The organism is Gordonia sp. B8661-1 (assembly GCF_059427765.1).
On the sequence record NZ_JCAHRL010000001.1, the window covers coordinates 1 to 57,671 of the forward strand.

Annotated in this window: 48 protein-coding genes, 1 tRNA gene and 1 rRNA gene (1 of these 50 running past the window's edge); 10 read left to right on the plus strand and 40 right to left on the minus strand. The window is 67.2% G+C overall.

Annotated features, from left to right (window positions below; translation table 11 throughout):
* Positions 1 to 207: 207 nt before the first annotated feature.
* Positions 208 to 1,730 (minus strand): 16S ribosomal RNA (locus tag AC4JJG_RS00005).
* A 712-nt stretch (positions 1,731 to 2,442) separates the two neighbouring features.
* Here AC4JJG_RS00005 and mftM point away from each other — a divergent pair.
* Positions 2,443 to 3,273 (plus strand): mycofactocin oligosaccharide methyltransferase MftM, encoded by an 831-nt coding sequence (gene mftM / locus AC4JJG_RS00010; protein WP_495399560.1) that lies wholly within the window; start codon positions 2,443 to 2,445, stop codon positions 3,271 to 3,273.
* A gap of 6 nt (positions 3,274 to 3,279) precedes the next feature.
* Here mftM and AC4JJG_RS00015 read toward each other — a convergent pair whose 3' ends face one another.
* The 7 genes from AC4JJG_RS00015 to murA form a co-directional block, all read right to left on the minus strand.
* Positions 3,280 to 3,939 (minus strand): MadR family response regulator transcription factor, encoded by a 660-nt coding sequence (locus AC4JJG_RS00015; RefSeq protein WP_495399656.1) that lies wholly within the window; start codon positions 3,937 to 3,939, stop codon positions 3,280 to 3,282.
* A 13-nt stretch (positions 3,940 to 3,952) separates the two neighbouring features.
* Complete coding sequence (locus tag AC4JJG_RS00020; protein ID WP_495399559.1) at positions 3,953 to 5,272, minus strand: MadS family sensor histidine kinase; 1,320 nt, start codon at positions 5,270 to 5,272, stop codon at positions 3,953 to 3,955.
* Positions 5,272 to 6,462 carry an iron-containing alcohol dehydrogenase gene (locus AC4JJG_RS00025; RefSeq protein ID WP_495399558.1) on the minus strand — a complete coding sequence of 397 codons (1,191 nt, stop codon included), beginning with the start codon at positions 6,460 to 6,462 and terminating at the stop codon, positions 5,272 to 5,274. Before AC4JJG_RS00025 ends, AC4JJG_RS00020 begins: the two co-directional genes overlap by 1 nt.
* A 39-nt stretch (positions 6,463 to 6,501) precedes the next feature.
* A complete protein-coding gene (madC, locus tag AC4JJG_RS00030; RefSeq protein WP_495399557.1) occupies positions 6,502 to 8,040 on the minus strand; it encodes a MadC family VWA domain-containing protein in 1,539 nt (512 codons plus the stop codon).
* An 8-nt stretch (positions 8,041 to 8,048) separates the two neighbouring features.
* Positions 8,049 to 9,122, minus strand: a complete 1,074-nt coding sequence (locus AC4JJG_RS00035) for a MadB family AAA-type ATPase (protein ID WP_495399655.1) — start codon at positions 9,120 to 9,122, stop codon at positions 8,049 to 8,051.
* Between the two features lie 115 nt (positions 9,123 to 9,237).
* Positions 9,238 to 10,509: an NDMA-dependent methanol dehydrogenase gene (gene mdo / locus AC4JJG_RS00040; protein WP_495399556.1), complete on the minus strand. Its 1,272-nt coding sequence runs from the start codon at positions 10,507 to 10,509 to the stop codon at positions 9,238 to 9,240.
* Between the two features lie 186 nt (positions 10,510 to 10,695).
* The gene (murA, locus tag AC4JJG_RS00045) at positions 10,696 to 11,952 is read right to left on the minus strand and encodes a UDP-N-acetylglucosamine 1-carboxyvinyltransferase (RefSeq protein ID WP_495399555.1); all 1,257 of its coding nucleotides are present in this window, start codon (positions 11,950 to 11,952) and stop codon (positions 10,696 to 10,698) included.
* Positions 11,953 to 12,039: 87 nt separating this feature from the next.
* On the opposite strand from murA, the gene AC4JJG_RS00050 reads away from it, so the two are divergent.
* Positions 12,040 to 12,636 carry a cob(I)yrinic acid a,c-diamide adenosyltransferase gene (locus AC4JJG_RS00050; RefSeq protein ID WP_495399554.1) on the plus strand — a complete coding sequence of 199 codons (597 nt, stop codon included), beginning with the start codon at positions 12,040 to 12,042 and terminating at the stop codon, positions 12,634 to 12,636.
* On the opposite strand, the gene AC4JJG_RS00055 is transcribed toward AC4JJG_RS00050, so the two are convergent.
* The 3 genes from AC4JJG_RS00055 to AC4JJG_RS00065 form a co-directional block, all read right to left on the minus strand.
* Positions 12,637 to 13,077: a DUF2550 domain-containing protein gene (locus tag AC4JJG_RS00055; protein WP_495399654.1), complete on the minus strand. Its 441-nt coding sequence runs from the start codon at positions 13,075 to 13,077 to the stop codon at positions 12,637 to 12,639.
* 170 nt (positions 13,078 to 13,247) lie between these two features.
* Complete coding sequence (locus AC4JJG_RS00060; protein WP_495399553.1) at positions 13,248 to 14,420, minus strand: serine hydrolase domain-containing protein; 1,173 nt, start codon at positions 14,418 to 14,420, stop codon at positions 13,248 to 13,250.
* Positions 14,417 to 14,665, minus strand: a complete 249-nt coding sequence (locus AC4JJG_RS00065) for a hypothetical protein (protein ID WP_495399552.1) — start codon at positions 14,663 to 14,665, stop codon at positions 14,417 to 14,419. The genes AC4JJG_RS00060 and AC4JJG_RS00065 overlap by 4 nt, the downstream gene beginning before the upstream one ends.
* A gap of 182 nt (positions 14,666 to 14,847) precedes the next feature.
* On the opposite strand from AC4JJG_RS00065, the gene AC4JJG_RS00070 reads away from it, so the two are divergent.
* Positions 14,848 to 16,467: a carboxylesterase/lipase family protein gene (locus AC4JJG_RS00070; protein ID WP_495399551.1), complete on the plus strand. Its 1,620-nt coding sequence runs from the start codon at positions 14,848 to 14,850 to the stop codon at positions 16,465 to 16,467.
* A 37-nt stretch (positions 16,468 to 16,504) separates the two neighbouring features.
* Here AC4JJG_RS00070 and AC4JJG_RS00075 read toward each other — a convergent pair whose 3' ends face one another.
* The 24 genes from AC4JJG_RS00075 to argS form a co-directional block, all read right to left on the minus strand.
* Positions 16,505 to 17,167 carry a hypothetical protein gene (locus AC4JJG_RS00075; protein WP_495399550.1) on the minus strand — a complete coding sequence of 221 codons (663 nt, stop codon included), beginning with the start codon at positions 17,165 to 17,167 and terminating at the stop codon, positions 16,505 to 16,507.
* A 28-nt stretch (positions 17,168 to 17,195) separates the two neighbouring features.
* Complete coding sequence (locus AC4JJG_RS00080) at positions 17,196 to 17,852, minus strand: DUF1345 domain-containing protein (protein ID WP_495399653.1); 657 nt, start codon at positions 17,850 to 17,852, stop codon at positions 17,196 to 17,198.
* Between the two features lie 5 nt (positions 17,853 to 17,857).
* Complete coding sequence (locus AC4JJG_RS00085; RefSeq protein ID WP_495399549.1) at positions 17,858 to 20,482, minus strand: ATP-dependent Clp protease ATP-binding subunit; 2,625 nt, start codon at positions 20,480 to 20,482, stop codon at positions 17,858 to 17,860.
* 340 nt (positions 20,483 to 20,822) lie between these two features.
* Positions 20,823 to 21,203, minus strand: coding sequence for a F0F1 ATP synthase subunit epsilon (locus AC4JJG_RS00090; RefSeq protein ID WP_495399548.1), 381 nt, complete (start codon positions 21,201 to 21,203; stop codon positions 20,823 to 20,825).
* A 9-nt stretch (positions 21,204 to 21,212) separates the two neighbouring features.
* Positions 21,213 to 22,661: a F0F1 ATP synthase subunit beta gene (atpD, locus tag AC4JJG_RS00095; RefSeq protein WP_495399546.1), complete on the minus strand. Its 1,449-nt coding sequence runs from the start codon at positions 22,659 to 22,661 to the stop codon at positions 21,213 to 21,215.
* Positions 22,662 to 22,698: 37 nt separating this feature from the next.
* Positions 22,699 to 23,634 (minus strand): F0F1 ATP synthase subunit gamma, encoded by a 936-nt coding sequence (locus tag AC4JJG_RS00100; protein ID WP_495399545.1) that lies wholly within the window; start codon positions 23,632 to 23,634, stop codon positions 22,699 to 22,701.
* Positions 23,635 to 23,682: 48 nt separating this feature from the next.
* Complete coding sequence (gene atpA / locus AC4JJG_RS00105) at positions 23,683 to 25,314, minus strand: F0F1 ATP synthase subunit alpha (protein WP_495399544.1); 1,632 nt, start codon at positions 25,312 to 25,314, stop codon at positions 23,683 to 23,685.
* A 61-nt stretch (positions 25,315 to 25,375) separates the two neighbouring features.
* On the minus strand, positions 25,376 to 26,809 hold the full coding sequence (locus AC4JJG_RS00110) for a F0F1 ATP synthase subunit B/delta (protein ID WP_495399543.1): 1,434 nt from the start codon (positions 26,807 to 26,809) through the stop codon (positions 25,376 to 25,378).
* Position 26,810: 1 nt separating this feature from the next.
* Complete coding sequence (locus AC4JJG_RS00115) at positions 26,811 to 27,302, minus strand: F0F1 ATP synthase subunit B family protein (RefSeq protein WP_495399542.1); 492 nt, start codon at positions 27,300 to 27,302, stop codon at positions 26,811 to 26,813.
* Between the two features lie 42 nt (positions 27,303 to 27,344).
* Entirely contained in the window at positions 27,345 to 27,596 is a 252-nt protein-coding gene (locus AC4JJG_RS00120; protein ID WP_495399541.1) for a F0F1 ATP synthase subunit C, read from the minus strand.
* A 108-nt stretch (positions 27,597 to 27,704) separates the two neighbouring features.
* Positions 27,705 to 28,442 (minus strand): F0F1 ATP synthase subunit A, encoded by a 738-nt coding sequence (atpB, locus tag AC4JJG_RS00125; protein ID WP_495399540.1) that lies wholly within the window; start codon positions 28,440 to 28,442, stop codon positions 27,705 to 27,707.
* Entirely contained in the window at positions 28,439 to 28,852 is a 414-nt protein-coding gene (locus AC4JJG_RS00130) for a hypothetical protein (protein ID WP_495399652.1), read from the minus strand. The genes atpB and AC4JJG_RS00130 overlap by 4 nt, the downstream gene beginning before the upstream one ends.
* 368 nt (positions 28,853 to 29,220) lie before the next feature.
* Entirely contained in the window at positions 29,221 to 30,414 is a 1,194-nt protein-coding gene (locus AC4JJG_RS00135) for a glycosyltransferase family 4 protein (protein WP_495399651.1), read from the minus strand.
* Positions 30,415 to 30,457: 43 nt separating this feature from the next.
* Positions 30,458 to 31,705, minus strand: a complete 1,248-nt coding sequence (gene glyA / locus AC4JJG_RS00140) for a serine hydroxymethyltransferase (protein ID WP_495399539.1) — start codon at positions 31,703 to 31,705, stop codon at positions 30,458 to 30,460.
* Positions 31,706 to 31,709: 4 nt separating this feature from the next.
* Positions 31,710 to 32,366 carry an L-threonylcarbamoyladenylate synthase gene (locus tag AC4JJG_RS00145; RefSeq protein ID WP_495399538.1) on the minus strand — a complete coding sequence of 219 codons (657 nt, stop codon included), beginning with the start codon at positions 32,364 to 32,366 and terminating at the stop codon, positions 31,710 to 31,712.
* A gap of 48 nt (positions 32,367 to 32,414) precedes the next feature.
* Positions 32,415 to 33,278, minus strand: coding sequence for a peptide chain release factor N(5)-glutamine methyltransferase (prmC, locus tag AC4JJG_RS00150; RefSeq protein WP_495399537.1), 864 nt, complete (start codon positions 33,276 to 33,278; stop codon positions 32,415 to 32,417).
* Positions 33,279 to 33,294: 16 nt separating this feature from the next.
* Complete coding sequence (prfA, locus tag AC4JJG_RS00155; RefSeq protein ID WP_495399536.1) at positions 33,295 to 34,389, minus strand: peptide chain release factor 1; 1,095 nt, start codon at positions 34,387 to 34,389, stop codon at positions 33,295 to 33,297.
* Between the two features lie 95 nt (positions 34,390 to 34,484).
* The gene (gene rpmE / locus AC4JJG_RS00160) at positions 34,485 to 34,712 is read right to left on the minus strand and encodes a 50S ribosomal protein L31 (RefSeq protein ID WP_495399535.1); all 228 of its coding nucleotides are present in this window, start codon (positions 34,710 to 34,712) and stop codon (positions 34,485 to 34,487) included.
* Between the two features lie 208 nt (positions 34,713 to 34,920).
* Positions 34,921 to 36,873 carry a transcription termination factor Rho gene (rho, locus tag AC4JJG_RS00165; protein WP_495399534.1) on the minus strand — a complete coding sequence of 651 codons (1,953 nt, stop codon included), beginning with the start codon at positions 36,871 to 36,873 and terminating at the stop codon, positions 34,921 to 34,923.
* Positions 36,874 to 37,262: 389 nt separating this feature from the next.
* Positions 37,263 to 38,225: a homoserine kinase gene (gene thrB / locus AC4JJG_RS00170; protein WP_495399533.1), complete on the minus strand. Its 963-nt coding sequence runs from the start codon at positions 38,223 to 38,225 to the stop codon at positions 37,263 to 37,265.
* Between the two features lie 22 nt (positions 38,226 to 38,247).
* Positions 38,248 to 39,327: a threonine synthase gene (gene thrC, locus AC4JJG_RS00175; protein ID WP_495399531.1), complete on the minus strand. Its 1,080-nt coding sequence runs from the start codon at positions 39,325 to 39,327 to the stop codon at positions 38,248 to 38,250.
* Positions 39,320 to 40,639: a homoserine dehydrogenase gene (locus tag AC4JJG_RS00180; RefSeq protein WP_495399530.1), complete on the minus strand. Its 1,320-nt coding sequence runs from the start codon at positions 40,637 to 40,639 to the stop codon at positions 39,320 to 39,322. The genes thrC and AC4JJG_RS00180 overlap by 8 nt, the downstream gene beginning before the upstream one ends.
* Positions 40,636 to 42,060 carry a diaminopimelate decarboxylase gene (lysA, locus tag AC4JJG_RS00185; protein ID WP_495399529.1) on the minus strand — a complete coding sequence of 475 codons (1,425 nt, stop codon included), beginning with the start codon at positions 42,058 to 42,060 and terminating at the stop codon, positions 40,636 to 40,638. Before lysA ends, AC4JJG_RS00180 begins: the two co-directional genes overlap by 4 nt.
* Positions 42,057 to 43,709: an arginine--tRNA ligase gene (gene argS, locus AC4JJG_RS00190; protein ID WP_495399528.1), complete on the minus strand. Its 1,653-nt coding sequence runs from the start codon at positions 43,707 to 43,709 to the stop codon at positions 42,057 to 42,059. Before argS ends, lysA begins: the two co-directional genes overlap by 4 nt.
* Positions 43,710 to 43,873: 164 nt before the next feature.
* Between argS and AC4JJG_RS00195 the strand changes: the two genes are divergently transcribed.
* The 4 genes from AC4JJG_RS00195 to AC4JJG_RS00210 all read left to right on the plus strand — a co-directional run bounded on the left by AC4JJG_RS00195 (position 43,874) and on the right by AC4JJG_RS00210 (position 46,846).
* Positions 43,874 to 44,749, plus strand: a complete 876-nt coding sequence (locus tag AC4JJG_RS00195; protein WP_495399527.1) for a thioredoxin-like domain-containing protein — start codon at positions 43,874 to 43,876, stop codon at positions 44,747 to 44,749.
* 10 nt (positions 44,750 to 44,759) lie between these two features.
* The gene (locus AC4JJG_RS00200; RefSeq protein ID WP_495399526.1) at positions 44,760 to 45,497 is read left to right on the plus strand and encodes a DUF305 domain-containing protein; all 738 of its coding nucleotides are present in this window, start codon (positions 44,760 to 44,762) and stop codon (positions 45,495 to 45,497) included.
* 28 nt (positions 45,498 to 45,525) lie between these two features.
* Entirely contained in the window at positions 45,526 to 46,077 is a 552-nt protein-coding gene (locus tag AC4JJG_RS00205; protein WP_495399525.1) for a DUF4334 domain-containing protein, read from the plus strand.
* A 112-nt stretch (positions 46,078 to 46,189) separates the two neighbouring features.
* Positions 46,190 to 46,846, plus strand: coding sequence for a DUF6636 domain-containing protein (locus AC4JJG_RS00210; protein ID WP_495399524.1), 657 nt, complete (start codon positions 46,190 to 46,192; stop codon positions 46,844 to 46,846).
* A 31-nt stretch (positions 46,847 to 46,877) separates the two neighbouring features.
* On the opposite strand, the gene AC4JJG_RS00215 is transcribed toward AC4JJG_RS00210, so the two are convergent.
* From AC4JJG_RS00215 to AC4JJG_RS00235, 5 genes are all read right to left on the minus strand, one after another.
* Positions 46,878 to 46,950, minus strand: a tRNA-Arg gene (locus AC4JJG_RS00215).
* Positions 46,951 to 47,005: 55 nt separating this feature from the next.
* Positions 47,006 to 49,975, minus strand: coding sequence for an AAA family ATPase (locus AC4JJG_RS00220; protein ID WP_495399523.1), 2,970 nt, complete (start codon positions 49,973 to 49,975; stop codon positions 47,006 to 47,008).
* Positions 49,972 to 51,174, minus strand: a complete 1,203-nt coding sequence (locus AC4JJG_RS00225; protein ID WP_495399522.1) for an exonuclease SbcCD subunit D — start codon at positions 51,172 to 51,174, stop codon at positions 49,972 to 49,974. The genes AC4JJG_RS00220 and AC4JJG_RS00225 overlap by 4 nt, the downstream gene beginning before the upstream one ends.
* Positions 51,175 to 51,226: 52 nt before the next feature.
* Positions 51,227 to 52,750: an MFS transporter gene (locus AC4JJG_RS00230; RefSeq protein WP_495399521.1), complete on the minus strand. Its 1,524-nt coding sequence runs from the start codon at positions 52,748 to 52,750 to the stop codon at positions 51,227 to 51,229.
* Entirely contained in the window at positions 52,747 to 53,406 is a 660-nt protein-coding gene (locus AC4JJG_RS00235) for a PadR family transcriptional regulator (protein ID WP_495399520.1), read from the minus strand. Before AC4JJG_RS00235 ends, AC4JJG_RS00230 begins: the two co-directional genes overlap by 4 nt.
* A gap of 109 nt (positions 53,407 to 53,515) precedes the next feature.
* Here AC4JJG_RS00235 and AC4JJG_RS00240 point away from each other — a divergent pair, with 109 nt between their 5' ends.
* The 3 genes in view from AC4JJG_RS00240 to AC4JJG_RS00250 are tightly spaced (each overlapping or abutting the next) and all read left to right on the plus strand, a layout consistent with a single transcriptional unit that may run on beyond the window.
* On the plus strand, positions 53,516 to 54,589 hold the full coding sequence (locus tag AC4JJG_RS00240) for a glutathione S-transferase family protein (protein ID WP_495399518.1): 1,074 nt from the start codon (positions 53,516 to 53,518) through the stop codon (positions 54,587 to 54,589).
* Positions 54,582 to 55,361 (plus strand): hypothetical protein, encoded by a 780-nt coding sequence (locus AC4JJG_RS00245; protein WP_495399517.1) that lies wholly within the window; start codon positions 54,582 to 54,584, stop codon positions 55,359 to 55,361. The genes AC4JJG_RS00240 and AC4JJG_RS00245 overlap by 8 nt, the downstream gene beginning before the upstream one ends.
* Positions 55,358 to 57,671 carry the 5' portion of an ABC transporter ATP-binding protein gene (locus AC4JJG_RS00250; protein WP_495399516.1) on the plus strand. It continues 1,511 nt past the right edge of the window, so 2,314 of the gene's 3,825 nt are visible here — the first part of the coding sequence; the start codon lies at positions 55,358 to 55,360; its stop codon lies beyond the right edge, outside the window. Before AC4JJG_RS00245 ends, AC4JJG_RS00250 begins: the two co-directional genes overlap by 4 nt.

Sequence of the window (57,671 nt, forward strand, 5' to 3'; positions counted from 1 at the left end):
CATGGCGGGCTAAGAAGAAACGTGTGTTCCCTCAGAACCCCGATAGCGTATTGGCAGCACGACACCAGTCACCCGATGCCCTCACCCACACCCACCAGCACACAGGCCGGCAGACATGATTGGCGTGTTTGATGTTTCACCCTCGAACACACACACGCAGTCTCCACACTCGGGAAACATCAACGTGTGATGTTGTGTGCTCCTTAGAAAGGAGGTGATCCAGCCGCACCTTCCGGTACGGCTACCTTGTTACGACTTCGTCCCAATCGCCGATCCCACCTTCGACAGCTCCCTCCCACAAGGGGTTAGGCCACCGGCTTCGGGTGTTACCGACTTTCATGACGTGACGGGCGGTGTGTACAAGGCCCGGGAACGTATTCACCGCAGCGTTGCTGATCTGCGATTACTAGCGACTCCGACTTCATGGGGTCGAGTTGCAGACCCCAATCCGAACTGAGACTGGCTTTAAGGGATTCGCTCCACCTCACGGTCTCGCAGCCCTCTGTACCAGCCATTGTAGCATGTGTGAAGCCCTGGACATAAGGGGCATGATGACTTGACGTCATCCCCACCTTCCTCCGAGTTGACCCCGGCAGTCTCCTGCAAGTCCCCGCCATTACGCGCTGGCAATACAGGACAAGGGTTGCGCTCGTTGCGGGACTTAACCCAACATCTCACGACACGAGCTGACGACAGCCATGCACCACCTGTACACCAACCACAAGGGAACATGTATCTCTACATGCGTCTGGTGTATGTCAAACCCAGGTAAGGTTCTTCGCGTTGCATCGAATTAATCCACATGCTCCGCCGCTTGTGCGGGCCCCCGTCAATTCCTTTGAGTTTTAGCCTTGCGGCCGTACTCCCCAGGCGGGGTACTTAATGCGTTAGCTACGGCACGGATCCCGTGAAAAGGAACCCACACCTAGTACCCACCGTTTACGGCGTGGACTACCAGGGTATCTAATCCTGTTCGCTACCCACGCTTTCGCTCCTCAGCGTCAGTTACTACCCAGAGACCCGCCTTCGCCACCGGTGTTCCTCCTGATATCTGCGCATTTCACCGCTACACCAGGAATTCCAGTCTCCCCTGTAGTACTCAAGTCTGCCCGTATCGCCTGCACGCCTGCAGTTAAGCTGCAGAATTTCACAGACGACGCGACAAACCGCCTACGAGCTCTTTACGCCCAGTAATTCCGGACAACGCTCGCACCCTACGTATTACCGCGGCTGCTGGCACGTAGTTGGCCGGTGCTTCTTCTCCAGGTACCGTCACAAAAGCTTCGTCCCTGGTGAAAGAGGTTTACAACCCGAAGGCCGTCATCCCTCACGCGGCGTCGCTGCATCAGGCTTCCGCCCATTGTGCAATATTCCCCACTGCTGCCTCCCGTAGGAGTCTGGGCCGTGTCTCAGTCCCAGTGTGGCCGATCACCCTCTCAGGTCGGCTACCCGTCGTCGCCTTGGTAGGCCATTACCCCACCAACAAGCTGATAGGCCGCGGGCCCATCCCCAACCGCAAAAGCTTTCCACCAAACCCCATGCGAGGTAAGGTCATATCCGGTATTAGACCCAGTTTCCCAGGCTTATCCCGAAGTCAGGGGCAGATCACCCACGTGTTACTCACCCGTTCGCCACTCGAGTACCCAGCAAGCTGGGCCTTTCCGTTCGACTTGCATGTGTTAAGCACGCCGCCAGCGTTCGTCCTGAGCCAGGATCAAACTCTCCATGAAAAAACACTGAAACCAAAGTTTCAACACAATCAGGAAAGCAAAAACCTGACAAAAACAATCCAAAAAACTGGCATACAAATAAACTTCTCAAAAATAAGAAGATCACAAGACACCAACAAAAAAATTGGCATCAAACAATCCACCAACACACTATCGAGTTCTCAAAGAACACACACCCACCAGCACCACCCCCCTGAGGGAGCGCTCTCCAGCGAGCTTTGCTCACGTTTGGATTCGTTGGCCGTCTCCGGCGCAACTCTTCCAGCCTACCAGACCTTGTCGCGGTCCGCAACCCCTTGGTCGTTTCCGATCGAGGGTGGTCTGGCGGTCCGAGTCTCGCTCCGGACACAAGAGCATCCGGTCGATTTCTCGGGGGCGGTCTGCGCGAAACCCGGTTTCCCTTCCCCGTCCGGCCCTCTCGGACTGTCCGGGGCGGCGCCGTGGCGCGCTGACTTGAAGAAAGTTACGCAACCCGCGGGCCGGAAGCAAATCGCCTGTTCGTTTGCCGACCAGGCACATGATTGTGCTGGTCACGAGGGGTACAACCGCCCGTCATCCGGTTCCATTCCCGAGATTTCCGTGAATTTGCAAATTGTGATGTAGGCCATGTGTGTCGAGCGGATGCTTTCGTCATCGGGAGCGCTATGGCCAGGCACGGGACCGCCCGTTCGGCCAGTTACGCAGCGGCCCGTCGACACCTAGCGTCGACACCATGACCAGTGCTCTCGTCGCATCGACGCAGGTCCCGGCGGTGCGCCGGGCGATGAGCGTGCCGGCCGGTTTCCAGCGCTGCGGTGAGTTCGCGTGGCGCCGACGACCCGACAACGGTGTGGACGTGGTGCACCACCTCGACCGGTCGACGATCAGCGACTCCGCCATGATCGGCGGGCTCGCCCCCCTGGTGATCTCCGGCGTTCTCGACGGTCAGGAACAGTTCGAGGCCGCTGCCATGGGTGTGATCGGTACGTCCGCGCACACGACGTCGTCGTCGTGGGCCGCCTTCTACGACAACTCGATCGCCGAACTGCGCGGCGGCGGATCTCCGTTCAGCCCGATCCATCTGCGCGCTCGTTCCCTGGTCATCGGCCCTGACGTGCTGGAAGTGGGTTGCTGCTTCGGTTTCCTCGCCTTGCAGCTGGCCGACGACGGCCACCGTGTGCGGGCCTGCGATATCTCCCCCGGTGCGATCTCCCTGCTCGGTCACCATGCACACCGTCGCGGTGCGGATGTACGGGCGACCGTCGGCGATGCCACCGGCCTGCACCACGAATCGGACAGCGTCGACACGGTGACCCTCATCCATCTGCTCGAACACCTCGACGAGCAGGCCGCCGTCGCCGCCCTCGGCGAGGCGTTGCGTGTCGCACGGCGGCGCGTGATCGTCGCCGTTCCGTACGAGGACGTGCCCAGCGAGCACTTCGGACATCTGCAGCGGCTCACCGAGGACGACCTGCGCCGGTGGGCGGCGCACGTCGACGATCTCCACCGCGAGGCGGAGTTGATCGAGGATCACGGCGGCTGGCTGGTGCTCACACCTCGGTGACCTCGATCAGATGAGTCCGCGCTTGCTGGCGATGTAGACGGCGTCGGTCCGTTTGGAGACACCCAGTTTGCGGATGATGTTGCGGATGTGGAATTTCACGGTCGACTCGGAAATGTAGAGCTGCTGGCCGATGCGCTTGTTGGACAGGCCATCCGCCAGACACCGAAGAACCTCGCGCTCACGGTCGGAGAGGGCTTCGGGTCCGTCACCGTCGCCCGACACGGCGCGCAGGACGATATCGGTGCTGCGCGGGTCGAAGGCGCTGCCGCCGCTGGACACCGCCTGGATGGCGCGCACCAGTTCGGTGGTGTCGACGTCCTTGACCACGTACCCCCGGGCGCCGGCCTTCACCGCGCGCACCACCAGGTCGTCATCGAGGAAGGTCGTGAGCACAAGTGACGCGACGTCGGGGTGACGCCGCGCGAGCTCGGCCACCAACCGCAGGCCCTCGTAGTCCGCGCCGGCGGACAGCTTCAGGTCGACGACGACCACGTCGGGCCTGCACTCAAGCACCTCCGCGAGCGCGCCCTCCATGGACGACGCCTCTCCGACGACCTCGATCATCGTTTCCCGCCCCAGCAGAGAACGCATGCCCTGGCGCAGCAGCGCATGATCGTCGACGAGCAGCGTGCGGATGGTCGTGGTGTCCCCATCGGGCTGATTCATCGGCTGATTCATCTCAGTCCTCCTTCTGTGGGAGTGGTATGGATGCCGCGATCCGCACGCCCCCGATGCGCGAGCGACGGATACGCAGGTCTCCGCCCAATTCCTCGGCACGCGACCGCATATTCGCCAGACCCCGGTGCCGGCCCGCGGCCAGGTCGCCGTGCGACGCGGTACGCAGCACCCGTCGCACATGATCGGGATCGCCGAGCCCGTCGTCGTCGACCGCGATGGACACGCGGTCGGCCGTGTATCCGAGGGTGACGATCACCCGCCCGGCGTGTGCGTGGACAGCGGCGTTGAAGAGCGCCTCCCCCGCTATGCGGAGAATGGCGTGCTGGACGTCGTCGGACAGTTCGCGGCTTCGTCCCCGGACGACGACCTCGGCGCGAAGATCCGGTGGCATATGCATCGTGCAGAGTTCCGACAGCACCTCGCGCACACTCGGCGCCGAGACCGTCGGAGCGTTGTTGAGGGTGTAGATCACTGTGCGCAACTGTTCGACGGCGTCACGGGTCAGCCGTCCGGCCAACGCGAGCCGGTCTTCGGCGTCACCGGCGACGTCGTCACGGCACAGTTCGATCTGAACGCCCGCCGACAACACCGACTGCGTCACCGAATCATGCAGTTCCCGCGCGATCCGCGACCGTTCCTCGTTGAGCACGGTGGTCCGCATCGCTGCCGACAGATCACGCTGCGCACGCTCCAGCTCGGCATTCCGGTCCGCGAGTTCCCGTGCATGCCTTGTGGTTTCGGACAGAAGCTCGGCGTTGAGCAGCGCCACCGTCGCCTGACTCGCCAGGATCCGGAGCACCACCACATCCGTCGGGTCGACCGTCCGGTCCTGTGCCGTCCACGCCGACAGCCCGCCCACCACCGCACCGTCGAGCTGAACCGGGACGTGCAGGTGATTCTTGTCGACGACGGGACGGTGCAGCACCGTCTCCTCACCGCGCAGGATGTCGTTGAGCCGGTTCAGCACCTGATTCGGCAATTCCGGCGGTGCCGGGAAATCCGCACCCTCGAAGGCGTACAGGGTGCCGTCCGGAGAACTGATCAGATGTCGTAGCCCGGTCTGTTCGAGCTGACCATCGGTGAGGGCGAAGGCGACCCACTGCGCTCCGAGGTGTTCCCTGGCCGCCTCGACGACGGCGACGATCAACGCCTCCGGTCCCGACGCGGTCTGCACCAGCGCACGCGAGATCCGTTCCAGCGCACCGATGACCCGACTGAGGCGTTCCTCCACACCACGGAACTGCGCGTAATGGCTGCCCTTGACGGTGTGCAGCCCCACCAGGCGGGCGAGATCGGGTTGCGCGGACCGGGGCGAGGACATCAGAGCGCCTGCTGATAGAGATCGAGGATGCCGGCGGACACGGGGCGCCGCGGATTGGTCGACATGCAGGAATCGGCGAGCGCGTACGTGGTCAGCAGATCGAGGTCATCCGCGCGGACGCCGAGCGGACTCAGCGTGCCCGGCATCCCCACGCGCGCACCGAGTTCGGCAATCCTGTCGGCCAGCCGGTCGGCCACCGCACGCGGGTTGCCCTCGGTCGACAACCCGACGGCACCGGCCAGGTCGACGAAACCGTCGTCGACGACCTCCGCGTTGTACCGGATGACGTGCGGCAGCAGGACCGTGTTGATGGCGCCGTGCGCGGCGTCGCAGTGTCCGCCGACGGGATGACTCATGGCATGTGCCGCGCCGAGGATCGCGTTGGTGAAGGCCATGCCCGCCTGGAGGGAGGCCAGCGCCATCTCCTCCCCCGCCTCCTGATCGTGCGGGTCGTTGACGAGGCGTTCCAGGTAGGTCCACACGGTGGCGATCGAGGCCAGTGCCAGGGAGTCGGTCAACCGCCCCCGCGCCAGCGAGACGTAGGCCTCGACGCAGTGCGTCAGGACGTCCATGCCGGCCTGAGCGGCCACTTCCGACGGCACCGTGGTGAGCACCATCGGGTCGATCACGGTCAGTTCGGGCACGAGGGACCGACCGAGAATCGTCACCTTCGTCTTGCGTTCGGCGTCGTTGACGATGCAGAACTGCGAGACGTCGGAACCACTGCCCGCGGTCGTGGGGACGGCGAGCACCGGCGGCAACGGGCTGGTCGCCTTGTCGATGCCCTCGTATTCCAGGATGTGGCCACCGTTGGCGGCAAGTACCGCAACGCCTTTGGCGGCGTCGATCACCGAACCGCCGCCGAGTGCGACGATGCCGTCGGCGTCATGCGCCTTGTAGGCCACGAAGGCCTCGGCGATCTGACTCGCCCGCGGATTGGGCGAGACGTCGAGGAACGAGCCGGGCGACAGCCGGGCCGCACGCAGGTCATCCATCAGGCGGGGGAACCACGGTGTGCCCGCCAGATGGCGATCGGACACGACGAAGGGCCGTGTCATACCCAGATTGGCGGTGGCCGTGGGGATCTCGTCGAAGGAGCGGGTGCCGATGATCACCTCGGGCGCATGGAATTTCGCCACCTGGGCCAGTGACCGTCGTGTTCCCCGCGACCTCGTATCAGGCCCCGTCACGCCACCTCCTCCACGATCCGTCCCCTGACGCTATCGCGATCACCGCAGCGATGCACCGAGTTCGTCGGCGCGTTCGATCATCTCCGCACCGTCGCGGGCGCTGATCACGCCGTCGCAGTGTTCGGCGTAGTCGTCGAGCGCGCACCCCGTCTGTGTCCAGTAGCGGCGCGGCTCGGGCGTCACCCACGCCACCCGGTGGGCACGGCGCGCGAGTTCCTCGAACAGGTCGACCCGGGGATCGAAGCCGTTGCTCCGCGCGTCACCGACGATCAGCACTGACGTCCGCTTGCTGACCAGATCGCCGAATTCCGCCAGAAGTTCCGTGAGCATCCGGCCGTAGTCGCTGGTGGCCGCGAGATCCAGGTCGTCGGCCGCGAGCACCGCGGCGAGCGCGTCGTCGGCCTGCGCGCGGCGCAGCGCGTCGGTGACCCGCACCGGACGGTCCACGAAGGCCACGACCTCGCACCGGTCTCCGAAGCGGTGCAGGGTCTGGGCGAGGCGCAGGATGAAACCGGTGACCGGCCGCACCGACAGGGAGACGTCGACGAGGACCAGTATGCGGACCGGGCCCGGCGCATGCCTGCGCCGCCACAGTTCCAGCGGCACACCGTCCGTCGACACCGCAGCCCGCATGGTGGTGCGCATGTCGAGGGGTCCCTGATCGACCCGCCGCACCACATGCCGTGGCGCACCACGCATGCGCTGGATCAGCCGGTGACAGGCACGATCGATGTCCGCCTGGTCCGTCACCGGTTTGGGCGTGTCCTCGGAAACCTGGTGTATGCCCTCGGCTTCGAGACGCTCGCCGAGGGCATCGACGAACGCGGCAAGCGCCTGTTCGAGTTCGGCTCGGCGACGGTCGTCGAGATCCTCGAGGCCATCGGTCCCATAGGCGCGCCGCGCGTCGTAGTCGTCGAGGGCGGCCAGAATCGCCGCCGCACCGGACAATCCGAGCGGATCCCCCTGCACCCGGGTCGCCGAGCCCACCATCTCGCCGACCTGCCCGGCATCGGCCTGATCGACCTCGATCGTGTAGGTGATGCCGCCGGACACCGAGGAGGAATCGGTGTCCACTCCGAGTTCCTCGGCGCCGCTGGACACCGAGAAATCGTTCTCCTCGCGGTGTGCGCTCTCACCGGTCCGTTCCCGCGCATCCGGGTCGTCGACCATCAGGTCGCCGATCTCATCGGTGTGTTCGTCGGCGCCGATGAGGCGGCCCGCCCCCTCGAAATCCTCATCCCAGTCGATGTCGGTGGGCAGTTCGGCGGCCGCACCGCGCGGCCGGGGCATCCACTGCTGCCCCTCGCCCGGTTCGGCGCCGAGGAAGAACATCGCGAAGGCCTCGTCGAAGCCGTCCTGTTCGTGACCGTACTTCACGACGACGCTGCGTAATGCGCTGCGCAGCACGTCGATCCGCTCGCCCCCGATCAGCGCGAGCACCCGGCGCACCTCGATCACCTCGGCCGGCGAGGCCGCGACACCGCGCGCCCTCAGCACCCGGCCGAAGAGCACGGCCAGGGTGTCCAGCGTTCGATCACGATCGGCGTCGATGCCCGCCGGTTGGCTCGTGGACGTCACGGCAACACCTAGCGTCGTGCGGTTGCCGCGCTTCGTGCGCGGCCCGCGCCGAATGCGGTGGCGGTGACCGAGCCGCGCGGCGTGGTTCCGTCCACGCCGATCTCTGTGTCGGAACGACCGGAGTCCGCGGGGGCGGTGAGTGTGCGACGGGCGAGATCCAGGTCGCTGCCGAATTTCACGAGCAGCGACAGCAGGGCCCGATCGTTGTCGGCGGACCAGGTGTCGCCGTCGTCCTGATGCGCGCGACGGTAGGAACCGGCACGTGCGGCATCGATCACCTCCGCGATGGACGGACTCTTGCGCAGCGGCATCTCACGCAGCCTGCGCGCGAGATCGACGACCTCCGCGATGACCGACTCCTCAATCTCGGGGGCCCGCACACCGACGATCCGGCGTTCGCGGTCGGCATCGGGATAGCTCACCTGGAAGTGCAGGCAGCGGCGTTTGAGCGCGGGTGACAGTTCGCGGGTGTCGTTGGAGGTCAGGATGACCCACGGCGCAGAGCGGGCGGTGAACGTACCGAGTTCGGGGACCGTCACCTGACGTTCGGCGAGCACCTCGAGCATCACGGCCTCCATCGCCTCGTCGGTGCGGTCGATCTCGTCGACCAGCAGCACCGTCGGCGTCGCCGAAGTGATCGCGGCCAGCAGCGGTCGGGCGACGAGGAAATCTTCGGTGTACACACCGACGTCGGTCCGGGCGAGCGCCGCCGACGCCGCGGAAAGGCTTGTCTCCGAGGCGAGTTCGGAACTGATGCGATCGCGGAGCATCTGCACGTGCAGCAATTGGCGTGCGTAGTCCCATTCGTAGAGAGCACGGGATTCGTCGAGGCCCTCATAACACTGCAGGCGGATCAGCTCACGGCCGGAAGCCGCAGCGAGTGCCTTGGCGAGTTCGGTCTTGCCGACACCGGCAGGCCCCTCCAGCAGGAGCGGACGGTCGAGCAGAGTCGCGAGGTGCACCACCACCGCGAGTTCGGAATCGATCAGGTAGCCCTCGCCGGACAGGCCGGCCACCAGGTCGTCAGCGGTCTCGAAGGAAGTCAACGGCGTTGTCTCCGTGAGGGTTCGGGGCGCACTCATCATCGGCTCCAGATAGTGGTGGTGGTATTGCGGGAAAGCCCGGACCGCCGCGACCTCGGGTCGCGCCGATCCGGGCTGGTGAACCATGACCGGTCGGGGCTCCGGTCGATGGTCGTCAGTAGCTCCCGGTCATGGCGTGGGTGACCATCGGGATCAGCGACTCGACGGTCGATTCACGCGGGTTGCCCGGTGTGCACCAGTCGTCCATCATGTGCTCGGCGATGGCACGGATCTGCTTGTCCGAGGTGTCCATCTTGTCGCCGCGGCCCTCGTACTTGCCGGTGTTCATCCGGTTCTTGTCGTAGCTGTCGACGCTCAGCTGCCCGAAGTTGTCCGGGATGCCCAGGTCCTTCGAGAGACGGATGGCCTCCTCGACGGCGGCGTCGGCGGCCTGCACGGTCGTCATATTGCGGGTGTCCACGCCCAGCAGACGCGCGATCTCCGCGTACCGCTCGAAGCGTGCCGGCAGGTTGTACTCCCACACGCGCGGCAGAGCGATCGCGTTGTTCAGGCCGTGGTGGCTGTCGTAGAACGCGCTGACCGCGTGCGACATCGAGTGCACCAGACCGAGGCCACCCGAGTTGAACGCCTGGGCGGCGATGTACTGCGCGTGCATCATGCCGGAGCGGGCCGCGAGATTCTTCGGGTCGTACACGGCGGTGCGCAGGTGATCGCGGATCAGCTCGATCGAGTACTTGGCGTTGCCCAGCGACGGCTCGAAGTCGAGACGCGACACGAACGGCTCACTGGCGTGCGCCAGGACGTCGAAACCACAGAACGCGGTGAAGTGCTCGGGGCAGCTGTAGTAGAGCAGCGGATCGTCCATGGCCAGGTCGACCAGGCAGGTGTCGTCGAAGGCCACCCACTTGTGCGGCTTGTTCATGTCCGAGGTGTCGGTGATGACATAGGCCCACGAGGTCTCGGAGCCGGTGCCCGCGGTCGTCGACACCGCGATGTGCTTCGGGTTCTCCTTGTTCGTGGCCTTCGAGAAGCCCTCGAATTCGTTGATGTTGCGGCCGTCGTGGGCGATGACCATGCGGGCGCCCTTGGCGGCGTCATGGCTGGATCCGCCACCGACCGAGATGATGCCGTCGCACTTCTCCGACTGATAGAGCGCCGCGGCGTCCATGCAGTTGTAGTCCTTGGGGTTGGACTCCACCTGGTCGTAGAGGACGACGTCGACACCCTGGTACTCGATCTTGCCGATGAGCTCCTCGATGATCCCCGAGCCGCGAAGGCCGGTGGTCATCAGAAGGACGCGGGTCATGCCGAGGTCTTTGGCCTCCACACCGAGCATGTCGTGTGCGCCGACGCCCAGCTTGGCCTTCGGGAACGGATGGAACTCCTTGATCGGGAAGTCCCAGATCTGGTTGAGCTCAATTGCCATGAGGTAGTTCTCCCTTGTGACGAACCAATCTGTCTCTCCGAGAATGTTCCCCAGATCACATGGCGCACAAGGTGTCCTGACCGACGTCCACCCGGTTCGGACCGGTCGGTGAGCGCGCGGCCTGTCCGATCGGACAGGCCGGTGGACGAGGTCGGCGATTCGTCCCGCGAGAAAGCGAGGCGTGGGTCAGCCGCGGACGCGTTCGATGTCGCCGCCGAGGGCGCGCAGATTCTCGACGAAATGCGGGTAGCCGCGATCGATGTGCTCGACGTCGTGCACCTCGGTCACTCCGTCGGCGACCAGCCCGGCCAGTACCAGGCCTGCTCCGGCACGGATGTCCGAACACCAGACCGGCGCCGACGACAACCGTTCGATGCCGCGCAGCACCGCGTGATGACCGTCGGTGCGCGCATCGGCACCCAGGCGGATCATCTCCTCGACGAAGCGGAAGCGCGCCTCGAAGACGTTCTCGGTGATGACCGACATGCCGTCGGCGATGGCCGCCATCCCGATGGCCATGGGCTGCAGATCGGTTGGGAAGCCGGGGAACGGGAGCGTCGAGACATTGACCGCGACGGGGCGGGAGTCCTGCCGCACCCGGAAACCGTCGGCGAAGCGATCCACCTGGGCCCCCGCGGCGGTGAGTTTATGGAGAACCAGCTGCAGGTGATCGGGCTGCACCCCGCGGACGGTCACGTCGCCCTGCGTCATGGCGGCCGCGATCCCCCACGTCGCACCGACGATCCGGTCGCCCACCACACGATGCGTGGTCGGGTGCAGTTGCCGGACACCGGTCACCGTGAGCGTCGCCGTGCCCGCACCGTCGATGATGGCACCCATCTGCTGCAGCATCTCGCAGAGATCGACGATCTCCGGCTCGCGCGCGGCGTTGTCGATGATCGTCTCGCCGTCCGCGAGCACCGCGGCCATCAGGATGTTCTCAGTCGCGCCGACGGACGGGAACTCCAGCGCGACCGGCGCTCCGACCAGGGCGTCGGCCTGCGCGACGACGCAGCCGTGCTCGATGGAACTCTGTGCGCCCAGCGCCCGTAGGCCCGCCTGATGCATGTCCAGTGGCCGCGAACCGATGGCGTCGCCGCCGGGCAGCGCCACCACCGCGCGCCTGCACCGCGCCATCAGCGGGCCGAGCACGCACACCGACGCCCGGAACTGTTTCACCGCATCGAAATCCGCGTGATACTTCGGCTCGGCCGGTGCGTCGATGACAACGGTGTCGCCCTCGATCGTCACCGACGCCCCGAGGCCACGCAGCACGTCCGCCATCAACGGGACGTCGGCGATCTCGGGAGAGTTCGTCAGCGTGGTCGTGCCCTCCGCCAGCAGAGCCGCGGCCATCAACTTCAACACGCTGTTCTTGGCGCCGCCCACGGACACCTCACCGGTCAGACGGGCACCGCCGGACACCAGGAACCGATCAGTCACGACTGCTACTGTAACCGGCCCACCATGCGCGACCGCACACGTCCGGTCCGCACGCAGCGGTCACCGAAAACCATTACGTTGGCAATCATGGCCGTACACCTGACCCGCATCTACACCCGGACCGGTGACGACGGGACCACCGGACTCAGCGACTTCTCCCGCGTCGCCAAGACGGATGCACGGGTCGTCGCCTACGCCGATTGTGACGAGGCCAACGCGGCCATCGGCGCCGCCCTGGCCCTCGGTGACGCCCCCGAGGACATCACTGCCGTCCTGCGGACCGTGCAGAACGATCTCTTCGACGCCGGCGCCGACCTGTCCACGCCGGTCGTCGACGATCCGAAGTATCCGCCGCTGCGCATCGAGCAGAGCTACATCGACGCCCTCGAGGCGTGGTGCGACTCCTTCGGCGCCGATCTGCCGGCACTCGACTCGTTCATCCTGCCCGGCGGCAGCCCGCTCGCCGCGCTGCTGCATCAGGCCCGGACCGTCACACGACGTGCGGAACGTTCGGCGTGGTCGGCGGTGGACGAGTTCCCGGACTCCACATCGGTGCTGCCCGCGAAGTATCTGAACCGGCTGTCGGATCTGCTGTTCATCCTGTCCCGGGTGGCCAATCGCGGTCCGCGCGGCACCGGCGACGTGAAATGGGTACCGGGCGGAGACCGTAGCCGTCCGGAGTGATCAGGCGCTGCGGCGACGCTGCGACCGCGCCGACTGCCGCGACTCCAGCCACGACTGGAACGCGGTGACCGCCCCAGGCGCCATCGCCAGTTCCAGCGCCCCGCCATCGGTGTCGGCGCCCGGGGCGAGTTCCAGAATGATCATGCCCTCGAGGATGTCGGCCTCGGTGCCCTGCGGTCGGCGCCGGCCGCGGATCTCGATGGACTGTCGCTGCAGAGTGCGCGTCGGCCCGGGACGCAGGGTGCTGAGCCGGAAGTAGCGGAGTGCGGTGTCGCTGTAGTGGACGGTGCCGTGCCGCCAGCCCTCGTCGACGTCGGCGGGCAGCACACGCAGCAAGACCGGGGTGCCCTCACGGCGCAACTGACCGAGCCGATACGCGAGCAGCCCGCACAGCACGATGGCGACGAGGAGCAGTACTCCCAACGTCACCGCGACCGACATCCACACCAGGGGCACACACCTTCCGATGCCCGGCCGCGTGGGCTGGGTCGCACCCGGGCCGGGGTGCGCCGATCGGGGCGGAATCCCCGGTACGCGGCCGTATCACCAGCATGCCAGACGAACACCGAGATCCGGACATCACCCGCGAACAGCCGCCCCGACACCGATCGTCAGGACCGCCCCGGCTGCGGGGTCGCCCGGCACAGTGCCGTACCGAGCGCGTTCCGCATGGTGTCGCCGGCCTGCGCGTCGTTGCCGTTCGGGTACAGATTCGCCATGACCGTGGCGCTGCGGCCGTCGGTCGTGGCGCCGCTCAGGGTCTGGAATCCCGGTATGCCCCCGTCGTAGCCCCAATAGGTTCCACCGCACGGCAGCGGCGCGCTGTCCAGTCCCAGTCCGTAACCACTGCCGGAGTCGTCGTCGGCGGGGCGGGTCGTCATCATCTCCCGCAGCTCGGGTGGTCCCAGCAACCGCCCGTTGACCACCTGGTCGAGGAAGTGATTCATGTCGGCGGCACTGGAGACCATGCCCCCGGCGCTCCCGGAGATCGACGGATTGAACCGCGTCCGGTCGACGCGGTGGTCGTCGAGTCGCGCGTAGCCGTGGGGATGCGGGCCCGCGATCTCCGGTTCGTCGCCCGGCACATCGGTGGCCCCGAGATGCAACGGTTCGGTGATGCGACCGCGGATCTCGTCGGCGAAGGACCGTCCGGTGACCTTCTCGATGAGCATGCCGATCAGCACGTAGTTGGTGTTGGAGTACTGACGCTGTGTGCCCGGGGCGAACGCACGGGGACGGTCCAGTGCCACCCGGAGGAGTTCGGCCGAATCATAGTGTTGCAGAGGCGATGTCAGGACGTGACGGATCTCGATGCCCTCGAGATAGTCGGGCACACCACTCGTGTGCTGGAGAAGTTGCCGGACCGTGATCGCACGACCGTCGTTGCCATGGCCCCGGATCACGCCGGGCAGCCACCTCTCGATCGGTTGATCGAGCGCGATACGGTGCTCCGCGACGAGTTGCAGCACCACCACCGCGGCGAAGGTCTTGGTCATGCTGCCGATGCGGAAGTGCCCGCCGGCCGTCATCGGCGCCGACGACGCGATCTCGGCGAGACCGTCGGTGTACACCGTGCGCCCGTCGGCGTCGCTCACCTCCAGCAGTGCTCCCGGTGCCCGGTCGGGCCCGGTCATCCGTGTCAGCACCGCCTGCACCTCGGAGCGTCCCCGGTGCCCGGATCCCCCCTGGTCCTCATCGCCCGCCGAACAGCCGGACACGATCATCGTCGCCCCCATGCACACCGCGCCGATCACCTTCCGCAACCCGGCGCCCCGGCGGATCATCGCGTCTTCTCCGCGTTATCGAACTCCCCGGCCTTGTCGTGACTCCAACTGGCCAGCAGCATGCCGACGAACACGACGACGACCAGGGCCACCAATCGGCCGCCCCAGCCGCCCGGGGCCCAGTCGAAGGCACCCCACAGCACCCGTTCGCCGTGATCGAGCATCAGTCGTATGGCCGCCTGGGCACTCATGATCGTCACCACCATGCCCACGATCTGCAGGCAGATGTATGCCCCCTTACCCATCCGTGACGCCTCCGTTCCTGTTGTTCGATCCGCACCGGATGCCCCCAGTCTTGGTGCGGACCGCCGCCGCGCACATCGGTCCCAGGTTCAGCGGGGCGTCCGACTTTGGTACGAGGATCACCGCCCCGGCCTCAGCCGAGCGGACGATGCGCCCACCTGGTCCGTCCGGCCATGCTGAACACATGCGTCGCCGGAAGTGTGTCACCGAGCCCCTGACCCGACTCGGCTGTCTGCTCGCAGGGGTGATCATGACCGTGGGCGTCACCGCGGGATGTTCGATGACGGAATCCGATCCCGGTGAGGCCACCACAGACGTGCGATCCGGCCGCATCGTCGGCACCCGGGCCGCCGATCATCTTCTCTTCCAGGGCATTCCGTACGCCGCTCCGCCGACCGGACCGTTACGGTGGCGATCGCCGGAACCCGTACGGCCGTGGCCGGGGACGCGGGACGCCCGCAGACCCGGCCCGGTGTGTCCGCAATTCGAGAGCGGTACCGGCTCGGCGATCACCGGCAGCGAGGACTGCCTGTCCCTGAACGTGACGGTCCCCGGCGACCGGAAACCGTTGCGTCCCAAGCCGGTCATGGTCGAACTGCACGGCGGCGGGTTCATCGGCGGGTCGGGATCGGAGATCGACGCGCGCCGGCTGGCCACCCGGGGCGACGTCGTCGTGGTGACGATCAACTACCGACTCGGCGTCTTCGGTTACTTCGGCTACCCGGGACTGAAGGATTCGGGCGGGTTCGCCTTCGATGATCAGGTGGCGGCGCTGCGCTGGGTGTCCGACAACATCGCGGCGTTCGGCGGCGACCCGGAGAATGTCACCCTTCTCGGACAGTCGGCAGGCGCGTACAGCACCTGTGCCCTGCTCACCTCACCCCGGGCCGCGCCGTTCATCGACCGCGCGATCGTGCAGAGCGGATCCTGCATGATGAGTTCTCCGAAGGGACTCGTCGCCGATGGTGTGGAGGCCGAGTCGATCTACATTCCCCGGCAGGCGAGTGAACAGTACGGCCGTATGCTCGCCGCCGGCAGGCTCGGCTGCGACGACGCGACCGATCCGATCGGTTGTCTCCGGTCGCGGCCCATGAGCGCCCTGATGCCCATCCATGAGCAGTTGGTGACGCCCGCCTTCGGATCGGAGGCGCTGCCCCACAATCCGGCCGAAGCACTGAAAGACGGTGCGGTGAAGGATATTCCGGTGATCATCGGCACCACCCGGGACGAGGAGCTTCCTCGCGCGGCCATAACGATGACCGCGGACGACTATGCGGGGCGTCTACGCGAGGCGTTCGGGGAGCCGCTCGCGCGGCGTATCGGGGACGTCTATTCGCCCGCCCGGTACGGAGGGGTGTCACGGGCGTGGAGCGCGTTGTCCACCGACCGTCTGTGGTCCTGGCCGACCGCGGAGGCGGCCCGATTGCTGGCCCGCCGGCACGCCCCGGTGTATTCCTATGAGTTCGCCGATCCGCATCCACCGGCGGCCCTGGCCCGGCTCTTCGGTGTCGATCCGGCGACGGAGGGAGCCTTTCACGGCTCCGATGTGGCCTCGATCTTTCCCGAGTCCGGTCTGCTCGACCCGGCACAGTCGGCGCTGTCCGACACGATGATCGCCTACTGGGCGAATTTCGCGCGGACCGGTGACCCCAACGGGGCGGGACTGCCGGAATGGAAGCCCACCGGACGCCCGGGCAGCGCGGCGTTCACCCTCGGCCTCCGTCCCGGCACGGACGGCATCGCCGGTGTGGACTTCCGGGACGAGCACCACCTCGACCTGTGGGACGAGATCGCCGGCCGGTAGCCACCGTCGTGGTCCACCGGCCGGCGATCGACACGGGTCAGGCTCCGGCCACCTCGCGGGCCTTGTTCTGGATGTCCCGGTCGTTGGCCGCACTCAGATCGATGGTGCCGAGTCCGGAGACACGGGCGGCCAGCTCAGGGTCGTGCGAGTCGAGCCACTTCACGAAGTCGGCCGCCACATCCGACTTGCCCGAGCCGTGACCGAGAACCACGAAGGTGCGCTTCGGGCCCGCATCGGCGACGATCACCTTCGCGAGCTCGGAGAAGAAGCCCTTCAGATCGGCGACGTCGTCGCTGCCGGTCTGACGCTCCACGGTCCGCAGGTGCCGGGCGCGCGGATCGTCGTCGTGCACGGAGCGGGTCGATGCATCGACGGTCACCGAATCGAGGTCGAAGTCGATGATGCGGGCCTTCTCCGCATCGATCGCGACCACCAGCAGTGAACCGCTCCCCTGCTCGATCGGCTTGTCCCGCAACAGGTGACGGGCATTCTCGATGTCCTCGATGGAGACCACGGCGTCGTGCGGCCGCCGGAACACCTCACGATGTCCATTCATCTTCACCGACAGACGGTCCCCGGATTCCTCCTTGACCTCGTCGGCGATGTCCTCCCACATCGTCACGAAATCGTTCCACGGCAGATCCCGCGGGGCGGGTGCGCCGAGGATCGCGTCGTGGGTCTTACGGGTATGGGCGTTCATGGTTTCCTCCCGATGCGTGGGTGGTTGGTCAGCCGGCGAAGACGCCGGCCACGAGATTGATGGTGGTGGCGAGAATGACCGCCCCGAAGACGTAGGACAGCAGGCACTGCCGCAACGCCATGGCGCGGATACGCGAGTTGGTGACGTTGGTATCCGAGACCTGATAGGTCATTCCGAGGTTGTAACTGAAGTAGAAGAAGTCCCGGAATGCCGGCAGCGCCTTCTGGTTGAAATCGATGCCGCCGCCGTCGGGTGGATCGTCGTAGTACATGTACGCATAGCGCGTGGCGTACATGAGGTGCAGGCTCGCCCAGGACAGGAACACGGCCAGGAGCGCGACCGCCGCCGGCACCCAGCCCGCGTTGGAACCACCCTCGATGAGCAGACCGACGATCGCGACCAGCGACGCCAGTGCGGCGACGACGACGCTGATCTCGTCGACCCTCGGCAACAGATCCTCACGGCGGGAGTTCGCCTTGGTGGTTTCTCCGTCCATGGGCCACAACACGATCCAGCCCGACAGCACGAAGACCAGGCCGGTCGCCGCGACGCCGCTCAACGCGCCGTTGGCCCCTCCGCCCGGGCCGAATCCGACGGCACAGCCGACCACGACCCCGACGACCAGTGAGATCACCAGTCGCGGGGCCGAGGACAGTGGCAGAAAACGCCGGGCCAGTCGGTGAATCAGGTTCACGAACCGCCGTCCGCCGACTTGTCGCCACCCGTGGCGTCGTCACCCTTGTCCGAGGAGTCCTTGGCTGCCTTGCCCTTCGCCGCCTTGGGCTTTGCCTTGTCGGACTTGGCGGACTTCGCGGACTTGTCCGCGTTGTCGTCGAGATCTTCGGTGCCCGGGCCGTGATAGTCACCCTCCCGGACCGAGATCTTCAGCTCACCCGGCGAACCGGCATCGACCACCGCGGTGTCCCCGGGGCTGATGGTGCCCTTGAGTGCCATCGACGACAGCTGATTGTCGAGCTTGCGCTGAATCAGGCGATGCAGCGGTCGCGCGCCGAACTCCGGCTCGTATCCCTCATCGGCCAGCTGATCCTTGGCGGCGTCGCTGACATCGAGGCCCATGCTCTGGGCGGCCAGCAGGCGGCGCGTCTCGTCCAGCATCAGGTCGACCACCTGGCGCAGCTGGTCCTTGTCCAGACGATGGAAGACGACCGTCTCGTCGATGCGGTTGAGGAACTCCGGCCGGAAGTGCTGGTGCAGCCGTTCCATGACCAGCGGGATCGCCGACTCGAGGTCGCCGTCCTTGGCATTGAGGATCAGGTCGGAGCCGATGTTGCTCGTCAGGATGATCACGGTGTTCTTGAAGTCGACCGTGCGGCCCTGACCATCGGTGACGCGGCCGTCGTCGAGCAGTTGCAGCAGCACGTTGAAGACATCCGGGTGAGCCTTCTCGATCTCGTCGAACAAGATCACCGAATACGGTGCACGGCGGACCTTGTCCGTCAGCTGACCCGCGTCGTCGTAGCCGACGTACCCGGGAGGTGCACCGACCAGACGCGCGACGGTGTGCTTCTCCTGGAACTCGCTCATGTCGAAGCGGATGATCCGCGCCTCGTCACCGAAGATCGCCTCGGACAGCGCCTTGGCCAGCTCGGTCTTGCCGACACCGGTGGGTCCGAGGAACAGGAAGGAGCCGATGGGGCGCTTCGGGTCGGAGAACCCGGCACGCGCGCGACGCACCGCCTCGGACACCGCGGTGACCGCCTGGTCCTGGCCGATGACCCGGGCGTGCAGGGTGTCCTCCAGAGCCAGCAGCTTCTCGCGCTCCTCGGTGGTCAGCTCCGACACCGGCACACCGGTCTGCCGTGAGATGACCTCCGCGATGTCGACGACGGTCACCTCCGGCGCGTTCTCCCGCTTTGCACCGCCGACGTCGTTCTGCCGCTCGGCCAGCTCGGCCTTGATCGCGTTGGCGCGCTCGTAGTCCTCGTTGGCGACCGCGGATTCCTTCTCGCGTTCGAGGCGGGCGATGTCCTCCTCGACGCGTCGGGTGTCCTCGTCGGGGGTCTTGTTGCGCAGCCGCACGCGGGCACCGGCCTGATCGATCACATCGATCGCCTTGTCCGGCATGAACCGGTCGGTGACGTACCGATCCGTCAGCTGCGCAGCCGCGACGAGCGAGTCGTGGCTGTACTGCACCTGATGGTGTGCCTCGTAGGCGTCGGCCAGTCCCTCGAGAATCGAGATGGTGTCGTCCACCGTCGGTTCGCTGACCATCACCGGCTGGAAGCGGCGCTCGAGCGCGGCGTCCTTCTCGATGTACTTGCGGTACTCGTCGATGGTGGTGGCGCCGATCGCATGCAGTTCGCCGCGGGCGAGTGCCGGCTTGAGCATGTTGCCGGCGTCCATCGAACTGTCGCCGCCGGAGCCCGCGCCCACGATCGTGTGCAACTCGTCCATGAAGATGATCAGTTCGTCGGAGTGCTCACGGACCTCGTCGAGCACCTTGGTGAGGCGCTCCTCGAATTCACCGCGGTACTTCGCGCCCGCGACCATGGCGCTCACGTCGAGCGCGATCACGCGGCGGCCGGCCAGGGTGGACGGCACATCGCCGTTGACGATGCGCTGCGCGAGGCCCTCCACGATGGCGGTCTTGCCGACGCCGGGATCGCCGATGAGGACCGGGTTGTTCTTCCGGCGGCGGGACAGGATCTCGACGGTCTGCTCGATCTCGTCGGCACGCCCCACCACGGGGTCGACGTTTCCGGCCCGCGCCTCGGCGGTCAGGTCGCGTCCGTACTCCTCGAGGGTCGGGGTGTCGCTCTCGGCCTTGCCGGCGCCACCGCCGCCGCCCTTCTGCCTGCCCTCCTCGATACGGCCGCCCGAGCGCAGCAGCGCAGCCGCCGGGATGTCCTCCGGCAGCGATGCGATGCCGAGCAGCACGTGCTGGGGACCCACATAGCTCACGCCCGATGCCGCGGCCTGCTGCTGCGCGGTACGCAGCGCGAGCTTCGCGGCCGGGCTCAGGGAGAGGTCGTCGCCACTGTCGCCGGTCGAATCCTGCTCGGCGACCTTCTGCATGTCCTCGGCGACGGAATCGGGATCACGGCCGGTCTCGGCGATGATGGAGCGCGTCGGTTCCAGCTTCGCCGCGGCGTAGAGCAGATGTTCCGCGGTGATCTCCGGGCTGCCCCAGTCCTGTGCGGCCTCGGTGGCCAGTGCGATCAGTCGACGCGTGTCGTCGCTGAACAGGCGTCCCAGGTCCACTCGCTGGATCTGCGGCCGGGCCCGGGAGCTGCCGAAGAATCGGTTGAAAATGTCGTCGAATGGGTCCCCGCCACCCAGCCAGTTCTCGGTCATCGAATCACCTCAGCCTGATCGTCGTTGTCCGACCGTGCACGCGTCGCCTGGTGCCGGAGCGATGGGCTCACGCCGACATACGGATCGAAATTGATTGAGCGCGTGAACGATTCGGCTTACTCGCGCAGGAGGGGCACGGCCGTCCCCCCGACCGGCGGACCAAGACCATCCTGCCGCCATACTATGCACGCTTCACGAAACGTGTCCACGAAACTGTCGATGGGTGTGCCCGGCAGGAGGACATCGGCGCTCGACAACGCCGAAGGCCGGCCACCGCAATCTGCGATGACCGGCCCTCGGAGGTCCGGACGCCCTGACAGCAGGGCGGGAACGTATGAACTTACTTCGCGGCGTGTTCGACGGCCGCGACACGCGAATGTGCGCGGTCGTACTCGTCGGTACCCGGCTCGGCGGCCTCGAGCGCGGCACGCTCGGCCGCCTCGTCGATCTCCGACGCCCACTGCGCCGACTCGGCGAGGATCGTGACGGCCTCACCGGTCACCGAGAGGAAACCACCCTGCACCGCCGCGGAGAGGCGATTGCCGCCCTCCTCGACGATCACCACGAAGCCACCCGGCACGAGCTGGCCGAGCAGCGGTTCGTGGCCCGCCAGCACGCCCAGCTCACCGGCGGTGGTCTGCGCGATGACGAAAGTGGCCTCGCCCGTGTACAGCCGCTCGTCCGCCGCGACGACCTCGACGTGGAAAGACTTGTCAGCCATGGCGATCCGCTACTTTCCGGCGATCTTGGCAGCCGCGGCCTCAACGTCGTCGAGTCCGCCGCAGCTGTTGAACGCCTGCTCGGGCAGGTGATCGAATTCACCCTTGGCCACGCGGTCGAATGCCTCGATCGTGTCCGCGAGCGGGACGACCGAACCCTTCTGGCCGGTGAACTTCTCGGCGACGAGGAAGTTCTGACCCAGGAACTTCTGGATACGGCGGGCACGCTGGACGGTGACCTTGTCCTCTTCGGAGAGCTCGTCCATACCGAGGATGGCGATGATGTCCTGCAGTTCCTTGTACTTCTGCAGGATTCGCTTGACCTCGTTGGCGACGCGGAAGTGCTCGTCACCGACGATCGAGGCCTCCAGGATGCGCGAGGTCGACGTCAGCGGGTCCACGGCCGGGTAGATACCCAGCTGCGAAATCGGACGCGAGAGCTCGGTGGTCGCATCGAGGTGGGCGAACGTGGTGGCGGGCGCCGGGTCGGTGTAGTCGTCGGCGGGGACGTAGATCGCCTGCAGCGAGGTGATCGAGCGGCCCTTGGTCGACGTGATGCGCTCCTGGAGCTCACCCATCTCGTCGGCCAGCGTGGGCTGGTAACCCACCGCGGACGGCATACGGCCGAGGAGGGTCGAGACCTCCGAGCCCGCCTGCGTGAAGCGGAAGATGTTGTCGATGAACAGCAGCACGTCCTGGTGCTTCACATCGCGGAAGTACTCCGCCATGGTCAGCGCGGACAGAGCGACGCGCATACGCGTGCCCGGCGGCTCGTCCATCTGACCGAACACCAGCGCGGTGTCCTGGAGAACGCCCATCTCCTCCATCTCGAGGTGGAGGTCGGTGCCCTCACGGGTGCGCTCACCGACGCCGGCGAACACCGACGTACCGGAGAACTCACGCGCGATACGGGTGATCATCTCCTGGATCAGAACGGTCTTGCCGACACCGGCACCACCGAACAGACCGATCTTGCCGCCCTTCACGTACGGGGTCAGCAGGTCGATGACCTTGATGCCGGTCTCGAGGATCTCGGTCTTGCCCTCGAGCTCGTCGAAGGCCGGCGGCTTGCGGTGGATGCTCCACTGCTCGCCGTCACGACCGAGCCCCGGGGTGTCGAGGCAGTCGCCGAGCGCGTTGAACACGTGGCCCTTGACGACGTCGCCGACCGGCACCTGGATCGAGTGTCCGGTGTCGGTGACGGTGGCGCCGCGCACCAGACCGTCGGTCGGCTGCATCGAGATCGTGCGCACCAGGTTGTCACCGAGGTGCTGCGCGACCTCGAGGGTCAGCGTCTTGGCCACGGACGGGAGAGCGATCTCCGCGTGCAGGGCGTTGAACAGTTCCGGGATCGAGCCCCGCGGGAATTCGACGTCGACGACCGGGCCGATGATCCGGACGACGCGCCCGGCCGCGCCACCGGCGTCGGTGGACGCGGTCTTGGTCACTGCTGCAGTCATTGTGGTTGAGTCACTTCCTCTTTGGGTCAATAAGGTCTCAGTTGGCCAGTGCGCTCGAGCCGCCGACGATCTCGCTGATCTCCTGCGTGATCTGGGCCTGGCGCAGCTGGTTGGCCTCGCGCGACAGCGACGTGGCCAGCTCTTCGGCGTTGTCGGTGGCCGCCTTCATCGCGGTACGCCGTGCAGCCGACTCCGACGCGGCCGAATCCAGCAGCGCCGCGAACACGCGTGTCGCGAGGTACTTCGGCAACAGCGCGCCGAGCAGGGTCTCGGCACCCGGTTCGAAGGAGTAGTTACGCGACGTGGTGGCGGACTCCGAATCCGAATCGGACCCGTCGTCCTCCGAGACCTCCAGCGGTGCGATCCGGCGCACCTCGGGGGTCTGCGTCAGCATCGACTGGAACCGGGTGTAGACGAGATGCAGCTCGTCGACGCCCTCGAGGGTTCCGTTGCCGTCGGGCCGTTCCACCTCTTCACCCGAACCGGCCAGGAACAACTCGACCAGGAAGTCGGTGGCCTCGCTCGCGTCCGCGTAGTCCGGCGACTGCGAGAAGCCCGACCACGCGTCGGCGATGTCGATGCCGCGGAAGGTGAAGTAGTTGATGCCCTTCTGCCCCATCACGAAGATGACCGGCTCCTTGCCCTCGTCCTCGAGGAGCGAGATGAGCTCACGGGTGGCACGCAGCACGTTGGTGTTGTAACCACCGCACATACCGCGGTCACTGGTCATCACCAGGACGCCGGCACGCTTCGGGTTCTCCCGCTCGGTGAGGAGCGGGTGATCGAGCGAACCCGAGTTGCTGGCCAGCTCGGAGAGCACCACCGTCATCTCCTGGGAGTACGGCTTGGCAGCGGCCACCCGGCCCTGAGCCTTGGTGATGCGCGAGGTCGCGATCAGCTCCTGGGCCTTGGTGATCTTCTTCGTCGAGTTCACCGACCGGATGCGTGAGCGCAGCTCACGAATGCTGGCCATGAGCCCTCACCCCTTTCTTCGGACGTTGCCGGACACGGACGGATGCGGTCACGACTTGCGGACCGTGATCTGCTCGTGTGCGACGTCCTCGGCATCCATGGCGTCGGCCTTGGCCTCGTTCACGACGCGCTTGCCGTCGTGGGTGAGGTAGCTGTTCTTGAACTTGTTGGTCTCGGCGACGAGCACCTCGGCCTGATCGTCGGAGAGCTTCGCGCCACCGGCGATCGACTCGTAGACGCCCTTGGCGTTGTGGTGCAGGTGGCTGAGCAGCTGCGTCTCGAAGTTCCGGACGTCGTCGACCGGCACCGAGTCGTACAGGCCCTCACCGCAGAGGTAGATCGAGACGATCTCGTCCTCGACGGAGAACGGGCTGTACTGGTCCTGCTTCAGCATCTCCACCCAGCGGGCACCGCGCTCGAGCTGCGCCTTCGACGCATCGTCGAGGTCGGAGGCGAAGGCCGAGAAGGCTTCCAGCTCACGGAACTGGGCGAGCTCCAGACGCAGCGAACCGGAAACCGCCTTGAGACCCTTGGTCTGGGCGGCACCACCGACACGGGACACCGAGGTACCGACGTTGATGGCCGGACGGACACCCTTGTTGAAGAGGTCCGACTCCAGGAAGACCTGTCCGTCGGTGATCGAGATGACGTTGGTCGGGATGAACGCCGAGACGTCGTTGGCCTTGGTCTCGATGATCGGCAGTGCCGTCATCGAGCCGCCACCGAGTTCGTCGGAGAGCTTCGCGGCGCGCTCCAGCAGACGGGAGTGGAGGTAGAAGACGTCACCGGGGTATGCCTCACGACCCGGCGGACGACGCAGCAGCAGCGAGATGGCGCGGTAGGCCTCGGCCTGCTTGGTCAGGTCGTCGAACACGATGAGGACGTGCTTGCCCTGGTACATCCAGTGCTGACCGATGGCCGAACCGGTGTACGGTGCCAGCCACTTGAAGCCGGCCGAGTCGGAAGCCGGAGCCGCGACGATGGTGGTGTACTCCATCGCGCCGCCCTCTTCGAGCGCGTCCTTGACGCCGGCGATGGTCGAGCCCTTCTGGCCGACCGCGACGTAGATGCAGCGGACCTGCTTGCTCGGGTCACCGGTCTCCCAGTTCGCCTTCTGGTTCAGGATGGCGTCGATGCAGACGGCGGTCTTGCCGGTCTTGCGGTCACCGATGACGAGCTGACGCTGTCCGCGACCGATGGCGGTCATGGCGTCGATGGCCTTGATGCCGGTGGCCAGCGACTCCTCGACCGGCTGGCGCTCGAGCACCGTGGCGGCCTGCAGTTCCAGCACGCGCTGCTCTTCGGCCTCGATGTCGCCGAGACCGTCGATGGGGGCGCCCAGCGGGTCGACGACGCGGCCCAGGAAGTTGTCGCCCACCGGCACCGACAGCACGTCGCCGGTACGGCTGACCTGCTGGCCCTCTTCCAGCGACTCGTAGTCGCCGAGGATAACGGCACCGATCTCGTCCTCGTCGAGGTTCAGCGCCACGCCGAGCACGTTGCCCTCGAACTTCAGCAGCTCGTTGGCCATCGCGCCGGGCAGACCGCTGACGTGCGCGATGCCGTCGGACGTATCGGTCACGATGCCGACCTCGTCGCGGGATGTGTCGGCCTCGAACGACGAGACGTACTGCTCGATCGCTCCCTTAATCTCGTCTGGTGAGATCGTCAACTCCGCCATGGGTTTTCGTCTTCCTTGCTCAGTCCGGCTTGGTATGGGGGTTCTTCGTCGGGGTGGTGGTTCAGCGCGGCAGGCTTGATTCAGCGTTGGCCAGTCGCGTCGCGATGTCGGCTTCGATCACCTCGTCGCCGACGCTGATGCGCAGGCCGCCGAGGAGTTCGGGATCGATCTCCGTCTGCACCGAAATCGTGCGTCCGTAGATGCGGCCGAGAACCGTGGCGAGGCGGGACCGTTGTGCCTCGGACAGTTCGACCGCGGACACCACATGCGCCACCGATTCGCCCCGACGGGCGGCGGCCATCTCGGCCAGTTGGTCGACGGCGGTGTCGGCGGGCTGGCCGTTCAGCAGCCGCACGGTGTGCGACAGGAGCTGCCAGCTGTGGCCGCCGACCTGATCGCCGACCAGCTTCTGCAGCAGGCCGACCCGCTTGCCCGCGTCCTGCTTGGTGTCCGACAGCAGCGAGGCCAGTTCCGGATTGCTCTCCAGAATCCGGCTGACGCGGAACAGTTCGTCCTCGACCTGCCCGATCGAGCCGTCGCGATCAGCGGCGGCGAGTTCGATCAATGCGGCCTGACGACGAAGCGCGGTGACGTAGTCGCCGGTCGACGACCAGCGGCCGTTGCTCGCGGTCACGAGCGCGGCCAGCACCGGCGCCGACACCTTGGTGCCGAAGAGCTGACGGACCAGTGCTTCCTTGGCCGACGTGTTCTCCGACGCCTCGGAGAGGCGCTTGCGCAGCACGGGCTGGGTGTTCAGGAACTCGATGACCGCGGTGAGTTCCTCCGATGCCGCGCCGAGTGCCGCGGCATCCAGACCGTCGGCGGCCTCGTCGAATGCGGTGCTCACCGAGCGCGCGGCCTCCCGGCTGCCGGCGCGCATCGAATGCAGTCCGATGACCTCGACGTTGGTCGCGACCAGGTCCTGGGTGCCGTCCGACATCGCCTCGAGTTCACCGATGGCCGTGTCGACGCTCGCCGACTGTGCCCCCGGCTGCGCCAGATGCGAACGGACGAGGTCGCCTGCCTTGGCGACGGCTGCGAGACCGAGTTCGGTCCGCAGTCCGCGCAGCAGATTCGAGCGTGCCAGCGACAGCTGTGCGTCGCCCTGTCCCGCGATGCGGGCCACCTCGTGATCGGCCTGCTCGCGCATGTCGACCGAGATCGCCTCGGCATCACGCTTGCCGTCGGCCTTCATCTGAGCGGCCTCGACGTCGGCGTCGGACAGTGCCTTCGCACGAGCCGACTTGCCCTCGGCGAGTTTGGCATCTGCTGCCGCACTCTCCTCGAGCTGACGACGGACGGTGTCCTGACGCTCCTTCATCAACTTCTTGACGGGCGGACGCACGTACTTCCAGATGATGAAGACGATGAGCGCGAAGCCCACCAGCTGGCCGATGAAGATGGCCGGATCGAACGCATCGCCGATCGCCTTCAGCCAGTCGACGATGGCACCGCCGATGCCCGGCGTCTCTGTCTGGGTCTCGGTATCGGCCATCTCAGTTCACCGTTCCGCTCGTTGTCGAAGTGTCGCCGTTGACTGCCGACGGTTCGATTCCGAGCACTCGTCCGGCAAGAATACGGGCGAGTGCGTCCACATCCTGGGATGCGGCCGCGCCGGCCTTCTCACCCTCGGCGGTCAACTCGCGGTTGGTCTCGGCCAGCGCGGTGTCCGCCTCGTCGGTTGCCCGCTGTTTGCGTGCGTTCATCTCATCGCGGCCCAGGGCACGGGCTTCGTCGCGAGTGGCGGTTGCTTCGCCCCTCGCCTCTTTGATCACGGCGTCGTACTCATCCCGAGCAGCCGTGAATTCCGCGTTCGCAGTGCGGTTGTCCTCGACCGTGCGATGGATCATCTCGTCACGCTCGGTGAGGACCTGCTGGATCGACGGAACGACGAAGGCCCTGATGACCAGCAGCATGATCACGAAGATGAGCAGCACGACGAAGAACGTTCCATTCGGGAGAAGGAAGTTCTCAGCAGCAAGCGTCATGGGAGTGTGGAGTCGTTTCTACTCGGCGACAGGGAAAACGGATCAGCCGGCGCTGATCGGGGTGGCGAACACGAAGAGCGCCATGAAGGCCAGGTTGATGAAGTACGCGGCCTCGACCAGACCGACGGTGATGAAGAACGGGGTGAACAAACGTCCCTGAGCCTCGGGCTGACGAGCGATGCCCGCGATCAGCTGGCTACCGGCGAGACCGTTACCGACACCGGCACCGATGGCGCCACCGGCCATGATCAGGCCGCCGCCGATGAGTGCTCCGAGGCCAATCATCTCATTCATTTACTGTTCCCTTTCGGTGACTGACAGCTGGTGTGTCAGGTTCGTGGCGCGTCCGGCGTTTACCGAACGCGTTCGGTCGGTGTGAGGTTGTGGTTCCCGCAGGGGCGATCAGTGATCTTCCATTTCCATGGACTGCGAGAAGTACAGGATGGTCAGCAGGGCGAAGATGAACGCCTGGATCAGGCCGACGAACAACTCGAAGGACTTCCAGATCGCGTTCGGCGCCCACATGATGTACGGCGGGAAGAGGGCGATCAGGGCGACCATCATGCTGCCCGCGAACACGTTGCCGAAGAGTCGCAGCGAGAGCGAGATCGGCTTGGTGAACTCCTCGATGATGTTGATCGGGGCCAGGATCGAGACGTGACCCTTCACGATCCGCAGCGGGTGACCGATGAGGCCGCGGGCCCGGAAGCCTGCGATCTGGTACCAGATGAAGACGAACAGCGCGAGCGCGTACGCGAAGTTCACGTCGGCGGCCGGCGGCTTCAGGATCTCGTGATGGCCGACCTGGACCGGGAGCACCGACAACCAGTTCGAGATGAGGATGAACGTGAACAGCGCGACCGCGAGCGGAAGCACGTACGGCGCCACCTTCATGCCGATCGCGCTCTCCACCTGACCGCGGAACTGGATGGTGATGGCCTCCCAGAACAGCTGCACGCCGGTCGGCACGCCCCGCGACGTGACCTTCGACTTCAGGTAGAAGGCCAACCCCAGCATGATCAGCGCCGCGAGCGCGGTCGCGATGATCGTCTCGAGATTGAACGTCATCCCGAGCGCCTCGAACTTGGTGTAGTGACCCACCTGGATCTGGGCCTCGGCGAGGTAGAGGTCGGTCGTCATGGTTGCTTACGAAGTCCTTTCATCACCGGAATCACCGTGTTCAGGACCAGGACCACCTGGCCGATGGCGAGTCCGAACAGCGCGCCCAGCCCATCGGGCCGAACCAAGAAAACCGCCACCAGAGCCAGAATCGTAATGGCTCCGAGGCGGTAGGCGGAATTGAGAGCGAGCAGCTTCTTACGAGGGTTCTCGGTCGTCGCGACGCTCGTGACGGATCGGATCACCAGCTTCGTGTTCACGAAGACCAGCGCGACGCCGATCACGAAGAACAGCAGGAACAGCGGATGACCGAACGCGATCGCGATGGCCCCGACGATCACGGTGACCACTGCCGCGATGATCGCCGGCCGAACCAAACCGGTTGGGGCCGCGGGATATACGGGTGCGGAGTCCGGGGCGGATGTCGTCATTCGCCTTTCTCCTCCACTCGTGGCCGCAGCGTCGCGACCATATTCAGATGCCCCCGAAAGGTACATCGAGCCGTTGGCACACAACAGCGCGCGTGCGATCGGCGGCATTCACCACCGGACGTAAGCTCCAGATGTTGCTGTGACTTTACCAACACCCACCGACGCGCCTACCAGGGGTATGCCGCCCGAGGTGATGGGTGGGCCGTGACCCGCGCCCCAGCACAACCGGAAGGTGTTCGGCGGAGCGACATCAGCGACCTACTACGGCTAATAGTACACGGGTTTTACCATTGCCTTACCCCGGGGTACGAAAACCGTCCGTACGGATTGGTTGTCCCCGTGCAGGTAGGGAGGTCAGCGCCGGTCCGTCACCGACTGTCGGCACCCGCGGACGTCCGCGTACGGACCTCCGCCAGCCGGCGCTGCAGGCGCGGGGCGATGGTCACCAGCAAGGCGACGACCAGTCCCCCGCCGAACATCGGTGCCACCACCGAGATCGGGAACAGGGTGCTCGCGGCGGCCGAGAAGGCCAGCACCCCGACCCAGAGATAGATGATGAGGGCCACGCGCCGCTGCGAATGACCGAGTTCGAGCAATCGGTGATGCAGGTGCATCTTGTCGGGGGTGTAGAAGCCGACACCCGCCCTGGTGCGCCGCACGACCGCCATGAGCATGTCCAGCATCGGCACGAACACCACCGCGGCCACCAGGATCAGCGGCGACAGCAGGGTGAAGACGTCGGCGGGACCGTAGGCGTTGATCGCGATGCGGCCCGATGCCGACGTCGACGCCGCCGACAGCATGAGACCGATGAGCATGGCGCCCGAATCACCCATGAAGATGCGCGCGGGCGAGAAGTTGTGCGGCAGGAAGCCCAGGCACGCACCGGCGAGCACCGTCGCGATCAGCGCGGGCGGGTAATAGCTGACGTCGCCGCCCTGATCGTGCAGCAGACCGAGCGAGAACATGCAGATCGCGGCCGCGGCGATCAGTCCGAGGCCGGCCGCGAGGCCGTCGAGGCCGTCGACGAAATTCACCGCGTTGATGGTGGCGACGGTGATCGCGACGGTCAGCAGGCCGGCCTGCAACGGATCCAGCACGAGGGTGCCGATGTCGGCGAAGGGTATGTAGAGCAGGTACCAGCTCACGCCCATGATCACGAGAACGCCTGCCGCGGTGAGCTGTCCGACGAATTTCGTCAGGGCGTCGAGACCCCACCGGTCGTCGATCACGCCGACCAGCACGATGACGGCCCCCGCGACGATCACCGCTCCCATGTCGCTGGTGTAGGCGAAACCACGGGTCAGCGCGGGGAGATTGGCGGCGAGGGCGATGGCGGCGACCACTCCGGCGAACATGCCGAGCCCGCCCAGCCGGGGTGTCGGGATGACGTGCACGTCCCGAACACGCGGCACGGCCACGGCACCGATCCGGATCGCGAAGACCCGCACCGCGGAGGTGAGCAGGTAGGTGACGGCGGCGGCGGTCAGGCCGACGAGCGCCAACTCGCGCAACGGAACACCCGCGCCACCCGCACCGACCTGCGCGAGCGCGGTCAGCATGGAACCGGGCGAACCGGCGACGGGATCGGACACCCCGACCACGCTACTCGCCCAGCAACTCCGCGATTTCGGCGCGGACACCGGCGTGTTGCGATCCGCCGAGCGGTGCTCGCAGCGCGCGATCGATGCAGTCGGCGACCTCTGCCATCCGGTCGGCACCGACACCGGCGACGACCGCCGTCGGCGTGCCCACCCGGATCGCCGAACCCTGCGCGGGCGGCCGGTCGTCGAAGGGCAGCACGGCCTTGTCCACGGTGATGCCTGCCGCGCTCAACCGCTCCTGTGCCTCACGTCCGGACAACCCCCGGCCGGACACGTCGACGACGGCCAGATGAGTGTCGGTGCCACCGCTCACCGTGCGGTACCCGCGGGCGTCGAGCTCGGTGCTCAGCCGATCCGCCGCCGCGACCACCGAGCGCACGTAGTCGCCGAACTCGGGAGTGGCCGATTCGCGCATGCAGACCGCCTTGGCGGCAATGGAATTCATCGACGGGCCACCTTGCACGAACGGATACACCGCCCGCGCCAGCACATCCCGGTGCCGCTCCGGCGCCAGCACCATCCCGCCTCGCGGACCGCGGAAGACCTTGTGCGTCGCGACCGTCACGACATCCGCGTGGGGCACGGGTGACGGGGCGACGCCACCAGCGACCAGCCCGGCCAGATGTGCGGCGTCGACCCAGAGAATGGCGTCGGTCTCGTCGGCGATGGATCGCAGGGTCGCGAAATCGATCAGCCGCGAATAGGCCGCCGCCCCGGCGACGATCATCCGCGGGCGATGCAGCAGCGCGAGTTCCCGGATCTCGTCGTAGTCGATACGTTCGTCGTCGCGCCGCAGGCCGTAGGTGACCGCGGAGAACCAGCGACCGGAGAAGTTCGCGCGCGAACCATGAGTCTGATGCGATCCGTGGTTCAGACGCAAGGCCAGGATCGGGTCACCCAACTCCGCGAACGCGGCGAAGACCGCCAGATTGGCCGCACTCCCCGACAACGGCTGCACATTCACGTACTCGGCGTCGAACAGCGACGACGCACGATCCACCGCGAGCCGCTCGACGTCGTCGACGACCTCGCAACCTCCGTGATGGCGGGCGCCCGGATATCCCTCGGCATATTTCGCATCCAGCCCCGACGACAGGGCCGCCCGGACCGCGGCGGACGGCGGGGTCTCACTGGCGATCAACTGCAAGGTCGTCGCACAACGCCGGCTCTCCCGCTCGAACAACTCGGTGAGTTGCGGATCGTCGAGCACCGCCGGATCGGGCGTGGCGTCGTCGCCGTTGGTGACCATCGCGTCAGACCTCGAACAACGACTCGGCATCGACGTCGAGGACCTCGGCGATCTGTGCCGCCGGGATCGCCCCGTCACGCAGGATGCGCGGCGTCACGCCGGACACGTCGACGATGGTCGACGGCACCGCCGCGCGGACCGGGCCACCGTCGAGATACACCGAGACCGACTCGCCGAGCTGGTCCCGCGCCTCGTCCACGGTGGTCGCGGGCGGCTGTCCCGACACATTCGCACTCGACACCGCCATCGGCCCGACCTCGCGCAGCAACTCGATGGCCACCGGGTGCAACGGCATCCGCAACATCACCGTGCCCTCGGTGTCGCCGAGATCCCACGCCAGCGACGGCGCCTGCGACACCACCAGACTCAGGCCGCCCGGCCAGAACGCCTCCACCAGATCACGCGCCGCGCTCGACACCGACAGCACCAGACCGTCGATCGTGTGCCAGGACCCGACGAGCACGGGCACCGGCATGTCCCGACCCCGCCCCTTGGCGGCCAGCAAACTGGTCACCGCCTGGGAATCGAAAGCGTCACAACCGATTCCGTACACCGTGTCCGTGGGCAACACCACCAGCCGGCCGGCCTTCGCCGCGCCGACGGCGGCATTGAGGCCCGCCGAGCGGGTCTCCGGGTCACTGCAGTCGAATACCGTGCTCACCTGTCCATCTTGGCACGCGGGTACACGGCTCCGTCGGCGCCACGGGCACTACTTCCGGCGTGCGGTCACAAATCGGGGACGTCCGGCGAGATCGTCGTGGGGCGTGACGTCGGCGAACCCACCGTGTGCCGTGACCGCCGCGACGACCTGCCCCGACGTGGTGTCGTCGTGTTCGATGCCGGCCACTCCCCCGTCGCGGAGCATCGCCGCGATCACCCGCACCATAGGATCGATCACCGACATGCCGTCCGGCCCGCCGAAGACCGCCTGCTCGGGGTCGTGCCCGACCTCGGGGCCGACCGTCGCGGCGAGTGGAACATAGGGCGGATTGCTCACCACGATGTCCACCGATCCCGCAGTGACGATCTCCCCCATCGCCGCGGCATCCGTCACGTCGGCCCGCACCACCGTGATCCGCGACGACACCGCCGCTCCGGCCGCCTCGACATTCCGGCGCAACCAGCTCAGGGCCTCGTCGGACACCTCCACCGCTATCACCCGCGCACGTGGCAGGAGCATCGCGATGGCGATCGCCAGGGCACCGCTGCCGCTGCACAGATCCACGACGGTGACGTCCGTACGCGGATTCGCCTGCCGGACGGCCCATTCCACGAGGAACTCGGTTTCCGGACGGGGAATGAACACACCCGGACCGACGGCGAGCTCGGCGGGCCCGAACGCCGCCGAACCGATGATGTGCTGCAACGGAATCCGCGTGGCCCGCGCTTCGACGTCCGCACGGAATCGCGCACGCTGCTCGTCGGTCATCGTGTCGCAGAACATGAGTCGCCCACGGTCGACACCGAGTGCCGCCACGAGCAGCCATTCGGCGTCGACCTGAGCCGAGTCAAGACCGGCATTCTCGAGAAGTGCGCGCGCCCAGGATAATTCGGCGGCCGTCGAGTATGTCACCGAGACGTCCGGGCGATCATTCCGCGGCGAGCCGCGCCTGGCGATCGGCGGCGATCAACGCGTCGAGCAACGCATCCAGGTCGCCCTGGAGCACGGCATCGAGGTTATTGGCCTTGAACCCGATCCGGTGATCGGTGATGCGGTTCTCCGGGAAGTTGTAGGTCCGGATGCGTTCGGACCGGTCCACCGTGCGGATCTGCGCGGCCCGCCCCTCGGCGGCGGCCGCGTCGGCCTCCTCCTCGGCGGCGGACTGGAGACGCGCCGCGAGCACCTGCATGGCGCGCGCCTTGTTCTGCAGCTGCGAACGCTCGTTCTGGCAGGTCACCACAATGCCGGTGGGTAGATGGGTCAGCCGCACCGCGGAGTCGGTGGTGTTCACGCCCTGCCCGCCCTTGCCGGAGGAGCGGTAGACGTCGACGCGCAGATCCGACTCGTCGATGCGGACTTCCTCGACCTCGTCGGGCTCCGGATAGATGAGAACGCCCGCGGCCGAGGTATGGATGCGTCCCTGCGATTCCGTCACCGGCACGCGCTGCACCCGGTGCACCCCACCCTCGAATTTCAGGCGGGACCAGACCCCGTCGCGCACCTGCTCCTTCGACTTGATGGAGATCGTCGCCTCCTTGTAGCCACCGAGATCGGATTCGGTGACGCCGAGGATCTGCGCCTTGTAGCCGTGCCGCTCACAGTATTTGAGATACATCCGGGCCAGGTCGGACGCGAACAGGGCCGATTCCTCGCCGCCCGCACCGGATTTGATCTCCAGGACCACGTCGTCGGAGTCGTGCGGGTCGCGGGGGGCGAGCAGATCGGTGAGGGTCGCGTCGAGTTCGGCGACGGATTCCTCGAGCGCCGGGATCTCCTCGGCGAAGGCCGGATCGTCGGCGGCCAGTTCACGCGCCGCGGCGAGATCGTCGCGGGCCGTGAGGAGTTTCTGATGGGTGGCCATGATCGGCGCCAGTTCGGCGAAGCGTTTGCCCACCCGGCGTGCGGCCGTCGGATCATCATGCAGCGACGGATCCGCGAGCTGCGACTCGAGCCCCGCGTGCTCGGCCAGGATGTCGTCGATCGCCGACTGTCCCGCGCCCGCAGTCGTTCCCGGTCCGCTCATCGAATCACCCTTCTCTCGCCGACAACCCGCCGCACAAATGAAACGACGCCCCGGGCCGGCGCATGATGCGCGCCGGCGGGGCGTCGTTCGACCAGCTACTTGGCGTCGGCAGCCTTGGTGCGCTTGCCGTAACGCTTCTCGAACCGGGCCACGCGGCCGCCGGTGTCGAGAATCTTCTGCTTACCGGTGTAGAACGGGTGGCACTGCGAGCAGACCTCGACGTTGATACGTCCGTTCGCCGCGGTGCTGTGGGTCTCGAAAGTGTTTCCGCAGCCGCACACAACGGTGGTCGCCGCGTACTCCGGGTGGATGTCCTTCTTCATGGTGTCCCTTTCTGTGGTCGCCGGGTCACCGTCGTCTGTCGACGGTGTGAACCGGAACCGGACTCGACCGCTCAGTATGCCACGTGGTGCTTTGCACCAGAAAATCCGATAGTGCTTTGCACTGGAAATCCGAGCGATACACCGAACCGAACGCGCCCGATCCGGCTTTCATTCCCCCGGTGATGCCGGGTCGGTCGTCGTGCCCCGATCAGTCGTCGTTCATGGCGCCCGGTGCGGTCTTCTGCACCTGCATGAGGAACTGCACGTTGTTCGGGGTCTTCTTGAGCTGGCTCATCAGCAGGTCGATAGCCTGCTGGGAGTCGAGTCCGGCGAGCACCCGGCGCAGCTTGTGCACCACGCTGAACTCGTCCGGCGACATGAGCAGCTCGTCCTTACGCGTGCTCGACTGGTTCACGTCGACCGCGGGGAACACCCGGCGCTCGGAGATCTTGCGGTCGAGCTTGAGCTCGGCGTTGCCGGTGCCCTTGAACTCCTCGAAGATCACCGTGTCACCGGTGGAGCCGGTCTCGACCATCGCGGTGGCGATGATGGTGAGCGATCCGCCGTTCTCGATGTTGCGCGCCGCGCCGAGGAAGCGCTTCGGCGGATACAGCGCCGTGGAATCGACACCGCCGGACAGGATTCGGCCCGATGCCGGCGACGAGTTGTTGTACGCGCGGCCCAGACGGGTGATCGAGTCGAGCAGCACCACCACGTCCTTGCCGTTCTCCACCAGACGCTTGGCACGCTCGATCGCGAGTTCGGCGACACTGGTGTGGTCTGACGGCGGACGGTCGAACGTGGAGGCGATGATCTCGCCCTTCACCGAGCGCTGCATGTCGGTGACCTCTTCCGGACGCTCGTCGACGAGCACCACCATCAGATGGCATTCCGGATTGTTGGTGGTGATCGCCTTCGCGATGTCCTGCATGATCGTGGTCTTACCGGCCTTCGGCGGCGAGACGATCAGCGCGCGCTGCCCCTTGCCGATCGGCATGATCAGGTCGATCACTCGCGTCGACAGCTTGTCGGCCGTGGTTTCCAGGCGCAGACGCTGATTCGGGTACAGCGGCGTCAGCTTGCCGAAATCGGGCCGCTTCTTGGCGGTCTCGATGTCGGTGCCGTTGACGGTGTCCAGCCGGACCAGCGGATTGAATTTCTGCCGCTGATTCTGCTGTTCACCCTCGCGCGGCACCTTGACGGCACCGGTGATGGCGTCACCCCGGCGCAGACCGTTCTTGCGCACCATGTTCATCGACACGTAGACGTCGTTCGGCCCGGCCAGATATCCGGAGGTACGGACGAACGCATAGTTGTCGAGCACGTCGAGGATGCCGGCGACCGGCTGTACGACGTCGTCCTCGGACAACTGCGGCTCCCCCGAGCCCGAACCGTCGCGGTCACGCCCGCGACGGCGCTCACGGAAGCGGCGCCCACGACGGCCCCGGCCGTTGCCGTCCCCGTCGTCGTCGCGATTCTGATCGCGGTTGTTGTTCTGATTCTGGTTACCGCCCTGACCGCCGTCGCGGTTGTCGCGATTCTGACCGCCCTCGCGGTTGTCGCGATTCTGGCCACCCTCGCGGTTGTCGCGATTCTGGTTACCGTCACGGTTGCGATTGCGGTTCCGGTTGCGGTTGTCGCCGGATTCACCCTGGTCACGACCATTCTGGTCCCGACCGTCCTGATCACGGCCACCGCGCTCACGGTCACCGGATTCGCGCTCGGCGGAGTTGTCGCCCTTCGCCGGAGCGTCCTTGGCCGGAGCGTCGGAGGCGGAGTCGGCCGACTGGGTGCGCCGACGGCCACGGCTCTGCGGGGCATCGTCGCTCGCCGCGTCGCCGGACTTCGGTGCGTCGGCGGTCTTCGGTGAGTCCGGGGTGGTCGCGGCGGCATCCGCCGTGGCGCCGGTCTTCGCCGCGGGTGCGTCGGCGTTGTCGCGGGAGGCACCGCCGCCCTGGCGTTCCTTGATGGCGGCGATCAGGTCGCCCTTGCGCATACCGGACGTGCCCTTGATGCCGAGCTCTCCGGCCAGTGCGCGCAGTTCGGTCAGCACCATGCCGGACAGGCCGGTCTTGGCGCGGGCGCGAGAGCCGGAGGCGACCGCACCATCGGTGGTGGCCGCGGTATCGGCCGGCGCGGTGATGATGTCCGTATCGGTCACGGAGTTCCTTTCGTTCCCCGGCAGTCGATGAGCTGCGGTGGGGTTAATCTGCCACCCCGCCCTCATATCAGGCGGGACCGTCGCTCCCGTGGGCGGTTTCGGCGTCCGCAGGAACGGTCAAGAGGATTGTGATCCGCTGCGATGTGCTCGACGGCGACGTACACGTAACTGAGGCGTACGCGCCGAACGTACTCGACAAACGATGCCAGATGATCGGCGTCCTTCGGCATCACGACCGGAGGGGACAATCGATGAAGCAATGAGGAGCACGTCAGAACATGTCTGAGCGGCAAGACCACTATATGTTAGCTCCGTTTGCATGATAGGCGCAACACACCCTATCGGCCAACTTCGGCCGAACCCGTCGTCCCCGACGGTCCCGGCGTCGTTCAGAGCGTGACCGGCAGGATCTCGACACCACCCGCGACGGCGACCTCCGATGCGGCGAAGCCCAGGTCCGCACCCAGCGCCAGCGCATCGTCGGGCAGCGGGCCCGCACCGAGGACCAGGACGGTGGGCCCCGCACCGGACACGGTGGCCGCCTGGCCGCGCGCACGCAGCTCGCTGACCAGCCGGGCGGTCGCCGGCATAGCCTCGGCGCGATAGTCCTGGTGGAGGCGATCGGCGGTGGCCGCCATCAGCACGGACGGATCCGTGGTCAGACCGACGACCGCGAGCGCGGTACGGCTGACGTTGAACACGGCGTCGCGTCGGGGCACCGCATCCGGCAGCAGCCCGCGCGTGTACGAGGTGGACGACTCGGTGTCCGGGACGAACACCGTGGCGACGATGTCGGGGTGGACATGCAGTCTCCGCGCCCGGAAAAGGTCACCGTCGGCACCGGTTTCGGTCCATGTGACCACGGGGCCGCCGAGCACGCTGGCGGCCGCGTTGTCGGGGTGGCCCTCGAATTCCGACGAGAGCTGCACCATGTCGGCATCGCCGAAGCCCTCGACACCGGCCTCGGCGAGCAGCGCCGAGGCCGCGGCCAGCCCGGCGACGGCCGCCGCCGCCGACGACCCGAGCCCCCGCGAATGCGGAATCCTGTTGATACAGCGCAGTTTCAGGCCGTCCGCGCGTGCACCGGCCACCTCGAGCCCGCGCAGGACCGCACGGGCCACGAGATGCGTGCCGTCGCGCGGCACGTCACCCGCCCCGGCACCCTCGACCTCGACCTCGATGCCGCCCGCCGTCGTGCGCACCTCGACCTCGTCTAGGATGCCGAGCGCGATACCGAGGCAGTCGAACCCCGGTCCCAGGTTCGCGCTCGACGCAGGCACTCGGACACGGACCGAAAGCCCTTCCGGCAGAAGGGTTGTCGCCTGCGTGTCGGCGTGCGGGCCGTTTGTCATGACATCGACCTCGTCGAGTCGCTCAGCGGACGCCGAGGGCATCGGCCACCGCCACCGGGTCGACGGGAATCGCTTCCACCTCCGGCATGTCCGCCAGAGCGGTATCCGGGTCCTTGAGGCCGTTGCCGGTCACCGTGCACACGACGGTGGAACCCGGCTCGATCCAGCCGTCCGCATGGGACGCCAGGAGTCCGGCGACACTGGCCGCGGACGCGGGCTCGACGAAGACGCCTTCCTTGCCCGCCACGAGACGATAGGCCTCGAGCAGCTTCTCGTCGGTGGCCGCGAGGAAACGACCACCGGATTCGTCCTTCGCGGCGACGGCCTGGTTCCAGCTCGCGGGCGATCCGATGCGGATGGCGGTCGCGATGGTCTCCGGGTCCTTCACCGGGGCGCCGTTCACCAGTGGTGCCGCTCCGGCGGCCTGCACGCCGAGCATGCGCGGCAGCGAGTCGCTGATCCCGTCGGCGTGATACTCCTTGTAGCCCTTCCAGTACGCGGTGATGTTGCCCGCGTTGCCGACCGGGAGAGCATGGACGTCGGGCGCCCGTCCCAGCACGTCGACGATCTCGAAGGCGGCCGTCTTCTGCCCCTCGATGCGCGACGGATTCACCGAGTTGACGAGTTCGATCTCGTCGAACTCCGCGGTGGCCTTGCGGGCCAGTTCCAGGCAGTCGTCGAAGTTGCCCTGCACCTGAATGATCTTGGCGCCGTGCATAACCGCCTGCGCGAGCTTGCCCATGGCGATCTTGCCCTCGGGAATCAGTACGGCACAGGTGATTCCGGCGCGTGTCGCGTAGGCGGCCGCGGATGCCGAGGTGTTGCCGGTCGATGCGCACAGCACAGCCGTCTTGCCGTTGTTGACCGCGGTGCTGACCGCCATGGTCATGCCCCGGTCCTTGAAGGAGCCGGTCGGGTTCAGACCCTCGACCTTGAGGTACACCTCGCAGCCGGTCAGTTCGGAGAGGTACGGAGCGGCGATGAGCGGCGTGCCGCCCTCCAGCAGGGTGACGACCTGCCAGTCGTCCTCCACCGGGAGGCGGTCGCGGTAGGCCTCGATCAGACCGGGCCAGCGACGATGAATCGGGGACGCGTTACTCATGGGTTCCTTCCAAACGCAGCACACTCGACACTTTGATGACCGAATCCATATCTTCCAGGGCCTCCACGGTGTCCGACAGCGCCTTGTCCGGCGCGCGGTGGGTCACCACGATGAGGCGGGCGTCCTCACCTGCACCTTCCTGGCGTACCGCGGCGATGCTCACCGAGCGTGCGGAGAACTCCCCGGCGACCTGCGACAGCACGCCGGGCCGGTCGGCCACGCGCATGGACACGTAGTAGCGCGTGGGCACGTCGTCCATCGGCGCGATCGGCAGCGACGCATAGGTCGACTCCAGCGGCCCACGGCCGCCGTGCACCTTGTTGCGGGCGGCCATCACCAGGTCGCCGAGCACCGCCGACGCGGTCGGCGCACCGCCCGCGCCCTGGCCGTAGAACATCAGCCTGCCCGCGTTCTCCGCCTCGACGACCACGGCGTTGAACGCGCCGTTCACCGTCGCGAGCGGATGGTCGAGCGGAATCAGCGCGGGATAGACACGCGCCGAAACCCGTTCTCCCCCATCGTCGTCGCGCACCCGCTCGCAGATGGCGAGGAGTTTGACGGTGCAGTCGAATTTCTTCGCGGCGACGAGATCGGCGGCCGACACCGTCGTGATGCCCTCGCGGTGGACGTCGGCGGCGGTCACCCGGGTGTGGAATGCGATGGACGCCAGGATCGCCGCCTTCGCCGCGGCGTCGAAGCCCTCGACGTCGGCGGTCGGGTCGGCCTCGGCGTATCCCAGGCGCCCTGCCTCGGCCAGCGTGGACGCGTAGTCGGCGCCGGTCTCGTCCATGGCCGACAGGATGAAGTTGGTGGTGCCGTTGACGATTCCCGCGATCCAGTTGACGGTGTCGCCTGCCAGCGACTGCATCAGCGGTCGCACCACCGGGATGGCACCCGCGACGGCCGCCTCGAAGTACAGGTCGACCTTGGCATCGGCGGCCGCGGTGGCGAGTTCACCCGTGTACTCGGCGAGCAGCGCCTTGTTGGCCGTGACCACCGACTTGCCGTTCTCCAGCGCCTGCCGGATCAGACCGCGTGCCGGGTCGATACCGCCCATCAGCTCGACGACGATGTCCACGTCGTCGCGGGCGACCAGTGCGGCCGGATCGTCGGTGAGCAGATCGGGCGAGATGCCGCGATCCTTGGCCAGGTCACGGACGGCGACCCCGCGCAGAGCGAGTGGCGCACCCACCCGGGCACGCAGATCACCGGCGTTGTCCTCGATGATCCGGACGACCTCGGTACCGACATTGCCCATGCCGAGGACCGCGACACCGATTGTGCGGCTGTCGGATTCGTTCGTGGTACTCATTCTTGGGCCACCTCCAGGCTCAGGAAGTCGTCGATGGTCTCGCGACGGATCAGCAAACGGGATGTACCGTCCGCCACGGCGGCCACGGCGGGCCGATTCGTCAGGTTGTAGCGGCTCGACATCGAATAGCAGTAGGCGCCGGTCGCGGCCACCGCGATCAGATCACCGGGCGCCAGGTCGCCCGGCAGCCAGCAGTCCTTGATGACGATATCGCCGCTCTCGCAATGCTTACCGACGACGCGGCACACCACGGACTGCGCGTCGGACACCCGGGACGCGAGCCGCACATCGTATTCGGCCTGATACAGGACCGTCCGGATGTTGTCGCTCATACCGCCGTCCACCGAGACGTAACGGCGGGTGACGCCGTCGCGGATCGCGACGTCCTTGATGGTGCCGACCCGGTAGAGCGTGACGGTCCCGGGACCCGCGATGGCCCGGCCCGGCTCGACCGCGATGGTCGGCATCGGCAGTCCAAGGGCCGACGACTCATGCCGCACGATCTCCGCGAGACGTTCGGCCACGGTGTCTATGGGCAGCGGATCATCTTCGGGCACATAGGAAATGCCGAGTCCGCCGCCGAGGTCGACGATGGAGAGCTGTGCGGTCTTCTCCACACCGAACTCCTCGACCACCTCCGCCAGCAAACCGAGCACACGGTGGGCGGCCAGATCGAAGCCGTCCATGTCGAAGATCTGCGATCCGATGTGGCTGTGCAGTCCGACGAGCCGGAGGTTGTCGGTGGCGAAGACGCGGCGCACCGCGTCCATGGCGACGCCGCCGGACATCGAGAACCCGAATTTCTGGTCCTCGTGCGCGGTGGAGATGAACTCGTGGGTATGCGCTTCCACACCGACCGTGAGCCGGATCAGAACGTCGGCGACAACGCCACGCGCACCGGCCAATTCGTCGAGCCGCTCGATCTCGATCATCGAGTCGAGCACGATATGCCCGACTCCGGCGTCCAGCGCCATCGCCAGCTCATCGACCGTTTTGTTGTTGCCGTGCAGCGCGATCCGATCGGCCGGGAAGCCCGCACGCAGCGCCACGGTGAGTTCACCGCCACTGCACACGTCGAGCGACAGACCCTCCTGCTCGACCCAGCGGGCGATCTCCGACGACAGGAAGGCCTTCGACGCGTAGTGGACTCGTCCGTACGGACCGAAGGCCTCTCGCATGTCGGCGCACCGGGACCGGAAGTCCGCCTCGTCGACCACGAACAGCGGTGTGCCGTAGGTGTCGGCGAGTTCGGAGACCCCGACTCCGGCCAGGGTCAGCTCCCCCGCGTCGTCGCGAGATGCGTTGCGGGGCCAGACATTCTCCGGAATCTGCGCGATGGTCGCCGGGTCGTGGGGACGATCGGCGAGATGCGGTGCGGCCGCCGCCTCGGACTGCGGGACCGAACCCGCGCCGCCGTTCACATGCGCTCCGGTGCGCTGACGCCGACCAGATCGAGGCCGTTGGCGAGTACCTGGCGGGTGGCCGCGCACAGCGCGAGCCGTGCGGAGTGGATGTCGCCGGGTTCCTCGTCACCCTGCGGCAGCACACGGCACCGCGCGTAGAAGCGGTGATACGCACCGGCCAGCGATTCCAGATAGCGGCAGACCCGGTGCGGCTCACGGAGTTCCGCGGCCGTCGCCACCAGTGCGTCGAAGTCGCCGATGGTGCGGATCAGGTCGCCCTCGGCCGGGTCGTCGAGCAGATCGAGGTGATCGGTCGACGCGGTGAGCCCGAGTTCTGCGGCGTTACGGGCCAGCGCGGACAACCGCGCGTGCGCGTATTGCACGTAATAGACCGGGTTCTCGTTGGACTGCTTGCGGAGCAGGTCGAGATCGATGTCGATGTTGACGTCCACCGACGAACGGATCAGCGAATAGCGCGCGGCGTCCACGCCGACGGCGTCGACGAGATCGTCGAGGGTGATGACGGTTCCCGCCCGCTTGCTCATCCGCACCGGCGTGCCGTCGCGCACCAGGTTCACCATCTGTCCGATGAGCACCTCGATGGTGTCCGGGTCGTCGCCGAGTGCCGCGGCCGATGCCTTGAGGCGGGTGATGTAGCCGTGATGATCGGCGCCCAGCATGTAGATGCAGAGGTCGAAGCCGCGATTGCGCTTGTCCTTGTAGTACGCGATGTCGCCGGCGATGTACGCGGCGTCGCCGTCGCTCTTGATGACGACTCGGTCCTTGTCGTCACCGAAGGACGTGGACCGCAGCCACCAGGCGCCGTCCTTCTCGTAGAGGTTGCCGTTCTCCTTGAGTTCGGCGATGCACGCGTCGACGAGTCCCGAGGTGAACATCGAGTTCTCGTGGGTGTAGACGTCGAAGTCCGTCCCGAAGTCGTGCAGGCTCGTCTTGATGTGGTCGAACATCAGCTCGACGCCGATGGACCGGAAGGTTTCCAGCCGCTCGTCGTCGGGCTGTGACAGCACGTCGGGCACCTGCGCGACGACCTGTGCGGCGATGTCGCCGATGTAGTCGCCCGCGTAGCCGTCCTCCGGGGTCGGCCTGCCGGCCGCGGCGGCCTCCAGGGAACGGGCGAACCGATCGATCTGGGTGCCGTGGTCGTTGAAGTAGTACTCGCGGGTCACGTCCGCGCCGCGCGCGCCGAGCACGCGGCCCAGGGCGTCGCCGACCGCTGCCCAGCGCGTGCCGCCCAGGTGGATGGGGCCGGTGGGGTTCGCGGACACGAACTCGAGGTTGACCTTGCGGTTGCCCAATTCGTCGCCCCGCCCGTAGTTCGGCCCGGCCTCGAGCACGGTGGTCACGACGGTGTTCTGGGCGGCGGCACCGAGCCAGATGTTGACGAATCCCGGACCGGCGACCTCCGCTTTGTCGATTCCGTCGGTCGCCGCGAATGCCTCGGCGAGCCAGCCGGCCAGGTCGCGAGGTACGACGCCCAGCTTCTTGCCCAGCTGAAGAGCGATATTGGTGGCGTAATCGCCGTGATCGGCACTCCTCGGCCGTTCGACGACGACGGTCGCGGGCACCAGCGATTCATCGAGCCCGCGATCCCGGACAACGGTCAGGGTCACGGCATGCAGAAGCTCGGCGAGTGCGGCAGGAGTCACGGGTACCCATCCTATTGGCCGAGGAAACCTCACCTCCACCCGGACTCCTCCCAGGCGGGCACGGCATCGAGGGGCGTCGGGGCCCCGGTCGGTAAACTATCGGCCATTGCCCACCGAGACCATGTCGAGGCCGGGGGCGCCCGACCGCACAGGGGAAGATTCACATGGCTCGTAAGCCCGGGGCGCAGGTGCCCAAGACCCGCAAGACGAGCGGGGTGCCCGCGACGAGCGGCCGCCACCTCGACTGGACGGTCATCGGCGGTGTCCTCGTGGTCATCCTGCTGGTCGGCGGCATCGTCTGGTACCTCCTGCCGCGCTACCTCGATCAGCGGGAGGCCGCGTCACTCAAGCCGCAGACCGTCCAGGAATTCGTGCCCAGCCGCGAGAATCCCGACCCGTCGACGACTATCGAGGGCGTCACGAAGGTCTACTACAAGCCGGCCCAGCACGTGACCGCCGCGCAGCGGGTCGCCTACGACCAGAGCCCGCCGTTCGGTGGACCGCATGACGAGGTGTGGGCCACCTGTACCGGCATCGTCTATCCGAATCAGTTGCGCTCGGAGAACGCCGTGCACGCGCTGGAGCACGGCTCGGTCTGGATCACCTACAACCCGACGACCATCGGCGCCGACGACCTGGACAAGCTCAAGAAGAAGGTGACCGGCGAACAGTTCTTGTTCATGTCGCCGTTCCCCGATCAGGACAAGCCGATCTCGTTGCAGAGTTGGGGCCATCAGCTGAAGCTCGACTCGGCGGGCGACGAGCGCATCGACCAGTTCATCACCGCATTGCGTCGCAACACGACCCCCGGTGTGTACAAGGAGAATCCGCAGGAGGCGGCCTATCCCGAGACCCAGGCCGCGTGTGCGGCGATCCCCGGCGCCTTCGATCCGTCGAACCCTCCGGCCGCCGACAAGGGCGCTCCGGGCCCGGACGCGGTGAAGATGGACGGCTCGGGCGCGACAACTGCGGCCGACGAGGCAGGAGCGGCGGGTGCACCGGCTCCCGCACCGGCACCGGCACCGGCACCGGCGGGCTGAGGTGTCTGACGTGACGGATACCGAGGTGGTGGAGAACAGGTCGTCGAGGCGGACCGTCCTGACGGCGCTCGGCGTGATCGTCGCCCTGTTGATCGGTGTCGGCATCGGCCTGCTGCTGGCCGCCGGCCTGAACGACGACGATGCTTCCGCGGATGCGGTCCCGGCCGCCGATTCGGCCGCGGTCGGCTTCGCGCAGGACATGATCCGGCACCATGAGCAGGGTGTCGAGATGTCCACCATCGAGTTGGACCGCGGCACCGATCCGCAGGTCCGCAGCATGGCCTTCGACATCCTGACCGCACAGTCCAACGAGATCGGGCAGATGCAGTCGTGGCTGACGCGGTGGGGCTATCCGGTGATCAATCCGGACGCGCCGATGGCGTGGATGTCGCATCACGGCGCCGCAGCGAGCGAGTCGTCCGATGACGGCGATTCCCATGCGGGACACGACATGTCGGAGATGCCGTCGGCGGAGACGCCGCCGATGCCCGGCATGGCGACCAGCGCGGAGATGACGCGCCTGCGCTCACTCCGTGGCACCGAGGCGGATGTGTACTTCCTCCAGTTGATGCTGCGTCATCACGAGGGTGGCCTGCACATGATGGAGTACGCCGCCGACCCGAAGAACGTGCAACAGGGCTACGTCCGCGACCTCGCCTCCGGTATGAAACGGACGCAGGACAAGGAGATCGCGGTGATCACGCAGATGCTCACCGAACGACGTGCCGCGCCCCTGCCGATGAACTGACTCGAACAACTGACTTATCATCGTCAGCATGCAGGCAGCAGACGTCCTCTCCACCGTTCCGACCACCGCCGCCGAGGCGCTGGAACTCTACGATGCCGCCGACGCCGTCGATACCGAGGCGATGATCGGAACGTGGCGCGGTGCCGAGCTGGCCACCGGTCATCCGATGGACGGTCTGCTCGCCGCCAGTGGTTGGTGGGGAAAGCAATTCGTCGACGCCGAGACGGTCCACCCCCTGCTGTTCCCCACCCGCGACGGTTCCGCCCTGTGGGCGATGAATCCGGTGCTCGCGTTCAGCGGAACGGCACTCGCCAAGTTCCCGGCCGTGAAGAGCCGCTCATTCGTGACGCCGATCGCCGCCTCGCGGCTCGCCTGGCAGACCACCAAGCCCAAGGCCCGCTTGCGCACCACCCGATACCGCGGCGTCGACACCGCGACGATGGTGTACGACCAGCTGCCCATCAACGACGTGTTCCGCCGCATCTCCGACGACGTGGTGATCGGTGCGATGGACCAGCGCGGCCAGGACCCGTACTTCTTCCTGCTCCGTCGCGACGATTCGCTGCACCTGATCGACTGAGGTCACGGTCCGGACACGGTTCGGTGGGCTCGCTAACTTCGCGCGCCCACGCACCGACGTAGCTCGCATGGATGGACCGTCCGGTCCGTCAGGTCACGAGAGGACCCTCGCGATGCTCCGTCACACCACTCCGCGCACCGCGCGACTCGCAGTTCCGGCCGTTCTGGCCTGCCTGACGATCCTCACCGCCTGTGGCGGCTCCGACGACTCCGGCGCACAGACGGCGCCGGCGACCGTCACGATGCACGAGACCGTCACCGCCGCACCGGAGTCCGATACGGCAACGCGCCCCGACGACCGGCCCGGTGACACCACGGACGCGGCGACGCCTGCGACTCCCGCCGATAACCCCTCAGACGGAGCTGCGGCCGCCCAGGACGCGACGCTCTTCGAAAGGGCACCCGGCGACTACTACTTCATCTCGCCGTCGCGAAACATCTACTGCGCCATACGAAGTCCGCAGAGTTCCGCATCGGGACCCGACTACCAGTCCGGCTGCCAGGCCGCCACGAGTGTCAAACCCCTCTACGGACCCGCCTGCGCCAACTCCGGGTCCAACGCCTACATGGTGCGGTTCACCGGTCGGGGTGTCGTCCACGAGTGCACGAGCCAGGGGATCTTCGTCGAGCAGAACCCGCGCGTTCTCGAATACGGGCAGTCCCTCGCGGCCCACGGCATCACCTGCACGTCCAGCGAGGTCGGGATCACCTGCCGCCGAGAAGGTACCGGTTTCCGCATCTCCCGGGATATCAACACGCTCTTCCGCTGAGTGCTGACCATCGGAGGATTTGTCTGTACGGTGCCCCCGGCAGGAATCGAACCTGCGGCCTTCTGCTCCGGAGGCAGACGCTCTATCCCCTGAGCTACGGGGGCTCATCGGGCGAGGATCAGACTAGCGCATGGGCCCCGCCCGGTCCCAATCCCGTGGTCATGACACTCCGACGACACCGGAGAGTCGGACACGGGAGCCGTCGTCGTTGCGGATGACGTGCAGTTGGGACGGGATGCGGGCGCGGAGTTCGCCGACGTGACTGACCACACCGACCACCCGCCCGCCGGAGCGGAGTTCGTCGAGGACGCCCATGACGAGGTCGAGGGCCTCGGGATCGAGCGTACCGAAGCCCTCGTCGATGACGACGGTGTCCAGGACATGCCCGCCGGATTCGGCGGCGACGACGTCGGCGAGTCCGAGTGCGAGCGCCAGCGACGCGAAGAATGTCTCGCCCCCGGACAGCGTGGTGGTGGCGCGGGTGACGCCGGTGTACTCGTCACGGACATCGATACCCAGGCCGCCGCGACGTCCGCGGGGCCCTGCGGCGTCGGAGTGCACGAATTCGTAACGGCCCGAGGACATCTGGCGAAGACGCACGGAAGCGGCGACGAGGACCTCCTCCAGACGGGCGGCGAGCACATAGGACCGCAGCGACATCTTCCGTGCGTTCCGGCCACGTCCACTGACCAGGTCGGCCAGCCCCTGCACCTCGTCGTGGCGTTCCTGCGCCGGCGCGAGCGCGTCGGCGGCATTCCAGAAGTCGGCGACGTAGCGTTCGAGGTCGCTGACCCGCCGGACGGCCACCGCATGCTCCTTCGCGGTGATGTCGCGGGCCTCGCCAGCGGTCCGTGCCGCGGCTGCCACTGCCGCGACATCCACCGGCTCTGACTTCAGGGCGGAACTGACGGATTCGTCGGCCAGTGTGGACTCCGCGGCCGCACGGACGGCAGCGGCCTCTGCGATCTGACGCTCCCATTCGGCGATCTGCCGATCGGTGGCCACGGCGGCACGCGCCTGCTCGATGTCACCGAAGCCGACACCGGTGCACTTCTCGACGAGCCGCTCGGCGGCCGCCGTGCTGCGTGCGCGGGCCTGCGTCACCTCGTGTCGTGCCCGCCGGAACACCTCGGCGCGTCGGCACAGTTCACCGAGCTCGGTGCGGCGCTCGGTCACGTCGATCCGATCGCCCGTGGCGGCGGTGACCTCGTCGTCGAGTTCGGTCAGCGCCGCACGCACGCCGGTCAGGCGCTCACGACGGGCGGCCTGCTCCGCCTCGACGCCGCTGCGTTCGGTGCGCCAGGCGTCGATCTCGGTGTCGATCGCGTCCAGCGCCCGCGTCAACTCCGGAACCCGCCCGGCCAGACGCTCGGCCGCGGCGAGCGAGCCCGCCACCTCGCGTCGCTCCCGCGTCACCTGCTCGGCCGTTGCCGCACCGACGATCTCGTCGAGATGGGCACGCCGCTCCCCCAGTGCCACGAACGCACTCTCGGCACGGGCCTTCACCTCGTCGGCGGTCTGCACGGCGGCAACGGCGTGCGCCTCCTCGGCCTCGCCGACATGTCCCGCCGTGTCCCGCGACGCCGGTGCCGGGTGATCGGCCGCACCGCAGACGACGCATGGCTCCCCGTCGACCAGTTCGGATGCCAGTTCGGCGGCCATGCCCGCCAGCCGGCGCTCACGGATGTTCAACGAGTGTTCCCGTGCGGCACTGTGCTTGTCGCGCGCATCGAGCAGTGCCCGTTCTGCGTGAGTGAGCTTCGTGAGGACGGCGTCGCGCTCGGCGATGGCCTTGGCGACGTCGGCAAGGCGGTCCCGGTCTGCCTCCAGTCGTGCAAGCCCGGATCGCGCCTCGATCGCGCGGGTCAGTTCCCGTTCCGCATCGGCGCGACGCTCGGGAGCACGGTCGAGGGACTCGGTCACGTCGACGAGGCGCCGTGTGGCCGCGTCGATCCGACCGGTCAGCGCCTCGATCTCCGCCACCAGGGCCGGTCGCCGCGACAGCCGCTCAGCCAGGGGCTCGAGCCTGCCGGACTCGGCGCTCCAGCGCGCGATGGCCGACTCGAGTTCGGCGTCATCGGCCACCGGGCACAACGCGGCCCCATCCGGTAGCGCCGACAATGTGTCCTGTGTCGCAGCGCATTCGACCTCCGCGGCCGACAGCGCACTCGCATTCCGGTCCGCATCCTCGAAGAGCGAGGCCAACGGCGCGGCCTGTCGGGCGGCGCCGAGCGCCGAATGCGCGACGGCCAGCCCCGCAGCCCCCTGGGCCAGCGATGCCAACCGCGCCCGCGCGTCCTCGCCACGCCTGCGCAGTTCCGTGAGTGCCTTCCCGTGGTCATGTGCGGCCTGTGCCTGATCGGCGTGAGCCTGTGCGGCGGTGGCGATCTCGCCGAGTTCGGCCGCCGACGAACGCGCCGCGTCCAGACACCCGTGCGCCCAGGCCAGATCCGGTTCGGCCACCTCGGTTCCACCGAGCGCGACGATCTGACCGGCGATGCGGTCGAGCGTGGCGGTGCGTTCGGCGAGCGCGGCCGCACTATCCCTGGCTCGTTCGCGCAACCAGTCCTCGAGGTCGCCGAATCGCTCGGTGTCGAACAGCTTCTCCAGCAACTCTTCACGATCCTGGGAGGTCGCGCGGAGGAAGCGGGCGAAGTCGCCCTGTGGCAGCAACACCACCTGGAAGAACTGTTCGGCGCTCATCCCGAGCAACCGGTTCACCTCGTCGGCGATCTCCGGGATGCGTGTGAGGTTGACGCCGGAGCCGTCGACCCAGTCCAGGGTGGCCCGCGCGTTGACCTTGGTGACGCCGGTGCCACGCTTCTTCGGGCGCTCGTGATCCGGCGACCGGGTGATCCGCAGTCGGCGGCCCGCGATGGTCGCCTCCAGTTCGACCTCGGGTGCCACCTCGGCCGGGGCGTGGTCGGAATGCAAGCGCCGGTTGATATCTCGTGCACCGGGGACGCGGCCGTAGAGCGCGAAGGCGACCGCATCGAGCACGGTGGTCTTGCCCGCACCGGTCTGCCCGTGCAGGAGGAAGAGACCGTCGGCACCGAGTGCGTCGAAGTCGACGACGGTCTCGTCGGCGAACGGGCCGAAGGCCCGCATCCGCAGATGGTGCAGCCTCATGCGGACTTCGCCACCCCGGGTGCCACGTCGAAGAGCGCCCACTCACCGTCGACGACCACGGATTCCTCGGCGGGTTCGCCGATCACCGCGCGCACCGCGCGATCGATCAGGTCCCGCTCACCGGCGGTGGCGTCGTCGCGCACATCGGCGACGAAGGACGCGACGATGTCGGTGTCCGAGCGCCCGCGGACCCGCGACCGGTAGTCGATGCCGTCGCCGGAGTGCGGACGATCCCACTGGACATGCACGGCGTACGGAAAGCGTTCCCGGAGACGGCGCATCGCGTCGACCGGCCGCACGGCATCGGTGAGGGTCGCCTCGACATAGTCGTCCTCGGCGTCGCCGTAGCGTTCGTCGGCCAGTAGTTCGTCGAGGGTGCCGGTCAGTGAACTGAGTCCACGGATGCGCGGCAGCTCGTGGCGACGCACGTCGGCGACGCCGTCGGCGTCGAGGTCGATGAGCCAGACGGCCTTGCGGTCGGACCGCTCACCGAAGGAGTACGGCAGCAACGATCCGCTGTACCGCACCGAGGGCGAGATCTCCTGCGGCGAGTGCAGATGTCCCAGGGCGACATAGTCGACCCCGGAGAACACGTCGGCGCCAACGGTTTCCACGCCACCGACACTGATCGACCGTTCCGACCCGGACGCCGCCGCACCGACGACGAAGGCATGGGCCGCCACCACCGAACGCACCGGACGCGATGCGAGGTCGGCGCGTACCCGTTCCATTGCCGCGCCCAGAACCGCCGCGTGACTGCGGGCGTCATCGAGTCCGAATTCCCGTCGGACGGCGTCGGGTTCGAGATAGGGGATGCCGTAGACGGCGACCTCACCGTGCTCGTCCGGCAGCATCACCGGGCGGTCGATGTCGGCAATGGTGGTGCGCAGGTGCAACCCACCGGCCGCGGCGAACGACGACCCGGCGCCGAGTCGCGTCGGTGAATCGTGGTTGCCCGACGTCACGACGATCCGCGCGCCGGCCGCGGCGATCTCCGCAAGTCCCCGGTCGTACACACGGACCGCGTCGGCGGGCGGCACCGACCGGTCGTAGACATCGCCCGCGACGATCACCACGTCGACGGATTCCGCCGCGACCACCTCGGCCAGCGCGGACAGCGCACGCGACTGGTCACCCAGGAGCTCGACGCCGTGAAACGTCCGCCCCAGGTGCCAGTCGGAGGTGTGCAGGATCCGCATGGAAACACCGTACGAGCGTTCACCGACAGACTGCGGGAGGCGGCTCCGAGTGTCAGCCTGCGGCCGGGGCGCTCACCTCGTCGGTCTGCGAGGTCTCCGGCCGGGCTGCCGCCGCCGGAGCGCCCTGATGACGCGGGCGCACGAAGAGCAGGGCGACGGCCGCACCGATCACCAGCACGATGGCCGGCAGGTAGAGCGTCTGCCCCATCGCGGAGGCGAAGCCGCCACGGATGAACTCCGGAAGCTGTTGCACCGCACCGGCGTGTTCCGCGGTGGACGTGCCCGGCGGCAGTTCGGCCGCCAGTCGTGTCTGCATGAGCGCGGCGACCGCGGCGCTGCCCAGCACCGAACCGATCATCCTCGTTGTGTTGTACACACCGGCACCGGCGCCGGCCTGATGCCAGGGCAGGTTGCGGGTCGCGGTGGCCGCCAGCGGCGCCCAGATGCCCGCCGACGCGACACCCATCAGGCTCAGCGGGATGATCAACTGCCACACCGGGGTCTCCGGCTTGGTCAGCCAGCCGAGCAGTCCCGTGCCGAACCCCATCAGCAGCAGAGCGGACGCGATGATCACGCGGGGATGCAGAACGTCGACGAGGCGCCCGACAATCGGTGCGAGGATTCCGGAGATCACCGCCATCGGCACCATCATCACGGCGGACCGCGTCGGCGACATGCCACCGACCAGCTGCAGGAAGAACATCGCCGGGATGATCAGGCCGGACATGGCGAAGCCCATGGCCGCGATGCCCACGTTGGCGACGGAGAAATTGCGGTCGCGGAACAAGGACAGCGGCACCAATGGTTCGCCCTTGATCCGCGACTCCCAGAACAGGAACAGACCCATCAGGACCACACCCGCGACGATCAGCAGCCAGATCCAGCCGTTCCAGTCGTACTTCTCGCCGTCCTGGATGCCGAACACCAACGCGAACAAGCCGACCGCCGACAGCGCCACGCCGAGCCAGTCGAATTGATGATCGTGGGTGTCCACGGTCGGGACGAGCATCTGCGCCAGCACCAGACCCGCGATGCCGACCGGCAGGTTGACGAAGAAGATCCATTCCCAGCCGAAGCTGTCGGTGAGCACTCCGCCGAGGAGTGGACCGACCAGGGTGGCGACACCGGCCACGGTGCCCCACACGCCCATTGCCGCGCCGCGCTTCTCCGGCGGGAAGATGCGGGTGATCAGCGCCATCGTCTGCGGGGTGATGAGCGCGGCGCCTATGCCCTGGAGCGCACGTGCGGCGACCAATTCGCCGATGGAGCCGGAGAATCCGCACCAGACGCTGGCGGCGGTGAACACCACGAGGCCGACCTGATAGACCAGCTTCGGCCCGAATTTGTCGCCGAGACGCCCGGCGACCAGCAGCGGCACCGCATAGGTGAGCAGATACGCGCTGGTCACCCAGAGCACACCGTTGACGTCGGTCTGCAGTGCGACCTGGATCTGCGGCTGCGCCACCGCCACGATCGTCATGTCGACGAGGATCATGAAGAAGCCGACGCAGAGCGCCAGCAGTGCGGCCCAGGGACGCGTGGTCACCTGCACGGGCGCGGTCTGGTTGTGGGTCACGATCGGTCACCTTCCTGGTGAATGGTCTCGCTGTGCTGTGTCGATGCTGTGGATGTGCTGCCATCGCGGTACGGCGACCCCTCGTCGTCGAGCCACTCGATGGTGTGGTTCTTCAGCCGGTCGACGAGATCCTCGAGCCAGTCGATCTGCGCCCGGAGCGTCGCCTTCCGGCACCCGAAGTCGAGATAGAACATCTCCGGGACGCAATCGGCGGCCTCTCGTGCGACGCCGTCGATCGAGCCCAGCTCGTCGTGCATGGCCGACAACCTGACCCCGAGCAAATCGACGACGCGCGATCGCGGCAGACCGTGCGCCTCCGACAATGCGAGGTACAGCTCCGGATACTCCTCCGGATGACGGGCGAGGATGCGTTCGAGGCTGTCGTCCAACGCTTGTCGGCCCGCGTCGGTGATCGTGTAGACGGTCCGTTCGGGACGGTTGCCCTCCCGCACCACGTCCTGGACCTCGATCAGTTCCTGCGCGGCGAGCCGATCGACCGCGTGGTACACGGTTCCCGGACGCACCTTGACGAGCCGGTCCTCCCGACGGTCGATGGTGGTCTGGAACATCTCGTACGGATGCATGGGTCGTTCCGCCAGCAACCCGAGGAGCAGCACCGCCAATGGCGGTTGTGTCGCTCCTCCGGCCTCACGCATGCGATCCCTCCGATATCCCGGTCCAAATATTCCAGCTGGAATATACCGCTCCGAAGACGTGATGCCAACACCTCCGCACTCGTCGGTGCGAATCATTACTGTGGTTCGCATGAGTAAAGACGGCGAACCGGCCACGCCCGCGAGCACTCCCGGCAGCGCGCAGAAATCCGGTGTCTACGTGATGGACGGACAGGAGTTCGTCCGCGACGCCAAGTACATCGACACCCGCATCACCAAGGACGGACGCGACGGTTACCCGGTCGAGGCCGGGCGCTACCGGCTCATCGCGGCGCGGGCCTGCCCCTGGGCGAATCGCACGATCATCGTCCGCAGACTCCTCGGTCTCGAGGACGCGTTCTCGATGGGACTCGCGGGCCCCACGCACGACGCCGACTCGTGGACCTTCGATCTCGACCCGGGCGAGGTCGATCCCGTACTGAAGATCCCACGGCTGAAGGACGCCTACGAGAAGCGCTTTCCCGGATATCCCAAGGGCATCACCGTGCCCGCCATGGTCGACATCCCGACGGGCGAGGTGGTCACCAACGACTTCGCACAGATGACCATCGACTTCTCGCTGGAGTGGACCGACTTCCACCGTCCCGGCGCACCAGAGCTGTATCCGGAACACCTTCGCGACGAGATCGACGAGGTCAACCGCGGCGTGTACACCGAGGTCAACAACGGCGTCTATCGGTGCGGCTTCGCCGGCGACCAGACCGCCTACGACAAGGCCTACGACCGCCTGTTCACCAAGCTCGACGAGCTGTCCGAGCGGCTGTCGTCACAGCGATACCTGGTGGGCGACACCATCACCGAGGCCGACGTGCGCCTGTTCACCACGCTGGCGCGATTCGATCCCGTCTACCACGGCCACTTCAAGACCAACCGTTCCAAGCTGTCGGAGATGCCGGTCCTGTGGGCCTACGCGCGGGACCTGTTCCAGACGCCCGGATTCGGTGACACCATCGATTTCCGGCAGATCAAGGAGCACTACTACATCGTGCACCGGGACATCAATCCCACCGGGATCGTCCCGAAGGGTCCCGATCTCACCAACTGGCTGACCCCGCACCATCGGGAAGAGCTGGGCGGCAGGCCGTTCGGTGACGGCACACCACCCGGCCCCACTCCCCCGTCCGAAACCGTCCCCGCAGAGAATTGGGTACCCGTTCATGGCTGATCGCAAACAGTCCCGTCACGGCGCGAACGAGCCGGCACCCGCCGCATCCGGCAAGGCCGTCGCGGTCACCGGCGGCATCCTCGACAAGGCGCAGAAGCTGCAGGCGCCCGCCGTCGCCAAATACGTTCGCGGCCTCCGGGAATCACACCCCGACGAATCGCCCGCACAGATCATCGCCCGGCTGGAGAAGCTGTACCTGACCGCCGTCACCGGCACCGGTGGCGCCGTCGGTGCCACCGCGGCCATCCCGGGTGTCGGCACGATGACGGCCGTCGGTGCGATGGCGGGCGAGACCGTGTTCTTCATCGAGGCGTCCGCCCTGCTGGCCCTGTCGATCGCCGAGGTGCACGGAATTCCCCTGCACGACAACGAACGTCGCAAGACGCTGGTCTTCGCGGTGGCGCTGGGCGAAGAGGGCGTGGCGGCCGTCGGGAAACTGGTCGGCGCGCGCGGCGGTGCTCTCCGCAAACTCGGCACCGCGGCCGTCCCGGGCGGCGGGGTCGCGAACCTCAACAAGAAGTTGATCGGCAAGCTCACCAAGAAGTTCGCGGTCCGGCGCGCGCCGCTGGCCCTCGGCAAGCTGATGCCCGCGGGCATCGGTGCGGCGATCGGCGGCGTCGGTAACCGCGCCATCGGCAAGAAGGTCATCGAGAACGCACGTGAGGCCTTCGGTCCGCCGCCGACGTCGTGGGCCGGCGGTCAGGTCGTCGATTCGCATGTGGTGGCCGGCGAGATCCCCAGTGGCGGGTCCGGTTCCACCACACACCGGTGACGGAGCCGTCACCGACACCGACAGCTGACGCCGGCGACCGCGGATGGATCCGGCGTCTCGTCGCCCAATGCCTGCATCACCGGGGCCTGGTGGCCGTCGCTCTGGCGGTGACCGCGGTCGGTCTGGCGGTCGACCTGGTGGCCCCGCTGCTCGCGAAGGCCGCGATCGACCACGCCACCGGCGTGTCCCGGGACGGTCTGTCCATCGGCGTCATCGTCGCGGCGCTGCTGGTGCTCGCCGTCGTCCGGTACGGCGCGCAGTTCGGCCGCCGGCTCACCGCGGGCCGCCTGTCGATCAGCGTGCAGAACGATCTGCGGCTGAAGCTGCTGGACACGCTGCTACATCTGGACGGCAACGCGCAGAACCGGATTCGGACCGGACAGATCGTCTCCCGATCCATCTCCGATCTGCAGATCGTGCAGGGACTGCTGGCCATGGCGCCCCTGTCGGCGGGAGCGGCCGTCCAGGTCGTCATCGCCCTCGGCATCATGATGTACCTGTCGCCGCTGCTCACCTGCATCGCGCTGCTCATCATCCCCTTGGTCGCTCTGGCCGTGGTTCGGTCGAGACGACAGTTGTTCGCCGCCACCTGGTCCGCGCAGCAATCCGCCGCCGACGTCGCACAGCACGTCGAGGAAACGGTCACCGGCGTCCGGGTCGTCAAGGGTTTCGGCCAAGAACGCCGCGCGGTCGACGAACTCGTCGCCCTGGCCGGCACCCTGTTCTCCCGGCGGATGCGGGCGGGAAAGATCAACGCGCGCTTCGCCCCCACCATGGCGGCCATCCCACAACTCGGCATGGTCGGGGTCATCGCGGTGGGCGGCTGGCTGACGATGCACGGCCAGATCACCGCGGGCACCTTCCTCGCGTTCACCACCTACATCGCGTCGATGACGGCGCTGGCCCGCCTGCTCACCAACCTGATCGTCAGCGCGCAACTGGCGCGTGCGGCCGTCGATCGCGTGTACGACGTCATCGATCATCCGCTCGACCCGGCCACCGGCAACACGCTCGAACTGCCGCCGGGTCCGCTCGGATTGCGATTGCGCGACATCGCCTTCGGCTTCGACGGGCGCGAGGTCCTCGATGACGTCGACCTGACGGTGGATCCCGGCGACTGTGTGGCCGTCGTCGGGCCGCCGGGCTCCGGGAAGTCGACTCTCGCCGATCTCGCGGGGCGGTTCTACCGTCCCGACTCCGGAACGGTGGAACTGCTGTCCGGCGGCGAGGCCTTCGATGTCGACGACCTGTCACCGGATGCGCTGCACCGCGCCGTGTCGGTGGTCTTCGACGAGCCGTTCCTCTACTCCGACACCATCGCCGCGAACATCGTCCTCGGCACGGACGAGGTCGTCGATGCGGATGCGCCCTCGGCCCGCCTGCTCGCCGCCGCCGAGGCCGCCGACGCCCTCGAGTTCATCGACGAGCTGCCCGACCGGTTCGCGACGGTCGTCGGCGAACGCGGGCTGACCCTGTCGGGCGGGCAGCGACAGCGCATCGCGCTGGCGCGTGCGCTGTATGCCGATCCGCGGATACTCGTGCTCGACGACGCCACCTCCGCGGTCGACGCCGCGACCGAGGGCCGGATTCTTCGTCGGCTGCGGGACGAACGGCGGACGATGCTCGTTCTCGCACACCGGCGTTCGACGCTGCTTCTCGCGGACCGGGTCGCCGTGCTCGACGACGGCCGGATCATCGACGTCGGCACGGTCGCCGAGCTCGACGAGCGGTGCCCGCTCTTCCGCGCTCTGATGGCCTCGGCCGACCCCGCCCTGGCCGGGCAGCCGGTGGAAGGGGTGCAGTCCGCTCCCCCGACCATCGACGAACTGTGGCCCGAGCTCCCCGACGATCTGCGCCCGCCCGACGACCCGGCATCCGCGCGACTGCCCGCCGGACCGGCACGCGGTCCCGGCGGCGCGGGAGCGCGGGGTGGTGGCGGAGTGGCCGGCGCCCTGGGCTCCATGCCCGCCACGCCCGAACTGACCGCGGCCGTCGACGCACTGCCGCCCGCCGACGAGGATCCCCACGTCGATGTCGCGGCCGTCCGCGCCCCGGAACCGAACTTCACACTGCGTGGCCTCCTGCGGCCGGTGCGGTGGCTGCTGGCCATCGCGATCGTCGCGATTTCCGTGGACACCCTTGTCGGACTTGGTTTCCCGTCGCTGGCCCGCGTGATCATCGATGCCGCGACACGCACCGATGAACGCATGCTGTGGATCGCGACCGCGATCGGTGTGGCGCTCGTCGCCATCGGCTGGCTCGCCACGGCCGTCATGACCGTCACCTCCACGCGCGCCGGCGAGCGGGTGC

Bases quoted from the DNA above. Each gene is read 5' to 3' on its own strand.
- mftM (WP_495399560.1), top strand. From the start codon at position 2,443: ATGACCAGTGCTCTCGTCGCATCGACGCAGGTCCCGGCGGTGCGCCGG.
- AC4JJG_RS00015 (WP_495399656.1), bottom strand. From the start codon at position 3,939: ATGAATCAGCCCGATGGGGACACCACGACCATCCGCACGCTGCTCGTC.
- AC4JJG_RS00020 (WP_495399559.1), bottom strand. From the start codon at position 5,272: ATGTCCTCGCCCCGGTCCGCGCAACCCGATCTCGCCCGCCTGGTGGGG.
- AC4JJG_RS00035 (WP_495399655.1), bottom strand. From the start codon at position 9,122: ATGAGTGCGCCCCGAACCCTCACGGAGACAACGCCGTTGACTTCCTTC.
- mdo (WP_495399556.1), bottom strand. From the start codon at position 10,509: ATGGCAATTGAGCTCAACCAGATCTGGGACTTCCCGATCAAGGAGTTC.
- AC4JJG_RS00050 (WP_495399554.1), top strand. From the start codon at position 12,040: ATGGCCGTACACCTGACCCGCATCTACACCCGGACCGGTGACGACGGG.
- AC4JJG_RS00055 (WP_495399654.1), bottom strand. From the start codon at position 13,077: ATGTCGGTCGCGGTGACGTTGGGAGTACTGCTCCTCGTCGCCATCGTG.
- AC4JJG_RS00060 (WP_495399553.1), bottom strand. From the start codon at position 14,420: ATGATCCGCCGGGGCGCCGGGTTGCGGAAGGTGATCGGCGCGGTGTGC.
- AC4JJG_RS00065 (WP_495399552.1), bottom strand. From the start codon at position 14,665: ATGGGTAAGGGGGCATACATCTGCCTGCAGATCGTGGGCATGGTGGTG.
- AC4JJG_RS00070 (WP_495399551.1), top strand. From the start codon at position 14,848: ATGCGTCGCCGGAAGTGTGTCACCGAGCCCCTGACCCGACTCGGCTGT.
- AC4JJG_RS00075 (WP_495399550.1), bottom strand. From the start codon at position 17,167: ATGAACGCCCATACCCGTAAGACCCACGACGCGATCCTCGGCGCACCC.
- AC4JJG_RS00085 (WP_495399549.1), bottom strand. From the start codon at position 20,482: ATGACCGAGAACTGGCTGGGTGGCGGGGACCCATTCGACGACATTTTC.
- AC4JJG_RS00090 (WP_495399548.1), bottom strand. From the start codon at position 21,203: ATGGCTGACAAGTCTTTCCACGTCGAGGTCGTCGCGGCGGACGAGCGG.
- atpD (WP_495399546.1), bottom strand. From the start codon at position 22,661: ATGACTGCAGCAGTGACCAAGACCGCGTCCACCGACGCCGGTGGCGCG.
- AC4JJG_RS00100 (WP_495399545.1), bottom strand. From the start codon at position 23,634: ATGGCCAGCATTCGTGAGCTGCGCTCACGCATCCGGTCGGTGAACTCG.
- atpA (WP_495399544.1), bottom strand. From the start codon at position 25,314: ATGGCGGAGTTGACGATCTCACCAGACGAGATTAAGGGAGCGATCGAG.
- AC4JJG_RS00110 (WP_495399543.1), bottom strand. From the start codon at position 26,809: ATGGCCGATACCGAGACCCAGACAGAGACGCCGGGCATCGGCGGTGCC.
- AC4JJG_RS00115 (WP_495399542.1), bottom strand. From the start codon at position 27,302: ATGACGCTTGCTGCTGAGAACTTCCTTCTCCCGAATGGAACGTTCTTC.
- AC4JJG_RS00120 (WP_495399541.1), bottom strand. From the start codon at position 27,596: ATGAATGAGATGATTGGCCTCGGAGCACTCATCGGCGGCGGCCTGATC.
- atpB (WP_495399540.1), bottom strand. From the start codon at position 28,442: ATGACGACCGACCTCTACCTCGCCGAGGCCCAGATCCAGGTGGGTCAC.
- AC4JJG_RS00130 (WP_495399652.1), bottom strand. From the start codon at position 28,852: ATGACGACATCCGCCCCGGACTCCGCACCCGTATATCCCGCGGCCCCA.
- AC4JJG_RS00135 (WP_495399651.1), bottom strand. From the start codon at position 30,414: ATGCTGACCGCGCTCGCGCAGGTCGGTGCGGGTGGCGCGGGTGTTCCG.
- glyA (WP_495399539.1), bottom strand. From the start codon at position 31,705: ATGGTCACCAACGGCGACGACGCCACGCCCGATCCGGCGGTGCTCGAC.
- prfA (WP_495399536.1), bottom strand. From the start codon at position 34,389: ATGAGCGGACCGGGAACGACTGCGGGCGCGGGACAGTCGGCGATCGAC.
- rpmE (WP_495399535.1), bottom strand. From the start codon at position 34,712: ATGAAGAAGGACATCCACCCGGAGTACGCGGCGACCACCGTTGTGTGC.
- thrB (WP_495399533.1), bottom strand. From the start codon at position 38,225: ATGACAAACGGCCCGCACGCCGACACGCAGGCGACAACCCTTCTGCCG.
- thrC (WP_495399531.1), bottom strand. From the start codon at position 39,327: ATGAGTAACGCGTCCCCGATTCATCGTCGCTGGCCCGGTCTGATCGAG.
- AC4JJG_RS00180 (WP_495399530.1), bottom strand. From the start codon at position 40,639: ATGAGTACCACGAACGAATCCGACAGCCGCACAATCGGTGTCGCGGTC.
- AC4JJG_RS00195 (WP_495399527.1), top strand. From the start codon at position 43,874: ATGGCTCGTAAGCCCGGGGCGCAGGTGCCCAAGACCCGCAAGACGAGC.
- AC4JJG_RS00205 (WP_495399525.1), top strand. From the start codon at position 45,526: ATGCAGGCAGCAGACGTCCTCTCCACCGTTCCGACCACCGCCGCCGAG.
- AC4JJG_RS00210 (WP_495399524.1), top strand. From the start codon at position 46,190: ATGCTCCGTCACACCACTCCGCGCACCGCGCGACTCGCAGTTCCGGCC.
- AC4JJG_RS00220 (WP_495399523.1), bottom strand. From the start codon at position 49,975: ATGAGGCTGCACCATCTGCGGATGCGGGCCTTCGGCCCGTTCGCCGAC.
- AC4JJG_RS00225 (WP_495399522.1), bottom strand. From the start codon at position 51,174: ATGCGGATCCTGCACACCTCCGACTGGCACCTGGGGCGGACGTTTCAC.
- AC4JJG_RS00235 (WP_495399520.1), bottom strand. From the start codon at position 53,406: ATGCGTGAGGCCGGAGGAGCGACACAACCGCCATTGGCGGTGCTGCTC.
- AC4JJG_RS00240 (WP_495399518.1), top strand. From the start codon at position 53,516: ATGAGTAAAGACGGCGAACCGGCCACGCCCGCGAGCACTCCCGGCAGC.
- AC4JJG_RS00245 (WP_495399517.1), top strand. From the start codon at position 54,582: ATGGCTGATCGCAAACAGTCCCGTCACGGCGCGAACGAGCCGGCACCC.